Origin of the sequence: Streptomyces sp. NPDC014889 (assembly GCF_043081205.1) — a bacterium.
Taxonomy (GTDB): domain Bacteria; phylum Actinomycetota; class Actinomycetes; order Streptomycetales; family Streptomycetaceae; genus Streptomyces.
This window is the reverse complement of sequence record NZ_JBIBWH010000005.1, coordinates 1-56067: the sequence shown is the minus strand read 5'-3', so window position 1 is coordinate 56067 and position 56067 is coordinate 1. Positions and strand designations below refer to the sequence as shown.

The 56067-nt window shown below is 72.4% G+C and carries 50 protein-coding genes and 1 pseudogene (1 of these 51 only partly in view); 18 read left to right on the top strand and 33 right to left on the bottom strand.

Translation table 11 applies throughout. From position 1 onward, the window contains the following. From ACF09J_RS11415 to ACF09J_RS11380, 8 genes are all read right to left on the bottom strand, one after another. On the bottom strand, positions 1 to 302 hold the 5' end (the start) of the coding sequence (locus ACF09J_RS11415) for a sugar phosphate isomerase/epimerase family protein (protein ID WP_392305168.1). 700 nt of this gene lie to the left of the window's left edge; only the first 302 of its 1002 coding nucleotides appear in the window; its start codon is at positions 300 to 302; the stop codon falls past the left edge of the window. Positions 303 to 314: 12 nt separating this feature from the next. Beyond that, a complete protein-coding gene (locus ACF09J_RS11410; RefSeq protein WP_392305167.1) occupies positions 315 to 1535 on the bottom strand; it encodes a Gfo/Idh/MocA family protein in 1221 nt (406 codons plus the stop codon). Between the two features lie 79 nt (positions 1536 to 1614). Then, entirely contained in the window at positions 1615 to 2655 is a 1041-nt protein-coding gene (locus tag ACF09J_RS11405) for a substrate-binding domain-containing protein (protein WP_392305166.1), read from the bottom strand. A gap of 49 nt (positions 2656 to 2704) precedes the next feature. Further along, on the bottom strand, positions 2705 to 3751 hold the full coding sequence (locus ACF09J_RS11400) for an ABC transporter permease (protein ID WP_392305165.1): 1047 nt from the start codon (positions 3749 to 3751) through the stop codon (positions 2705 to 2707). Next, positions 3748 to 5304 carry a sugar ABC transporter ATP-binding protein gene (locus ACF09J_RS11395; RefSeq protein ID WP_392305164.1) on the bottom strand — a complete coding sequence of 519 codons (1557 nt, stop codon included), beginning with the start codon at positions 5302 to 5304 and terminating at the stop codon, positions 3748 to 3750. The genes ACF09J_RS11400 and ACF09J_RS11395 overlap by 4 nt, the downstream gene beginning before the upstream one ends. Positions 5305 to 5502: 198 nt before the next feature. Beyond that, complete coding sequence (locus ACF09J_RS11390) at positions 5503 to 6684, bottom strand: ROK family protein (protein WP_392305163.1); 1182 nt, start codon at positions 6682 to 6684, stop codon at positions 5503 to 5505. A gap of 201 nt (positions 6685 to 6885) precedes the next feature. After that, complete coding sequence (locus tag ACF09J_RS11385; RefSeq protein ID WP_392305162.1) at positions 6886 to 7563, bottom strand: GntR family transcriptional regulator; 678 nt, start codon at positions 7561 to 7563, stop codon at positions 6886 to 6888. A gap of 239 nt (positions 7564 to 7802) precedes the next feature. Further along, positions 7803 to 8750, bottom strand: coding sequence for a beta-ketoacyl-ACP synthase III (locus tag ACF09J_RS11380; RefSeq protein WP_392305161.1), 948 nt, complete (start codon positions 8748 to 8750; stop codon positions 7803 to 7805). A gap of 289 nt (positions 8751 to 9039) precedes the next feature. On the opposite strand from ACF09J_RS11380, the gene fdhD reads away from it, so the two are divergent. Continuing rightward, complete coding sequence (gene fdhD / locus ACF09J_RS11375; protein WP_392305160.1) at positions 9040 to 9927, top strand: formate dehydrogenase accessory sulfurtransferase FdhD; 888 nt, start codon at positions 9040 to 9042, stop codon at positions 9925 to 9927. 53 nt (positions 9928 to 9980) lie between these two features. On the opposite strand, the gene ACF09J_RS11370 is transcribed toward fdhD, so the two are convergent. After that, the gene (locus tag ACF09J_RS11370) at positions 9981 to 11000 is read right to left on the bottom strand and encodes a bile acid:sodium symporter family protein (RefSeq protein ID WP_392305411.1); all 1020 of its coding nucleotides are present in this window, start codon (positions 10998 to 11000) and stop codon (positions 9981 to 9983) included. 191 nt (positions 11001 to 11191) lie between these two features. On the opposite strand from ACF09J_RS11370, the gene ACF09J_RS11365 reads away from it, so the two are divergent. The 4 genes from ACF09J_RS11365 (at position 11192) to ACF09J_RS11350 (ending at position 15905) form a co-directional block, all read left to right on the top strand. Further along, the gene (locus ACF09J_RS11365) at positions 11192 to 12064 is read left to right on the top strand and encodes a LysR substrate-binding domain-containing protein (protein ID WP_392305159.1); all 873 of its coding nucleotides are present in this window, start codon (positions 11192 to 11194) and stop codon (positions 12062 to 12064) included. A 241-nt stretch (positions 12065 to 12305) separates the two neighbouring features. Next, the gene (locus ACF09J_RS11360) at positions 12306 to 14132 is read left to right on the top strand and encodes an AMP-dependent synthetase/ligase (protein ID WP_392305158.1); all 1827 of its coding nucleotides are present in this window, start codon (positions 12306 to 12308) and stop codon (positions 14130 to 14132) included. A gap of 119 nt (positions 14133 to 14251) precedes the next feature. Continuing rightward, positions 14252 to 15088: an aldo/keto reductase gene (locus ACF09J_RS11355; protein WP_392305157.1), complete on the top strand. Its 837-nt coding sequence runs from the start codon at positions 14252 to 14254 to the stop codon at positions 15086 to 15088. Positions 15089 to 15209: 121 nt separating this feature from the next. Beyond that, positions 15210 to 15905: a glycoside hydrolase family 75 protein gene (locus ACF09J_RS11350; RefSeq protein ID WP_392305156.1), complete on the top strand. Its 696-nt coding sequence runs from the start codon at positions 15210 to 15212 to the stop codon at positions 15903 to 15905. Positions 15906 to 15945: 40 nt separating this feature from the next. Here the strand turns inward: ACF09J_RS11350 and ACF09J_RS11345 are convergent, their stop codons facing one another. The 3 genes from ACF09J_RS11345 to ACF09J_RS11335 form a co-directional block, all read right to left on the bottom strand. Next, entirely contained in the window at positions 15946 to 16866 is a 921-nt protein-coding gene (locus ACF09J_RS11345; protein ID WP_392305155.1) for a class I SAM-dependent methyltransferase, read from the bottom strand. 237 nt (positions 16867 to 17103) lie between these two features. After that, positions 17104 to 18822 carry a glycoside hydrolase family 6 protein gene (locus ACF09J_RS11340; RefSeq protein WP_392305154.1) on the bottom strand — a complete coding sequence of 573 codons (1719 nt, stop codon included), beginning with the start codon at positions 18820 to 18822 and terminating at the stop codon, positions 17104 to 17106. A gap of 87 nt (positions 18823 to 18909) precedes the next feature. Then, complete coding sequence (locus ACF09J_RS11335) at positions 18910 to 20385, bottom strand: cellulose binding domain-containing protein (RefSeq protein WP_392305153.1); 1476 nt, start codon at positions 20383 to 20385, stop codon at positions 18910 to 18912. Positions 20386 to 20681: 296 nt separating this feature from the next. Between ACF09J_RS11335 and ACF09J_RS11330 the strand changes: the two genes are divergently transcribed. Then, positions 20682 to 23600, top strand: a complete 2919-nt coding sequence (locus ACF09J_RS11330) for a glycoside hydrolase family 48 protein (RefSeq protein WP_392305152.1) — start codon at positions 20682 to 20684, stop codon at positions 23598 to 23600. Positions 23601 to 23754: 154 nt separating this feature from the next. Continuing rightward, entirely contained in the window at positions 23755 to 26448 is a 2694-nt protein-coding gene (locus ACF09J_RS11325; protein WP_392305151.1) for a cellulose binding domain-containing protein, read from the top strand. 66 nt (positions 26449 to 26514) lie between these two features. Here ACF09J_RS11325 and ACF09J_RS11320 read toward each other — a convergent pair whose 3' ends face one another. Beyond that, a complete protein-coding gene (locus tag ACF09J_RS11320; RefSeq protein WP_392305150.1) occupies positions 26515 to 27258 on the bottom strand; it encodes a class I SAM-dependent methyltransferase in 744 nt (247 codons plus the stop codon). A 29-nt stretch (positions 27259 to 27287) separates the two neighbouring features. Beyond that, positions 27288 to 27593: a 4a-hydroxytetrahydrobiopterin dehydratase gene (locus ACF09J_RS11315; protein WP_392305149.1), complete on the bottom strand. Its 306-nt coding sequence runs from the start codon at positions 27591 to 27593 to the stop codon at positions 27288 to 27290. 198 nt (positions 27594 to 27791) lie between these two features. On the opposite strand from ACF09J_RS11315, the gene ACF09J_RS11310 reads away from it, so the two are divergent. Together ACF09J_RS11310 and ACF09J_RS11305 are read left to right on the top strand one after the other, a co-directional pair. Beyond that, entirely contained in the window at positions 27792 to 28652 is an 861-nt protein-coding gene (locus ACF09J_RS11310) for a helix-turn-helix domain-containing protein (RefSeq protein ID WP_392305148.1), read from the top strand. Further along, positions 28645 to 29508 carry a helix-turn-helix domain-containing protein gene (locus tag ACF09J_RS11305; protein WP_392305147.1) on the top strand — a complete coding sequence of 288 codons (864 nt, stop codon included), beginning with the start codon at positions 28645 to 28647 and terminating at the stop codon, positions 29506 to 29508. Before ACF09J_RS11310 ends, ACF09J_RS11305 begins: the two co-directional genes overlap by 8 nt. Positions 29509 to 29545: 37 nt before the next feature. Here the strand turns inward: ACF09J_RS11305 and dnaK are convergent, their stop codons facing one another. Then, complete coding sequence (gene dnaK, locus ACF09J_RS11300; protein WP_392305146.1) at positions 29546 to 31408, bottom strand: molecular chaperone DnaK; 1863 nt, start codon at positions 31406 to 31408, stop codon at positions 29546 to 29548. A gap of 152 nt (positions 31409 to 31560) precedes the next feature. Beyond that, positions 31561 to 31986 (bottom strand): OsmC family protein, encoded by a 426-nt coding sequence (locus tag ACF09J_RS11295; protein ID WP_392305145.1) that lies wholly within the window; start codon positions 31984 to 31986, stop codon positions 31561 to 31563. 162 nt (positions 31987 to 32148) lie between these two features. Between ACF09J_RS11295 and ACF09J_RS11290 the strand changes: the two genes are divergently transcribed. Continuing rightward, a complete protein-coding gene (locus tag ACF09J_RS11290; protein ID WP_392305144.1) occupies positions 32149 to 32919 on the top strand; it encodes a tetratricopeptide repeat protein in 771 nt (256 codons plus the stop codon). Then, positions 32909 to 35449: a VWA domain-containing protein gene (locus tag ACF09J_RS11285; protein WP_392305143.1), complete on the top strand. Its 2541-nt coding sequence runs from the start codon at positions 32909 to 32911 to the stop codon at positions 35447 to 35449. Before ACF09J_RS11290 ends, ACF09J_RS11285 begins: the two co-directional genes overlap by 11 nt. Positions 35450 to 35483: 34 nt before the next feature. Here the strand turns inward: ACF09J_RS11285 and ACF09J_RS11280 are convergent, their stop codons facing one another. Together ACF09J_RS11280 and ACF09J_RS11275 are read right to left on the bottom strand one after the other, a co-directional pair. Continuing rightward, positions 35484 to 37562, bottom strand: coding sequence for a phage holin family protein (locus ACF09J_RS11280; protein ID WP_392305142.1), 2079 nt, complete (start codon positions 37560 to 37562; stop codon positions 35484 to 35486). Between the two features lie 152 nt (positions 37563 to 37714). Next, a complete protein-coding gene (locus tag ACF09J_RS11275) occupies positions 37715 to 38152 on the bottom strand; it encodes a hypothetical protein (protein ID WP_392305141.1) in 438 nt (145 codons plus the stop codon). Positions 38153 to 38237: 85 nt separating this feature from the next. Here ACF09J_RS11275 and ACF09J_RS11270 point away from each other — a divergent pair, with 85 nt between their 5' ends. After that, entirely contained in the window at positions 38238 to 39011 is a 774-nt protein-coding gene (locus ACF09J_RS11270; RefSeq protein ID WP_392305140.1) for an MBL fold metallo-hydrolase, read from the top strand. Continuing rightward, on the top strand, positions 39008 to 39646 hold the full coding sequence (locus tag ACF09J_RS11265) for a DedA family protein (RefSeq protein ID WP_392305139.1): 639 nt from the start codon (positions 39008 to 39010) through the stop codon (positions 39644 to 39646). Before ACF09J_RS11270 ends, ACF09J_RS11265 begins: the two co-directional genes overlap by 4 nt. Positions 39647 to 39697: 51 nt before the next feature. Here the strand turns inward: ACF09J_RS11265 and ACF09J_RS11260 are convergent, their stop codons facing one another. From ACF09J_RS11260 to ACF09J_RS11245, 4 genes are all read right to left on the bottom strand, one after another. Beyond that, on the bottom strand, positions 39698 to 40774 hold the full coding sequence (locus tag ACF09J_RS11260) for an MBL fold metallo-hydrolase (RefSeq protein WP_392305138.1): 1077 nt from the start codon (positions 40772 to 40774) through the stop codon (positions 39698 to 39700). Next, positions 40771 to 42021, bottom strand: a complete 1251-nt coding sequence (locus ACF09J_RS11255; protein WP_392305137.1) for an aminotransferase class I/II-fold pyridoxal phosphate-dependent enzyme — start codon at positions 42019 to 42021, stop codon at positions 40771 to 40773. Before ACF09J_RS11255 ends, ACF09J_RS11260 begins: the two co-directional genes overlap by 4 nt. Before the next feature lie 159 nt (positions 42022 to 42180). Next, positions 42181 to 43002 (bottom strand): hypothetical protein, encoded by an 822-nt coding sequence (locus tag ACF09J_RS11250; RefSeq protein ID WP_392305136.1) that lies wholly within the window; start codon positions 43000 to 43002, stop codon positions 42181 to 42183. Positions 43003 to 43226: 224 nt separating this feature from the next. Further along, on the bottom strand, positions 43227 to 44021 hold the full coding sequence (locus ACF09J_RS11245; RefSeq protein WP_392305135.1) for an RNA polymerase sigma factor SigF: 795 nt from the start codon (positions 44019 to 44021) through the stop codon (positions 43227 to 43229). Positions 44022 to 44317: 296 nt separating this feature from the next. Between ACF09J_RS11245 and ACF09J_RS11240 the strand changes: the two genes are divergently transcribed. Further along, on the top strand, positions 44318 to 44719 hold the full coding sequence (locus ACF09J_RS11240) for a DUF2795 domain-containing protein (RefSeq protein ID WP_392305134.1): 402 nt from the start codon (positions 44318 to 44320) through the stop codon (positions 44717 to 44719). Between the two features lie 91 nt (positions 44720 to 44810). Then, entirely contained in the window at positions 44811 to 45353 is a 543-nt protein-coding gene (locus ACF09J_RS11235; protein ID WP_392305133.1) for a type 1 glutamine amidotransferase domain-containing protein, read from the top strand. Between the two features lie 81 nt (positions 45354 to 45434). On the opposite strand, the gene ACF09J_RS11230 is transcribed toward ACF09J_RS11235, so the two are convergent. After that, positions 45435 to 45683 carry a DUF6158 family protein gene (locus tag ACF09J_RS11230; RefSeq protein ID WP_392305132.1) on the bottom strand — a complete coding sequence of 83 codons (249 nt, stop codon included), beginning with the start codon at positions 45681 to 45683 and terminating at the stop codon, positions 45435 to 45437. Between the two features lie 88 nt (positions 45684 to 45771). Between ACF09J_RS11230 and ACF09J_RS11225 the strand changes: the two genes are divergently transcribed. Further along, the gene (locus ACF09J_RS11225) at positions 45772 to 46887 is read left to right on the top strand and encodes a Vms1/Ankzf1 family peptidyl-tRNA hydrolase (RefSeq protein ID WP_392305131.1); all 1116 of its coding nucleotides are present in this window, start codon (positions 45772 to 45774) and stop codon (positions 46885 to 46887) included. 25 nt (positions 46888 to 46912) lie between these two features. On the opposite strand, the gene ACF09J_RS11220 is transcribed toward ACF09J_RS11225, so the two are convergent. Continuing rightward, complete coding sequence (locus tag ACF09J_RS11220) at positions 46913 to 48532, bottom strand: ABC-F family ATP-binding cassette domain-containing protein (RefSeq protein ID WP_392305130.1); 1620 nt, start codon at positions 48530 to 48532, stop codon at positions 46913 to 46915. A 42-nt stretch (positions 48533 to 48574) separates the two neighbouring features. Further along, positions 48575 to 49228, bottom strand: coding sequence for a histidine phosphatase family protein (locus ACF09J_RS11215; RefSeq protein ID WP_392305129.1), 654 nt, complete (start codon positions 49226 to 49228; stop codon positions 48575 to 48577). Between the two features lie 89 nt (positions 49229 to 49317). Here ACF09J_RS11215 and ACF09J_RS11210 point away from each other — a divergent pair, with 89 nt between their 5' ends. Further along, positions 49318 to 50811, top strand: a complete 1494-nt coding sequence (locus ACF09J_RS11210) for a bifunctional phosphatase PAP2/diacylglycerol kinase family protein (RefSeq protein WP_392305128.1) — start codon at positions 49318 to 49320, stop codon at positions 50809 to 50811. Between the two features lie 118 nt (positions 50812 to 50929). Then, positions 50930 to 51748, top strand: coding sequence for a class I SAM-dependent methyltransferase (locus tag ACF09J_RS11205; protein ID WP_392305127.1), 819 nt, complete (start codon positions 50930 to 50932; stop codon positions 51746 to 51748). Between the two features lie 36 nt (positions 51749 to 51784). Here ACF09J_RS11205 and ACF09J_RS11200 read toward each other — a convergent pair whose 3' ends face one another. The 8 genes and pseudogenes from ACF09J_RS11200 to ACF09J_RS11165 form a co-directional block, all read right to left on the bottom strand. Next, a complete protein-coding gene (locus ACF09J_RS11200) occupies positions 51785 to 52048 on the bottom strand; it encodes a gas vesicle protein K (protein ID WP_392305410.1) in 264 nt (87 codons plus the stop codon). A gap of 20 nt (positions 52049 to 52068) precedes the next feature. Next, positions 52069 to 52251: a gas vesicle protein gene (locus ACF09J_RS11195; protein ID WP_141356740.1), complete on the bottom strand. Its 183-nt coding sequence runs from the start codon at positions 52249 to 52251 to the stop codon at positions 52069 to 52071. Then, positions 52248 to 53006 carry a GvpL/GvpF family gas vesicle protein gene (locus tag ACF09J_RS11190; protein WP_392305126.1) on the bottom strand — a complete coding sequence of 253 codons (759 nt, stop codon included), beginning with the start codon at positions 53004 to 53006 and terminating at the stop codon, positions 52248 to 52250. Before ACF09J_RS11190 ends, ACF09J_RS11195 begins: the two co-directional genes overlap by 4 nt. Further along, positions 53003 to 53434 (bottom strand): gas vesicle protein, encoded by a 432-nt coding sequence (locus ACF09J_RS11185; protein WP_392305125.1) that lies wholly within the window; start codon positions 53432 to 53434, stop codon positions 53003 to 53005. The genes ACF09J_RS11190 and ACF09J_RS11185 overlap by 4 nt, the downstream gene beginning before the upstream one ends. Then, positions 53431 to 54597, bottom strand: a complete 1167-nt coding sequence (locus ACF09J_RS11180; RefSeq protein ID WP_392305124.1) for an SRPBCC family protein — start codon at positions 54595 to 54597, stop codon at positions 53431 to 53433. The genes ACF09J_RS11185 and ACF09J_RS11180 overlap by 4 nt, the downstream gene beginning before the upstream one ends. After that, the gene (locus tag ACF09J_RS11175) at positions 54594 to 55340 is read right to left on the bottom strand and encodes a PE-PGRS family protein (RefSeq protein ID WP_392305123.1); all 747 of its coding nucleotides are present in this window, start codon (positions 55338 to 55340) and stop codon (positions 54594 to 54596) included. Before ACF09J_RS11175 ends, ACF09J_RS11180 begins: the two co-directional genes overlap by 4 nt. Positions 55341 to 55417: 77 nt before the next feature. Beyond that, positions 55418 to 55672 (bottom strand): annotated as a pseudogene (locus ACF09J_RS11170) (gas vesicle protein GvpG); the annotation flags it as partial. A gap of 4 nt (positions 55673 to 55676) precedes the next feature. Beyond that, on the bottom strand, positions 55677 to 56067 hold a 391-nt coding region (locus ACF09J_RS11165), incomplete at its 5' end, for a GvpL/GvpF family gas vesicle protein (protein ID WP_392305122.1).

The window sequence follows — 56067 nt, the reverse complement described above, 5'->3', positions numbered from 1 at the left end:
TCCCCGTCGCCCCAGATCCGGGCCGGCAGGATGCCCCGGTGGCGTTCGTCGATCGGGTGGTCGCAGACTCCCTGGCCGACCAGGTGGTTGGAGATCGCCCAGCACTTGAGGCCGTACTTGTCGAGCAGCGCGCGCCGCCCGTCGAGGTAGGCGGGGTCGGCCAGTGCCTTGTCGACCTCGAAGTGATCGCCCCAGCAGGCCAGTTCGAGTCCGTCGTAGCCGAAGTCGCGGGCCAGCCGGCAGACCTCCTCCAGCGGGAGGTCGGCCCACTGGCCGGTGAACAGGGTGAACGAGCGTGGCATGACCGGGCCTCCCTAGACCGGGACGGGCGTGTAGAGGGAATTCTTCGCCGCGCTCTCCTCGACGGCGCCCAGGACGCGCTGGACCTGGAGCCCGTCGGCGAAGGACGGTTCGGGCGCGGTGCCCGCGGCGATCGCGAGCACCAGGTCGCGGGCCTGGTGGACGAAGCTGTGCTCGTAGCCCAGGCCGTGGCCCGGCGGCCACCAGGCCGCGAGGTAGGGGTGGTCGGGTTCGGTGACGAGGATCCGCCGGAAGCCCGCGCTCACCCCGGGTTCGGTGTGGTCGTGGTACGAGAGCTCGTTGAGCCGCTCCAGGTCGAACGCGAGCGAGCCGAGCGAGCCGTTGAGCTCGATGCGCAGCGCGTTCTTGCGGCCGGAGGCGAACCGGGTCGCCTCGAAGGAGGCGAGTGCGCCCGAGCCGAACCGGGCGGTGAACAGGGCCGCGTCGTCGACGGTGACCTCCCCCCGGCCGCCGCCGCCGACGCCGGTGAGCCCGGCCACCGCGCCGGCCGGCAGCGGGCGCTCCCGGACGAAGGTCTCGGTGACCGCGGACACCCCGGTGATCGGCTCGCCCGCGAGGTACTGGGCGAGGTCGACGATGTGGGCGCCCAGGTCGCCGAGCGCGCCGGAGCCCGCCGCGTCCTTGCGCAGCCGCCAGGTCAGCGGGAACTCCGGGTCGACGAGCCAGTCCTGGAGATAACTGACCCGTACGTGCCGCAGGGTGCCGAGGCGGCCCTCGGCGACCATGCGGCGGGCCAGGGCGGTCGCCGGCAGCCGCCGGTAGTTGAAGCCGACCATGGCGACCTGGCCGCGGGCCCGCGCCCGCTCGGCCGCCTCGGTCATCGCCCGCGCCTCCTCGACCGAGTTGGCGAGGGGTTTCTCGCAGAGCACGTGCTTGCCCGCCTCCAGGGCGGCCACGGCGATCTCCGCATGGCTGTCGCCCGGGGTGCAGATGTCGACGAGGTCGACGTCGTCGCGGGCGATCAGAGCGCGCCAGTCGGTCTCGGCCTCGGCCCAGCCGAGCCGGGCGGCCGCGCCCCGCACGGCCGCCCCGTCACGCCCGGCGACGACGGCCAGTACGGGCCGGTGCGGCAGGTCGAAGACGCGGCCCACGGTGCGCCAGCCCTGGGAGTGGGCGGCGCCCATGAAGGCGTATCCGACCATGCCGACACGCAGCGGAGGCTTCCCGGCCGCGGGCTCGCTCTCGGCCTGCTCCGACTGTCCCTTCAGGCCCATACCGATAACTCCTTCTCATCAGCTTTCGCAGCGGCGTTCCGGACGCCGTGATTGCGAGGTGGGGGGTTGGCGGCGCCCATCACTTGAAGCCGGTGGGCATGTACTGGTCCACGTTGGTCTTGTCGACCACGGCCGAGTACAGGGTGATGGACGCCGGGATCTCGAACTCCGCCATCCCGGACACGCCCTTGCCCTGGCCCAGCGCGCGGGCGAGGTCGATGGCGGACGCGGCCATCGTGGGCGGGTACAGCACGGTGGCCTTCAGGACGCCCTTGTCCTGTTTGATCTGTTCGAACGCGGAGAGCGCTCCGGCGCCGCCGACCATGAGGAACTCGTCGCGCCCGGCCTGCTCGATGGCGCGCAGCGCGCCGACGCCCTGGTCGTCGTCGTGGTTCCACAGCGCGTCGATGTGCTTCTGCGCCTGGAGGAGCTGGGCCATCTTCGACTGGCCGGACTCGACGGTGAACTCGGCCGCCTGGCGCGCCACCTTGGTGATGTTGGGGTAGTTCTTCAGCGCGTCGTCGAAGCCCTGGCTGCGCTGCTTGGTCAGCTCCAGGTTGTCCAGGCCGGCCAGTTCGACGACCTTCGCGTTCGACTTGCCCTTGAGCTGCTCGCCGATGTACTGCCCGGCGTTGAAGCCCATCCCGTAGTTGTCGCCGCCGATCCAGCAGCGGTACGCCTGCGGGGAGTTGAAGACCCGGTCGAGGTTGACGACGGGGATGCCCGCGCGCATCGCCTTCAGTCCGACCTGGGTGAGTGCCTTGCCGTCGGCGGGCAGGATCACCAGGACGTCGACCTTCTTGTTGATGAGGGTCTCGATCTGCCCGATCTGCGCGGCGGTGTCGTTGGAGCCCTCGGTGATCTCCAGGGTGACGTCGGAGTACTTCTTGGCGCGGCTCTTGGCGTTCTCGTTGATCGCGTTGAGCCAGCCGTGGTCGGCCTGGGGGCCAGCGAAGCCGATGGTGACCGCCTTGCCGGGCTGGTCGTCGGCGGCCGGCTGGTCGTTCGCCGCGGGCTTGTCGTTCTTGGGCTCGTTGCTGGTGCAGGAGGCGAGGAAGGCTGTGGCGCCGACGGCGGCGCCGCCGAAGAGCAGACCTCTGCGGCTCGGTGTCTGGGGCATGGCGATGGCCTTTCCGTTGAGGGCGTACGGAGCGGGCGGCTCGGCTGGGCTACGAGGTGGAGGCGGTGCGCCGCTGGACGAGGACGGCGGCGACGATGATGGCGCCCTTGGCGATCTGCTGGACAGCGGTCTCCAGGTTGTTCAGGGCGAAGATGTTGCTGATCGTGATGAAGATCAGGACGCCGAGGACGGAGCCGACGATGGTGCCCCGCCCACCGCTCAGCAGGGTCCCGCCGATGATCGCGGCGGCGATGGCGTCGAGTTCGTACAGGTTGCCGTTGGTGTTCTGGCCGGAGCCGGTCAGGACGATCAGCAGGAAGGCCGCGATGCCGCAGCACAGCCCGGACAGCAGGTAGAGGTAGAGGCGCTGGCGGCGGACGTCGATGCCCGCGAGGCGTGCCGCCTCGGCGTTGCCGCCGACGGCGACGGTGCGCCGCCCGAACGTGGTGCGGTTCAGCACGAGCCAGCCGATGACGGTGACGGCGGCGAAGATGAGGACCAGCGGCGGCACGCCGAGGATGTAGGAGTCGCGTTCACCGAGGCTCAGGACGCCGTCGATGGTGACCATCTGGGTCTTGCCGCCGGTGATCTGCAGGGCGAGACCGCGTGCGGAGGCGAGCATGGCGAGGGTCGCGATGAACGGGACCATGCCGCCGTACGCGATGAGGACGCCGTTGACGAGACCGCACCCGACGCCGACGAGCACCGCGGTGAACAGCACGCCCGCGAAGCCGTACTCCTGGGTGGCGACGGTGGTGGCCCACACGGAGGCGAGGCCGACGATCGCGCCGACGGACAGGTCGATGCCGCCGCTCATGATGACGAAGGTCATCCCGACGGTGACGACGCCGATGATGGACGACTGGGTGAGCACCAGTTGCAGGTTGCGGGTGTCCAGGAACGCGTCGGGTTTGGTGATGCCGCCGATGAGGACGAGGACGGCGAGCACGCCGAGCAGCGACAGGGTGCGCACGTCGGCGCGGGCCCACAGGACGCGCAGCGGGCCGGCGCCGCCGGCCGGGGCGTCCGCGCGGGCGGCGGAGGACGGCCCGGCATCGGGTCCGCCCGGCTGGGCCGGGGTGGCGGGGTGCGTCATGACGTCGCGCTCCCTTCCTCGGTTACGGACTGCGTGGACACGGGGCTTCCTTCCATCACCAGGTCGAGTACGCGGTGTTCGTCCAGCTCGCGGGCGGGCGCCGTGTGGACGACGGCCCCTTCGCGGAGCACCAGGACGCGGTCGGCGAGGCCGAGCACCTCGGGCACCTCGCTGGAGACCAGCAGCACGGCCAGGCCCTCGTCGGCGAGGCGGCGCACCACCGCGTACAGCTCGGCGCGGGCGCCGACGTCGACGCCGCGGGTGGGTTCGTCGAGGAGCAGGACGCGGCAGCCGCGCAGCAGCCAGCGGGCGAGGACCGCCTTCTGCTGGTTGCCGCCGGAGAGGGTGCGCACCGGGGCGTCGGGGTTGTCGGGGCGCAGGGAGAGTTCGCGGGTGGCCTGCCGGGCCGCGGTCCGTTCGGCGCGCCGGTCGAGCCAGCCGCCGCGGGCGAAGCGGGACAGCGTGGAGACGCTGACGTTGCGGGTGACGGACTCCATCATCAGCAGGGCCTGGGCCTTGCGTTCCTCGGGCGCGAGTCCGAGTCCGGCGCGGACGGCGGAGCGCACGCTGCCGGGGCGCAGAGGGGTGCCGTCGACGAGGACGCGGCCGGCGCTGGGTCTGCGGGCGCCGTAGATGGTCTCCAGGATCTCGGAGCGGCCGGAGCCGACGAGTCCGGCGAGCCCGACGATCTCGCCGGGCCGCAGTTCGAGGTCGAGGGGGGCGAACTCGCCGTCGCGGGCGAGTCCTTCGACGGTGAGGACGGGCGGGTGGTGCCCGGTGTCGGCCGTCGGGCGCGGCGGGAAGACGTACTCGACGTTGCGCCCCGTCATCAGGGAGACGATCTCGCGGGTCGGGGTGGACTCGGCGGGCAGTCCGCCGGCGACGGCGCGGCCGTCCTTGAGGACGGTGACCCGGTCGCCGATGCGGCGGATCTCCTCCAGGCGGTGGGAGATGTAGACGACGGCGACGCCGTCGGCGGTGAGGTCGCCGACGATGCGGAAGAGGTTGTCGACCTCGTCGGGGTCGAGGGCGGCGGACGGTTCGTCCATGACGATGAGCCGGACGTCGTGGGAGAGGGCCCGGGCCATGGAGACGACCTGCTGCTGGGCGGCGGAGAGGTCGCCGACGAGCCGGGCCGGGTCGATCTCGGGGTGGCCGAGCCGCTTGAGGAGGACGGCGGTGGCGGCACGGGCCTCGCGGCCGCGGACGACGAAGCCGGCGGTGGTGGGTTCGTGGCCGAGGAAGACGTTCTCGGCCACGGACAGGTGTCCCACCAGGTCGAGTTCCTGGTAGATGGTGGCGATGCCCAGGCTCATGGCGGCGATCGGGGACTTCAGGGTGGTGGGCTCGCCCCGCCAGACGATCGTCCCGTCGTCGGGCTGGTGGGCCCCGGCGAGGACCTTGATGAGGGTGGACTTCCCGGCGCCGTTCTGGCCGAGCAGGCAGTGCACCTCTCCGGCCTGTACCTCCAGGTCGACTCCGTCCAGGGCACGGACTCCGGGGAACGACTTGGTGATGCCGGACATGCTGAGCAGGGGTGGTTCTGGAGCCATGGTGGTTCCCCTCGGCGGATTCGGCCGGTCTCAGGGCAGGGCTGACGTACGCGTGGCTGATGTACACGGGACGGATTGGTGTGCGCGGGGCTGATGTTCGCGGGGCGTACTGGTGGTGGTGCCGTGCTGTGTGCGGGTGCTGCGGGGTGTACCGGTGGTGCGGGGCGGTGCGCGGTGGTGCGAGATGGTGCGCGCCGGTCAGGCCGGCGAGAACAGGTGGTCGCTGATGAGCCGGGCCGCGCCAATGACTCCGGCGGCGGGCCCCAACTCGCCCAGGACGATGGGCAGGTTGCCGGTCGCCAGGGGCAGCGACTGGCGGTAGACCTGGGTGCGGATCGCGGCGAGCAGGGTGTGGCCGAGGCCGGTGACCCCACCGCCGATCACCACGAGACCGGGGTTGAAGAAGGAGACGAGTCCGGCGATGACCTGGCCGGTGCGGGTGCCGCCGTCCCGGATCAGACCGAGGCAGGTGGCGTCGCCCGCGGCGGCCGCGGCGGCCACGTCGACGCCGGTGAGGGCGCCGTTCGCCTCCAGCCGGGTCGCGAGCTCGGCCGACCGGCCCTGCTGGGCCGCCTCCAGCGCGTCACGGGCGAGGGCGGCGCCGCTGAAGTGGGCCTCCAGACAGCCCTGGTTGCCGCAGACGCACGGGCGTCCGTCGGGCACGGCCTGGATGTGCCCGATGTCGCCCGCGCTGCCGGTCGTGCCGCGGTGGACCTCGCCGCCGACGACGATGCCGCAGCCGATGCCGGTGCCGATCTTGACGCAGAGGAAGTCGCCCACGGAGCGGGCGACGCCCGCGTGCTGCTCCCCCATCGCCATGAGGTTCACGTCGTTGTCGACCATGACCGGGCAGCCGAGTTCCTGGCTGAGCGCCTCCCGCACGGGGAAGCCGTCCCAGCCCGGCATGATCGGGGGTGCCACGGGGACGCCCTGCGGGAAGCGGACGGGACCGGGGACGCCGATGCCGGCGCCGTCGTAGCCCTCCGCGAGCCCCGAGGCCCGCAGCTTCGCGGCCATGGCGAGGACCTGCTCGAAGACGGCGACGGGTCCCTCGCGTACGTCCAGCGGCTGGTTGAGGTGTCCGAGCACTTCCAGTTCGGCGTTGGTGACCGCGACGTCGACCGAGGTCGCGCCGATGTCGACGCCGAGGAAGCGCAGTTCGGGGGCGAGCCGGACGTTGTGGGAGCGGCGGCCGCCGCGCGAGGCGGCGAGCCCGTCGGCGACGACGAGTCCCGTCTCCAGGAGCCGGTCCACCTCCACGGCCAGCTTCGACCGGGACAGCTCGACGCGGTCGCCGAGTTGGGCCCGGGAGCTGGGTCCCCCGTCACGCAGCAGCTTCAGCAGCCGGGCCTGATGGGTGTTGGCGGGTCGTGCCGTCATACGTCTCACGTGCCCCTCCCCGCCTCAATTCGGCCTGTGCACAGGGGAATTCCGGCCACTTGGCCGCCTGCTTGAGAAAGGAACGTAGCAGCGACTGCCGGAACTGGGAAGAAGTTGCGCATGGATTGCCGCCAACTTTTCCCACCGACAGGACAAAGTTGGCGGCGCCGAGCGAGGGTCCGAGCCGGGTCCTCGTGGCAATCAGGGCCTGGACCGGCCGTGGTACGACCTGCGGGTGTGCTCCGTGTGTTCGCGCATCAGGCGGGTGGCGCCCTGCTCGTCGCGGTCGGCGATCGCCTCGATGAGCGCCCGGTGCTCGATCCAGGACTGGCGTCCGCGCTGCCGGGCCACCGGGGTGTAGTACCAGCGCACCCGGCGGTCGACCTGGGCGGCGAGTTCGGCGAGCACCGCGTTGCCGGCCAGCTCCACGACCCTGGCGTGGAAGCGGGCGTTCAGGGCGACGGCCGTGTCCACGTCGTCAGCGGCGACGGCCTCGAACCCCTGCGCCACCAGCTCCTCCAGAGCGGCGACGCCGTCGGGGTCCGCGTTGACGGCCGCGAGCCGGGCCGCCTCGGCCTCCAGGAGCATGCGCACACTGAGGAGCTGGTCGGCCTCCTGCTCCGTCGGCTCGTGCACGAACGCGCCCTGGGCGGGCCGCAGATCGACCCACCCTTCGGTGTTGAGGCGCTGGAGCGCCTCGCGCACCGGCTGCCGGGAGACGCCGAGGTGCCCGGCGAGTTCGCTCTCGACGAGGTGCCGGCCCGGCTGGAGGGCGCGGGTGATGATGAGCTCCAGCAGGGCCTCGTAGACGCGCTCGCGCAGCGGGCCGGGGCGCTCGAGCCGGGGCACCGCCCCCTGCGGCAGTCCTGTCGACGACATCGCGGTCCCCTCCTCGGCCGGGCGCGTGCGCAGCAGGCGGACGGCCGGGTCCTTGACACTCGGCAGAGCGTCGATGAGCCGTTCGTCTACAGTCTACGATGCACAGTCGCCGCGATCAGCGGATGTCGGGCGCGTCACGCGCACGCGCGCGCGTAGCACGCGTCTTCACCGCCGTCCGCTCGCACGCACGCGCGTGCGGCCCGGCGCACCCGCACGCGCGCGCGACTCCACCGGCCGCCTCACGGGCAGCGCACGACCTGCCCGGCGTAGGACAGATTGCCGCCGAAGCCGAACAGCAGCACCGGGTCGCCCGTGCTCACCTCGCCCCGTTCGATGAGCTTGGACAGGGCCAGCGGGACACTCGCGGCCGAGGTGTTGCCGGACTCGCTGACGTCACGGGCGACCACGGCGTTGACGGCTCCCAGCTTCGCGGCGAGCGGCTCGATGATGCGCAGGTTGGCCTGGTGCAGGACGACCGCGGCGAGTTCCTCGGGCGCGAGTCCGGCCCGCTCGCAGGCCTGCCGGGCAAGCGGCGGCAACTGCGTGGTGGCCCAGCGGTAGACGCTCTGCCCCTCCTGCGCGAACCGCGGCGGCGTGCCCTCGATCCGCACCGCGCGCCCCATCTCGGGCACCGAGCCCCACAGCACCGGCCCGATCCCGGGCTCCTCGCCCGGCCGGCATGCCTCGACCACGGCGGCCCCGGCTCCGTCGCCGACGAGCACGCAGGTCGTGCGGTCGGTCCAGTCGGCCACGTCGGACATCTTGTCGGCGCCGATGACCAGGGCGCGGGTCGCGGCCCCCGCGCGCACGGTGTGGTCGGCGGTGGCCAGGGCGTGGGTGAAGCCCGCGCACACGACGTTGACGTCCATCGCGGCCGGCCGCGGTACGCCGAGCCGGGCGGCGACACGGGCGGCGGTGTTCGGGGAGCGGTCCGTGGCCGTGGAGGTGGCGACCAGCACCAGGTCGATGTCGCCGGGCGTGAGCCCGGCCGACGCGAGCGCCTTGGCGGCGGCGTGCGCGGCGAGTTCGTCGACCGGCTCGTCGGGCCCCGCGATGTGCCGCGTCCGGATGCCCACCCGGCTCCTGATCCACTCGTCGCTGGTCGCCACGATGCCCTCCAGGTCCTCGTTGGTGAGCACCTTGGCGGGCTGGTAGTGACCGACGGCGGTGATGCGCGAGCCGTTCATGGGAGATCCCCCTCGTGGCCGTGGGTAGTGGGAATTCACCAGTCTGATGAGTGACTCACCGGTAAGGCGGCAGGTGAAGTCACAGGATTGACGGGCCCCGCTTGTCGGCTTCCGTCAGACGGAAACCACCGTCCCCACCAGGGGCCCTTGCCCGCCCGAGCGAAACGGTCGACAATACATCGCCGACAGTATGCAGGCGTGCCGCGATCCCGCGCCGAACGTGCAGGACAATGGAGGTCGTCAGGGCCGCTTCGGCCGGAGAGCGCAGAGAACCGAGGCTGATCAGGACATGGGACGAGTCACGGAACGACGCAAGGTGATCCGGATCCGGGACGGAGCCGTCTCGTCCCGCCCCGACACGCTGGTCGCCGAGGAGCCGCTGGAGATCCGGCTGAACGGCAAGCCGCTCGCGATCACCATGCGCACTCCGGGTGACGACTTCGCGCTGGCGGCCGGGTTCCTGGTGAGCGAGGGTGTCCTGGGCGCCGCCTCCGACCTGGTGAACATCGTGTACTGCGCAGGGGCGACGGGTGGGGGTCCCTCCCTGCTCGAGCGAAGCCGAGAGCTTGGGGGAGGGGGGAACACGTACAACGTGGTGGATGTGAGGACCGCGCCGGACGTCGTCCTGCCCGACATCACCCTCGAACGCAATGTGTACACGACCTCGTCGTGCGGCCTGTGCGGCAAGGCGAGCCTGGACGCGGTCCGTACGACGGCCCGCTGGCCGATCTCCGACACGCCCCCGCTGCGGATCGGTCCCGAACTGCTGGCGAGCCTGCCCGACCGGCTGCGGGCCGCCCAGCGCGTCTTCGACCGCACCGGGGGGCTGCACGCGGCGGCCCTGTTCGACGAGGACGGCGAACTGCTGGACATACGGGAGGACGTCGGCCGGCACAACGCGGTCGACAAGCTGATCGGCCGCGCCCTCCAGCACGGCGACCTGCCCCTGTCCCGCACGATCCTGCTGGTCTCCGGACGCGCGTCCTTCGAGCTGGCACAGAAGGCCGTCATGGCGGGCATCCCGGTCCTGGCGGCCGTCTCCGCGCCGTCGTCCCTGGCGGTGGACCTGGCCGCGGAGACGGGACTGACGCTGGTGGGATTCCTGCGGGGCAGTTCCATGAACGTGTACGCGGGCGCGGAGCGGATCGCCCTGCGGGAGGCGGCCGCCCACGGCTGACCCGCCCGGGGGCGTCGCATCCGCAAGCGAGGCAGGTGTCAGCGCGGGCGGTGTCAGCGGGGCCGGTCCGCCGTGCCGACCGCGGTGCGTGACGCCGCGGCCGGTGCCCGCCCGGCAGTCTCCTCCCGGGCCTCGGGGTCGCGTGCCCGCCGCTTGGCGATCACCGCGCACACCATGAGCTGCATCTGGTGGAAGAGCATCAGCGGCAGCACGGCGAGCGAGGCATGGGCGCCGAACAGGACGCTCGCCATGGGCAGTCCGGAGGCCAGCGACTTCTTCGAGCCCGCGAACTGCACGGCGATGCGGTCCTCGCGGGAGAACCCCAGCGCCCGGGTGCCGTACCAGGTCAGGGCGAGCATCACGGCGAGCAGCAGGGCCTCGACGACGAGCAGCCCGCCGAGCCGTACGGGACTGACCTGGTGCCAGATGCCGCGCACCATGCCCTCGCTGAACGCGGTGTAGACGACGAGCAGGATCGAGCCGCGGTCGACCAGCCCGAGGACCTTCTTGTGCCGTGTTACGAAACCGCCGATCCACGGCCTGAGGAGCTGCCCGGCGACGAACGGCACGAGCAGTTGCAGCACGATCGTGACCAGCGAGTGCCCGGAGAAGCCGCCGCCGCCGCTGCCGAGCAGCACCGCCGCGAGCAGCGGGGTGAGGATGATGCCGACCAGCGAGGAGAAGGAGCCGGCGCAGATCGCGGCGGGCACGTTGCCGCGGGCGATGGAGGTGAACGCAATCGACGACTGGATGGTCGACGGGACCAGGGTGAGGAAGAGCAGGCCCTGGTAGAGGGGCTGGTTCAGCAGCACCGGGACCAGCCCGCCGGCGGCGAGGCCGAGCAGCGGGAAGAGCACGAAGGTGCAGGCCAGGACCGTGACATGCAGCCGCCAGTGCTTCAGTCCGTCCAGCGCCTCGCGGGTGGAGAGACGAACGCCGTAGAGGAAGAACAGCAGGGCGATCGCGGCGGTCGAGGCGCCCGAGGCCACATGGGCGGCCGAGCCGCGGGCCGGGAGGAGTGCCGCGATGCCCACCGTCGCCAGCAGCAGGACGATGTACGGGTCGATCGGCAGGTTCGTCCGGCGCAGGCGATTCACGGTGCTCCACTTGCTCGTGCTCTGGGGTCGGTACGGACGCCGTCACGCCCGTGCGCTACGGGACCACGGGTCCCCTCTCCATCGTGCTCCTCACCGCGCTGATCGGGAATCCGTCATACCGCTCTGACTGTCATCGCATCTCATGATGACCGCGGTACGGTGGCCTCGTGTACGACCCCGCCCAGCTGCGCACCTTCCTGACCGTCGCCCAGACCCTCAGCTTCACGGGGGCCGCGCGGCGGCTCGGGCTGCGCCAGTCGACCGTCAGCCAGCATGTGCGCCGGCTGGAGGGCGCGACCGGCAGGCTGCTGTTCTCCCGCGACACCCACTCGGTGGAGCTGACCGAGGACGGCGAGGCGATGCTGGGCTTCGCGCGCAGGATCCTCCAGGTGCACGAGCAGGCGACGGCGTTCTTCACCGGCGCCCGGGTGCGCGGCCGGCTGCGGTTCGGCGCGTCGGAGGACTTCGTGCTGACCCGGCTGCCGGAGGTCCTGGCGGGCTTCCGCTCGGAGCATCCCGAAGTCGACCTGGAGCTGACGGTGGAGCTGTCGGGCATCCTGCACGAACTACTCGCCGCCGGAAAGCTGGACCTGGTGCTGGCCAAGCGGCGCCCCGAGGACCCGGCCGGCGAACCGGTCTGGCGCGACCGCATGGTCTGGATCGGCGCCGAGCGGCTGCGCCTCGACCCCGACCGGCCGGTGCCGCTCATCGTCTACCCGCCGCCCGGCATCTCCCGGGCCCTCGCCCTCGAGGCCCTGGAGCGCCAGGGCCGGCCGTGGCGCGTCGCCTGCACCAGCGGCAGCCTCAACGGCCTGATCGCCGCCGCCCGCGCGGGCCTGGGCGTGATGGCCCACTCGCGCGGCCTGATCCCGCCGGGCCTGGTACGCGTCCCGGACCGCGCGGGCCTGCCGGAACTGGGCGGGGTCGACTTCGTCCTCGTCCACGGCCGCCGCCACGACACCCCCCACCACGCGGCCGACGCCCTGGCCACCGCCATCCTGTCCAGCGGCGACCGACTCCACCGGCGGGGAGTCGGCTGAAACGCGCCCCTCCCCGGGGCGGACCGTCCCGAGGGCCGTAAGCGGGCAGTACAGATTCGGTGGAGATAACGGCACCGAACCTTACTCATCCGTAAGGAAACCTGTCCGACCCTTCCCCTTGTGAGCGCATTTCCGTCGTCCGCGGGGGCGGCGGAGGCCTTCGCGGGCCCTGCCGCCCCGTGCCGCGCTGGGGTAGCTTTCACGGCGCTGTGCGGAGCGTCACAAGGAACGGGAGCGGGCTTTGCGCGAGTTCACCAGCCCTCCGTCGACGTTGCCACCGCCGGTGGGCGGACTGGCCGACGTCGTCTTCCAGCATGCCCAGGACGACCCGCTCCACATCGCGCTCGGCCGCAAGGACGAGTTCGGCAGATGGCGGGACGTGACCTCCGCCGAGTTCCGCGACGAGGTGCTGGCCCTCGCCAAGGGGCTGCTCTCCCAGGGCATCCGCTTCGGCGACCGCGTCGCCATCATGTCCCGTACCCGCTACGAGTGGACGCTGTTCGACTTCGCCCTGTGGACGATCGGCGCCCAGGTGGTGCCGCTCTACCCCACCGCCTCGGCGGAGCAGTGCTTCTGGACGCTGTACGACGCCGAGGTCACCGCGGCGGTCGTGGAGCACGAGGAGCACGCGATGACGATCGCCACCGTCATCGACCGGCTCCCGCGGCTGCGCCTGCTGTGGCAGTTGGACACCGGCATCGTGCGGCAGTTGTACGACGCGGGCGCGCACATCGACGACGCCGTGGTGCACCGGCACCGGGAGGCGGTCACCCCGGACTCGGTCGCGACCGTCATCTACACCTCCGGCACCACCGGCCGGCCCAAGGGCTGCGTCCTGTCGCACGGCAACTTCATGTACGAGGCGGACACGGTCATCGAGCGCTGGGAGCCGGTGTTCCACAGCAGGAAGGGCGACGAGGCGGCGACGCTGCTGTTCCTGCCGCTCGCCCATGTCTTCGGCCGGATGGTGGAGGTCGCCGCGATCCGCGGCAAGGTCCGTTTCGGCCACCAGCCCCAGCTCAGCGCCGCCGCGCTGCTGCCCGACCTCCAGGCGTTCCGGCCGACGTTCATCCTGGCGGTGCCGTACATCTTCGAGAAGGTGTTCGGCGCGGCCCGCCGCAAGGCGGAGAAGGAGGGCAGGGACGGGCCGTTCGAGAAGGCCGTCGAGGTCGCCGTGAAGTACGCGGACGCCGTCGAGGCCAAGGCGTGGGGCATCGGCCCGGGACCCTCGGCCGCCCTGCGGATGCAGCACCAGTTCTTCGACACGTTCGTGTACTCCAAGGTGCGCGCCGCGATGGGCGGCAGGATCCGCAACGCGATGTCCGGCGGCTCGGCGATGGACCGCCGGCTCGGCCTGTTCTTCGCGGGCGCGGGCGTGCAGATCTACGAGGGCTACGGGCTGACCGAGACCACCGCGGCGGCCACCGCCAACCCGCCCGAGCGCACCCGCTACGGCACGGTCGGGCAGCCCATCCCGGGCACCACCGTGCACATCGCCGACGACGGCGAGATCTGGCTGCGCGGCGGCAACGTCTTCCAGGGCTACCTCCACAACGAGAAGGCCACCGACCAGGCGCTGCACGACGGCTGGCTGGCCACCGGCGACCTCGGCTCCCTCGACGAGGACGGCTATCTGACGATCACCGGCCGCAAGAAGGAGATCCTGGTGACCTCCGGCGGCAAGAGCGTGGCGCCGGGACTGCTGGAGGAGCGGGTGCGCGACCACCCGCTGGTCGCCCAGTGCATCGTCGTCGGCAACGACCGCCCCTTCGTCGCCGCGCTGGTCACGCTCGACCAGGAGGCCGTCGAGCACTGGCTAGAGATGCGCGGAAAGCCGCGGATGCCGGCGGCCCGGCTGGTGCACGACCCCGATCTGGAGACCGAGGTCCGCCGTGCGGTGGTCGCCGCCAACACGCTGGTCTCGCAGGCCGAGTCGATCCGCACCTTCCGTGTCCTGGCCCAGCCGTTCACCGAGGAGCACGGGCTGCTGACCCCGTCCCTGAAGCTCAAGCGCAGGGCCATCGAGAACGCGTACGCCGCCGAGGTGGAGGCCTTGTACCAGGTCTGAGAGGCGCCCGCACCGACGGGGCCGGTTCCGGCCGGAACGGCCGACCAGGAATGCGGCAGCGCCCGTGATCGTTGACGATGGGTGCAACACCGGACGACAAACGAAGGATCGAGAAGCTCGTGAGCAGCAAGGTCCCCCCGATCATCCTCAACAACGGCGTCGAGATGCCCCAGCTGGGCTTCGGTGTCTGGCAGGTGCCGGACGACGAGGCGGAGCGGGCCGTCGCCACCGCGCTGGAGGCCGGGTACCGAAGCGTCGACACAGCGGCGATCTACCGCAACGAGGAGGGCACCGGCAAGGCCATCGCCGCCTCCGGGATTCCCCGCGAGGAGGTCTTCGTCACCACCAAGCTCTGGAACAGCGACCACGGGTACGACTCCACGCTGCGCGCCTTCGACGCGTCGCTCGCCAAGCTCGGCCTGGAGTACGTGGACCTGTACCTGATCCACTGGCCGACGCCGGCCCGGGGGAAGTTCACCGACTCCTACAAGGCGTTCGAGGAGCTGCTCGCCGACGGGCGCGTCCGGGCCATCGGCACCTCCAACTTCCTCCCCGAGCACCTGGAGCGCCTGATCGCCGAGTCCTCGGTGATCCCGGCGGTCAACCAGATCGAGCTGCACCCGCACCTCCAGCAGCACGCCGCCCGCGAGTACCACGCGGAGCAGGGCATCGCCACCGAGGCCTGGTCGCCGCTCGGCCAGGGCAAGGGCCTGCTGGAGGTCCCGGCGATCGTGGCGATCGCGCAGAAGCACAACCGCACGCCCGCCCAGATCGTGCTGCGCTGGCACCTCCAGCTCGGCAACATCGTGATCCCGAAGTCGGTGACCCCCTCCCGGATCCGGGAGAACATCGACGTCTTCGACTTCAGCCTGGACGACGAGGACCTCGCGGCGATCAGCGCCCTGAACGAGGACCGGCGTCTGGGCCCGGACCCGGCGACGTTCGGCGTGGCCTGACCCGCACCGGGCGCGGTGCGTCCCGGTCCGCCGCCCGGCGGTTCCGGGACGCGCCGCGCGCCGTCGCCGCCGGGACGCACCGTCAGGTAAGGAAACTTTCCTAACAGAAGGGTCTCCCCTCGTGCGCATGCGAAGACCGCCCCTCGCCGCGGCCCTGAGCGCCGCGCTGCTCACCACCGCGACGGCACCCGCACACGCCTCCGGCGGCGGGGAACCGCGACCCACCAGGGAGGGCTCGGTCGACGCCGTCGAGCTGCTCGCCAAGGTGACGACCTGCCAGCAGATCTCCCACGGCAAGTACCGCACCGACGAAGGGGCTCCGGCCACGGTTCCGGTGTGCGGCACGGACGGCGCGGTGTTCTGGAAGGCCGACATGGACATCGACTGCGACGGCCTGCGCACCACCCACTGCAACGAGACCAGCGACCCCTGGTTCCACAACGACACGGCCTTCCACCAGTCCGACGGCCGGCCGCTGGAGGCGGAGTCGCTGCCGTACGTGGTGGTGCCGAGCCCGAGCGCCATCTGGGACCACGCCGGAGCCGGCATCAGGGGCGGCGGCGTGGTGGCCGTGATCCACGGCGACCGGGTCGAGTACGCCGTCGTCGTCGACACGGGCCCCTCGGAGATCATCGGCGAGGCCTCGTACGCCACCGCCAAGGCCCTCGGCATCGACCCGGACCCGGCCACCGGCGGCGTGAGCTCCGGCGTGACCTACATCCTGTTCAAGAACTCCCGGGTCTCGCCGATCGAGAGCCACAGCGCGGCGGTCGCCCTGGGCGAGAGGCTGGCGAGGGAGTTCGTCGACGCCGACTGAGCCGGGGCCCGGCAGCGCGCGGCTGCCGGGCCCGTACCGCTCAGGCGGCCCGAACCGCCGTGTACACCGTGTACGCCCTGAGCAGGAAGACGTCGCTCCTGCGATGCACGCTCGCCTCGTCCTCGGGGTCGAGGAGCCGGTCGAGGGTGGCACGGTCCTCGGCGCTGATGCCGCCCTCCAGGGCCTCGCGGAGCCGGCTCAGTTCGGCGGCGACATAGGCGCGGGCCGGGTCGGAGACCGGCGCGGGCAGGTCGACCAGGAAGCTGCGGGTGCCGCTGGGCCGCAGGCCCGCGGACGCCAGCAGCGCCGGCCAGTCCTCGGTCTCGGCGACCGAGCCCGGCAGTTCGGCCCGCATCCGCGCGAACCAGTCCTCCTGCACCGCGTCGATCCGGGCCTGCAGACCCGGCCGGCCGATGCCGATGTCACGGGGCAGGAACCGGGCGGGCAGGCCGCCCTCCAGCAGGGCGAGCGTGCCGCCGGGCGCCAGCCGCTCGGCGAACGCGGCGAGCCCGGCCCGCTGGTCGCCCAGGTGGTGCAGGCTGTTGCCGGCCCACAGCAGATCCGCCGGGTACTCCAACTCGTCCAGCACGCCGGGGAGTTCACCGGCGAGCGTGCCGAGCCGGTCGGCCATCCCGAGCCGTTCGGCCCGGGCCCGGGCCCGCTCGAGCAGCGGCTCGGAGCCGTCCACCGCGACGACCCGCGCGCCCGGGAACACCTCGGCGAAGAGGCAGGAGACCACGCCGGGCCCGCTGCCGGCGTCGACGATCAGACCGGGCTCGGGCGTCTTCTCCCCCAGCCACGCCATGACCGTTCCGTACAGGGGCGTGAACAGCTCGGCCTGTGCTTCGAGGAGTGGAGCCATGACGGCCCAGTCGATGTCGGTGGGTCCGTGGCCGTGGTGGCCGTGCCCGCCGGGGTGGGCCTCCTGGTGGTGGGGGTGTCCGTGGGGTAGGTGCGCCATGCGATCAGCCTCTCTTGTCCGGTGCGGTCAGCCTGCGCCGACGCACCGGGAGAGGGCCACTCCTGTTGCCGAGCCCGCAAAAGGTCGGGTGGGGAACAGGGAGGGGGGAACAGGGCCGGACGGCAAGGGGCGGCCGGGGGGCGTGTGCCCCCCGGCCGCGGGGAGGAGCCGTTCGCCGTCCGCCGGGGCCGTCCGGAAGGACCGGCCCCGGCGGATCACCGGCTCATGAGCGGGTCACTACAGCGCCGGGTACGCGTTCTTCATCAGCTCCTGGAACTGGGCGGAGAACCAGTGCCCGGAGACCGGAGCGTTCGGCAGCGCGCCGGACATGCTGTTGTTGTTGCGGGCGTTGCCTCCGTAGGTCGGGTCGCACATGCGGTCGAAGCCCTTGCCCTCGTCGTTCGCGATGGCCGAGCTGGAACCGTCGGACTCCCCCGGCGGCTTCATCCACACGTAGGCGTCGATGCCCGCCGCCGGCGCCGCCTTCGGACGCTCGCCGAGACCGGCGCCCGCCTGGTTGCACCAGTTGCCCGGGTTGATGCGGCGGTCGTAGCGCCCGCCGTCGACGTAGGTGTCCACGCTGGTCTTGGCACCCGGGCCGGCCGGGCGTGCCGATCCGCCCCAGCCGTTCCTGGAGGTGTCGATCAGCATGCCGATGTTGGAGTTGAAGCCGACCGAGACGAGCTTGTTGCGGAAGGCCTGCGCGAACGACAGCTCGTCGACGTACTGGTTCCAGTCCACCCACTTGGACTGGCGCACCGAGACGCCGTTGACCTGGTCGGTGATCGAGAAGTTGTTCTCCTTCAGGGCACTGTAGTTGGCCGTGTTGGTGATGAAGCCGGCCACGTCGTTGACGGACGCGCCCTCACTGGTGGCCGCCTGCTTGAAGATGTCGGCCGACGGGCCGAAGTTGTCGTCCCAGCCGATCCAGCCGTGGTGCCCGGCGTCGATGTAGTTGTAGACGTTCGGGATCTTGCCGAGCTTGGCCAGTGCGTAGCCGACGCCCTTGATGTAGTTGCCGTTGGCCTTCATGGTGTCGCACTGCGGTGTGGCGGTGGCGCGGCCGCTGGTGTTGGTGACCAGGTTCGGCAGCGAGTCGATCTCGATGGTGGTGACGATCCGCAGCGAGGAGTACTTGGAGTCGCCGAGGATGGCCGCGATCGGGTCGATGAACTGGGTCTTGTACTTGTCGATCTCCGTCGGGCCGAGCTCGCCGTTGGAGGCGAGGGCCGCGCAGTCGCGTCCCGGCAGGTCGTAGACGACGACCTGGATGACCTCCTGGCCGCTGCCCTTCTGCTTCAGAGCCTCGTCGAGGTGGGCGCGCAGGCCCATGCCGCCGTTCACGCCGTTGATCGCGGCGATGCGGTCGAGCCAGACGCCGGTGGGCTGGTTGGAGACGCGGGTGCCGCCCGGCTCCGCCGCGGCCTTCGCGGACCACTCCGGGTTCACGTACACCTTGGCGCCGACGTACGGGTTGTCGACGCGGCTTCCGTTGCCGCCGCCGGGGTCGCCGCCACCGGGGTCACCGCCGCCCGGGTCGCCCCCGCCGTTGTCGACGTTGCAGGTGACGCCGTCGAGGGTGAAGGCGGCCGGGATCGCGTTGGTCCCGCTGTAGGAGCCCTGGAAGCCGAAGTTGACGGAACCACCCGTCGGAAGGCTGCCGTTGTAGGTCTCGTTGGCCGCGGTGACGTTGGCACCGCTCTGGCTGATCTTCGCGTTCCAGCCGCTGGTGACCTTCTGGTTACCGGCGTAGGTCCACTTCAGCGACCAACTCGACTTGGCGGCGCCGTTGTTCTTGACGGTGACATCGGCGGTGAAGCCGCTGTCCCACTGGTTGACCTTGTAGTCGACGGTACAGGGAACCGCGGCGCTGGCGGGTGCGGCGGTCAGCGCCGTTCCCGTGGCGCCGGCCACCAGTGCCATGGCGGCGAGTATCGATGTTCTGGTACGGCTCATGAGTGCGACTTGCTCCTTCTGTCGAACTGATGTGCGGTTACGGACTTTCGGACAGGGACGTGCGGACTGGGGCTCGCGGAGACGGACTCAGGGACTCAGGGCGCGCAGATGGTCGCGCAGCCCGGCGCCGAACGCCGTGGGTGTGCCGTCGTAGGCGGAGATGAGGGACGGCCCTGAGGAGCAGTCCCAGGTGTTCCAGGTCCAGCCCAGATAGGACAGGCCACGGTCGTCGAACCACTTCATGACCTGGTCGATGAACCCGTGCGAGCAGGTGTTCTCGCCGATCTCCCCGGCCACCAGCGGCACCTGGGCCGCGACCGGGGCGAGGGTGGAGTTCCAGCAGCTCGCGCTGGAACAGGTGTTGAAGTTGTAGACGTGGTAGGACGCGCCCAGATTGCCCGCCGGGTCGCTCGGCCGGTAGGTGAGCCACTGGCCGAGGTCGTTGGAGTACGCGAGACCGCCGGCGAGGACGACGTTCTTCGCCCCGGCACCGCGGATCGCGTCGACGAGGCTCTGCATGCCGGCGACCTTGTACCCGATGCCCGGACAGGTGCCGCCGTCGCGCCAGCACTTCCAGGCGTCGGCGAGGTTGGTGGTCGCCCGGTCCGGATAGGGCTCGTTGAACAGGTCGAAGACGACGGCCTGGTCACCCTTGAAGGTACTGGCGACCGAGGACCAGAACGAGGGCGTGTACTGGGCGTCGGGCATCGGCTTCTGGCAGGTGGCGTGCACGTCGGAGCAGCCCGCCGAGTTGCCGGTGTACTGGCCGTAGGTCCAGTGCAGTTCGACGATCGGCGTCATGCCGCGCGCCTCGACGCGGGCCACCAGCTCCTTGACCGCGTTGATGTAGTTGGCGCCCGCGTACTCGGGCTTGATGTTGGAAAGACCCAGCCAGCACTCCTCGTTGAGGGGGATGCGGACGGCGTTCGCCTTCCAGTCGGCAATCGCCTTGATCGCGGCGTCGTCCACGGGGCCGTCCCAGATCCCGTAGCCCTGGACGCACATGAACTCGCCGCCGGAGCGGTTGACGCCGAGCAGCCGGCGGTTGTTCCCGGCGGCGTCGACGAGCTTGGTGCCCGAGACGTGCAGCGCGGGCGCCTTGCCGTCACCGGTCGGCGGCGGGTCCGTCGGCGGTGTGGACGGCCCGGGGTCGACGTTGCAGGTCGTGCCGTTGAGCTTGAACACCGTCGGCACGGGGTTGCTCCCCGACTTGGAGCCGAGGAACCCGGCGCTGACGCTCGCGCCGGTGCCGAGCGAGCCGTTGTAGCTCTCGTTGGCGGCGGTCACCGTCGTACCGGACTGGGACCACTTGGCGTTCCAGCCCTGGGTGACCTTCTGTCCACCGGCGAAGTCGAAGGTCAGGCTCCAACCGCTCAGCGGAGCCTGGTTGTTGGTGATCTTCACGTCGCCCTGGAAGCCGGCGTCCCACTGATTGGTGACGGTGTACTCCACCGTGCACGCGGGTGCCGCTCCGTGCGCCGTGACCGCAGGCACGACCACGCTCCCGACGAGCGCGACCGCACCGGCGATGCCTAAAAGGACTGAACGCGGGGGGTGTCGCATGAGCGACTCCTTGCAGCTCTGGCGCGCCGTGACGGCCGCGTCGACTGATGGAATCGCTCCCACTGGTTCGAGTGAAGGTAGCGGCAAGTGACGGCGAAGGACAGAGGGAGTGCGAACTTTTGTCGAACTTCCTCAACTCAGCGCCCTTTAAAGGCTGTTGAACAGCGTCGAATCTTTTCGACTCTTCAAGGACCTTGACCCCCTCGACAGCCGTCCGCACTATGGGAGCGCTCCCACTGGTTCACGGCTTGACGATCCTCCCCCACCTCCCCCGAGCCGCAAGGAGGGACCAGCACATGCCTCCCCGACGCAGACGCCGCGGCGTGCGGCGGCTGTGGACCGCCACCATGGCGGCCCTCGCGCTTCCGCTCGCCATGCTGTCGACAGGGTCGACCACCGCGCACGCGGCGGCCCTGCAGTGCAGCGTGGACTACAAGACCAACGACTGGGGCTCCGGCTTCACCGCGGACCTGACCATCACCAACCGCGGTACGGACACCATCAACGGCTGGACCCTGACCTACGGCTACTCGGGCAACCAGAAGCTCAGCAACGGCTGGAACGGCATCTGGTCGCAGTCCGGGCAGACGATCACCGTGAAGAACGAGTCGTACAACGGGACGGTCGCCGCCGGCGGCGCCGTGAACACAGGTGCCCAGTTCAGCTACAGCGGCACCAACGCGGCCCCGACGAGCTTCGCGGTCAACGGCACCACCTGCGCCGGCGCGCACCAGCCGCCGGTGGCGGTGCTGACCAGCCCGGCCCCGGGCGCGGTCTACACGCAGGGTGCCGCGGTGCCGCTCGCGGCGACCGCCGCGGCGGCCGACAACGCGAGCATCACCAAGGTCGAGTTCTACGACGACACGACGCTGCTGGGGACCGACACCACCGCGCCGTACACGCTCTCCGTCTCGAATCTGACCGCGGGCAGTCATTCCCTGGTGGCGAAGGCCTACGACAGCCTCGGCGCCTCCGCGGCTTCCACGCCGGTCGGCATCACGGTCGCCTCGGGCCCCGCCGTGGTCGTCTCGCCCACCCAGCTGGGTGTCCAGCAGGGCAAGACGGGCACCTTCGACGTCAAACTGTCGAACCAGCCCAGCGCCAACGTGGCGGTGAGCACCACCCGCACCTCCGGCAACACGGGCCTGTCCGTGACCGGCGGCTCCTCGCTCACCTTCACGCCGTCCAACTGGAACACAGCGCAGAAGGTGACCATCACCGCGGACTCCTCGGGCACCGGCTCGGCGGTCTTCACCGCCTCGGCGACCGGCTACACCAAGGCCACGGTCACCGTGACGGAGCTGGCGGGCTCGAAGGCGTACGACGCCCGCTTCCTGGACCTGTACGGGAAGATCACCAACCCGGCGAACGGGTACTTCTCCCCCGACGGCATCCCCTACCACTCGGTGGAGACGCTGATCGTGGAGGCGCCCGACCACGGTCACGAGACCACGTCGGAGGCGTACAGCTACCTCCTGTGGCTGCAGGCCATGTACGGCAAGGTGACGGGCGACTGGTCGAAGTTCAACGGCGCCTGGGGAATCATGGAGAAGTACATGATCCCCACCCACGCCGACCAGCCGACCAACTCCTTCTACACGGCCTCCAAGCCGGCCACGTACGCCCCCGAGTACGACACGCCCAACGAGTACCCGGCGAAGCTGGACACCGGTGTGTCGGTGGGCTCCGATCCGATCGCGGGTGAGCTGAAGTCCGCGTACGGCACGGACGACATCTACGGCATGCACTGGATCGAGGACGTCGACAACGTCTACGGCTACGGCAACACGCCGGGAGGCCAGTGCGAGGCCGGCCCCACGGCCAAGGGACCGTCCTACATCAACACCTTCCAGCGCGGCCCCGAGGAGTCGGTCTGGGAGACGGTGCCGCAGCCCACCTGCGACGCCTTCAAGTACGGCGGCAAGAACGGCTACCTGGACCTGTTCACCGGGGACTCCTCCTACGCCAAGCAGTGGAAGTTCACCGACGCCCCCGACGCCGACGCGCGTGCCGTCCAGGCCGCGTACTGGGCGGACGTGTGGGCCAAGGCGCAGGGCAAGAGCGCCGATGTGTCGGCCACCGTCGCCAAGGCGGCGAAGATGGGCGACTACCTGCGGTATTCGATGTACGACAAGTACTTCAAGAAGATCGGCAACTGTGTCGGGGCCTCCTCCTGCCCGGCCGGCACCGGCAAGGACGCCTCGCACTACCTGCTCTCCTGGTACTACGCCTGGGGCGGCGCCACCGACACCTCGGCGGGCTGGGCCTGGCGCATCGGCTCCAGCCACGTCCACGGCGGCTACCAGAACCCGCTCGCGGCGTACGCGCTGAGCAGCAACACCGACCTGAAGCCCAAGTCGTCGACGGGCGTGGCCGACTGGAGCAAGTCGCTCCAGCGCCAGCTGGAGTTCTACCGGTGGCTGCAGTCCTCCGAGGGCGCCATCGCGGGCGGCGCGACCAACAGCTGGCAGGGCCGTTACGCGACCCCGCCGGCCGGCACGCCGACCTTCTACGGCATGTACTACGACTGGCAGCCCGTCTACCACGACCCGCCGTCCAACCAGTGGTTCGGCTTCCAGACCTGGTCGATGGAGCGGGTCGCCGAGTACTACCAGCAGACGGGTGACGCCACCGCCAAGGCGGTGCTCGACAAGTGGGTCAAGTGGGCGCTGTCCAAGACCACGGTCAACCCGAACGGCACCTTCCAGATCCCCTCCACCCTCAAGTGGTCGGGGCAGCCGGACACCTGGAACGCATCCTCCCCCGGCGCGAACAACTCGCTGCACGTCACCGTCGCCGACTACACCAACGACGTCGGTGTGGCGGCCTCGTACGCCAAGACCCTGACGTACTACGCCGCCAGGTCCGGTGACGCGAACGCGAAGTCGACGGCGAAGGCGCTGCTGGACGGCATGTGGAACAACAACCAGGACAGCCTGGGCATCGCCGTCCCGGAGACCCGCACCGACTACAGCCGCTTCGGCGACAAGGTGTACGTGCCCAGCGGCTGGACCGGCACGATGCCGAACGGCGACAAGATCGACTCCTCGTCGACGTTCAGCTCCATCCGTTCCTTCTACAAGAACGACCCGGCCTGGTCGAAGATCGAGTCCTACCTCAAGGGCGGCACGGCCCCGGTCTTCACCTACCACCGGTTCTGGGCGCAGGCGGACATCGCGCTCGCCATGGGTTCGTACGCGGAGCTCCTCGAATAAGTCCCCGCTGAACGCTCCGTGTACCGGGGCCCGTCATCCGCCGACGGGACCCCGACCGGGCGGCTCCCTCACGGGGGGAGCCGCCCGGTCGTCACGTCCTCCCCGCTCCTGCCCCGCTTCCCGCCCCCTGCCCTCCGTCGAGAGGAGCCCCACCGTGCGAAGAACTCCCCGCACCGGCCGTGTCCTCACGGCCGTGTTCGCCCTCGCCGCCGGTCTGCTCGCCGGTGCCCCGTCCGCGGTGGCCCGGCCCGCCGCGCCGGCCGCGGTCGCCGCGGACACGTACACCTGGAAGAACGCCCGTATCGACGGGGGCGGCTTCGTCCCCGGCATCGTCTTCAACCGCAGTGAGAAGAACCTGGTCTACGCCCGCACCGACATCGGCGGCGCCTACCGCTGGCAGCAGTCGACGAAGACCTGGACCCCGCTGCTCGACTCGGTCGGCTGGGACGACTGGGGGCACACCGGCGTCGTCTCCCTCGCCTCCGACTCCGCCGCCCCCGACCGGGTCTACGCGGCCGTCGGCACGTACACCAACAGCTGGGACCCGGGCAACGGCGCCGTGCTGCGCTCCACCGACCGGGGCGCGAGCTGGAAGAAGGCCGACCTGCCGTTCAAGCTCGGCGGCAACATGCCGGGCCGCGGGATGGGCGAGCGGCTGGCGATCGACCCGAACAAGAACAGCGTGCTGTACCTGGGCGCGCCCAGCGGCAAGGGCCTGTGGCGGTCGACGGACTCGGGGGCGACCTGGTCGCGGGTCACGAGCTTCACCAACCCGGGCAACTACGCCCAGGACCCGAGTGACACGTCCGGCTACGCCAGCGACAACCAGGGCGTCGTCTGGGTCACCTTCGACGAGTCCACCGGCACCTCCGGCAACGCGACGAAGACGATCTACGCCGGGGTCGCCGACAAGGACAACGCGGTGTACCGCTCCACGGACGCGGGCGCGACCTGGCAGCGGCTGCCGGGGCAGCCGACCGGGTACCTGGCCCACAAGGGCGTGCTGGACGCGAAGAACGGCTACCTGTACCTCGCCTACAGCGACACGGGCGGACCGTACGACGGCGGCAAGGGCCAGTTGTGGCGGTACGCGACCGCGACCGGCACCTGGACGAACATCAGCCCGGTCGCGGCGGCCGACACCTACTACGGGTTCAGCGGTCTGACGCTCGACCGGCAGCACCCGGGCACGGTGATGGCGACGGCCTACAGCTCCTGGTGGCCGGACACGCAGATCTTCCGCTCCACCAACAGCGGCGCGACCTGGACGCAGGCCTGGGACTACACGTCGTACCCGAACCGCGCCAACCGCTACACGATGGACGTGTCGTCCACGCCCTGGCTGACCTTCGGCACCAACCCCTCACCGCCCGAACAGGCCCCGAAACTGGGCTGGATGACGGAGGCGCTGGAGATCGACCCGTTCGACTCGAACCGGATGATGTACGGCACGGGCGCGACGATCTACGGCACCGAGAACCTCACCAAGTGGGACAGCGGCGGCCAGTTCGCCCTGCGCCCGATGGTGCAGGGCCTCGAGGAGACGGCGGTGAACGACCTGGCCTCCCCGCCCTCCGGAGCACCGCTGCTCAGCGCGCTGGGCGACCTCGGCGGCTTCCGGCACACGGATCTGACGAAGGTCCCGTCGATGATCTTCACCTCTCCCGCCTTCACCACGAGCACCAGTCTGGACTTCGCCGAGACCAACCCGAACACGGTGGTGCGGGTGGGCGACACGGACACGGGCGCGCACATCGCGTTCTCGACCGACAACGGCGCCAACTGGTTCGCCGGCACGGACCCGTCGGGCGTGAGCGGCGGCGGGACGGTCGCGGCCGCCGCGGACGGCAGCCGGTTCGTGTGGAGCCCGGCGGGGACGGGCGTACGGTACTCGACGGGCTTCGGGTCCTCGTGGTCGGCGTCGGCCGGGATCCCGGCGGGTGCCGTCGTGGAGTCGGACCGGGTGGATCCGAAGACCTTCTACGGCTTCAAGTCCGGCAAGTTCTACGTGAGTTCGGACGGCGGCGCCACCTTCACCGCCTCGTCGGCCACGGGTCTGCCGAGCGGTGACAGCGTGCGCTTCAAGGCGCTGCCGGGCACGAAGGGCGACGTCTGGCTGGCGGGCGGCGCGAGCGACGGCGCGTACGGGCTGTGGCACTCGGTCAACGGGGGCACGTCGTTCACCAAGCTGGCGGGCGTCGAGCAGGCCGACACCATCGGATTCGGCAAGGCGGCGAGCGGCGCGTCGTACCAGACGCTGTACACGAGCGCGAAGATCGGCGGGGTGCGGGGCATCTTCCGCTCCACCGACAAGGGCGCGAGCTGGACCCGGATCAACGACGACGCCCACCAGTGGGGCTGGACCGGCGCGGCGATCACCGGCGACCCCCGGGTCTACGGCCGTGTGTACGTCTCGACCAACGGCCGCGGCGTGATCTACGGCGACACCGTCGGCACCGGCGGAGGGGACACGGGCGGCGGGGACACCGGCGGAGGAGACCCCGGCGGTGGTACGCCGCCGCCGGCCGGTGCCTGCGCGGTGACGTACCAGGTCACCAACCAGTGGACCGACGGCTTCCAGGCCGACGTCCAGCTCACCAACACCGGCTCCACGGCGTGGAACGGCTGGTCGCTCACCTGGTCCTTCCCGAACGGGCAGAAGGTCACGCAGCTCTGGAACGCCGACTACGCCCAGTCGGGAGCGTCGGTGACGGCGCGGAACGTGAGCTGGAACGGCACCGTGGCGGCCGGTTCCTCGGTGGGCTTCGGCTTCACGGGGAGCTGGTCGGGGACCAATGGCAGACCGGCCGCCTTCACGGTCGGCAGTCGGGCCTGCACGGTCTCCTGACGGGGGGAGGGGCGCGTGCCGGACGGCGGCACGCGCCCCTGCTCACCCGCTTCCCCCCTCACTCCCCTACGCCTCCTTGCGGAACGCCCGCAGGGTGAAGACCGGGTCCGGGCGGCGGCGGTCCTGGTCGGGCAGGGCCGCCAGCCGCTCGGCGAAGGACTCGGCGAGGGGTTCGCCGGGCGGCAGCGTGACGAACCAGCCGCGGCGCAGGTCGGCGATGGTGCGGCGGGGACTGCGGCCCTGGTCGCGGCCCGGGAAGAGGGCCTGCCCGGCCGGGACGAGACCGTGCGCGGCGGCGTACTCGGCGACCAGGGCGGCGTCGTCGCGGGCCGGGCTGCGGGGCCGGGAGGCCAGGACGGCGTCGATGTCGCTGCCGACGTTGTGCGCGGCGGCCTTGTCGACCGTGGTGACGTACACCCCGCCGGGCCGGATCACCCGGGCGCACTCGGCGACCATCGCCCGCGCCTCCCCGGGGCCTGGCGCCAGATGGAGCAGCCACACACTGGTGACGGCGTCGAACCGGCCGTCCGGGAAGGGCAGGCTGCGGCTGTCGGCGAGCACCACGGCGCCGGGCAGGCGTGCCCCGGCGTGCCGGGCCATCGCGGGCGCCCGGTCGACGCCGGTCACCCGCAGGCCGGGGCGGCCGGCGGCGAGGCGGCGGGTCACGATGCCGGTGCCGCAGCCCACGTCGAGCAGTTCGCGCGTCCGTCCCGGTACGAGGCCGAGGACCGCCTCCGCGGCGGCCGCCGCTCTCGGTTCGCCGCCGCGCGAGGCGTCGTAGCGCTCGGCTTCCTCGTCGTAGTCCAGCACGCGGATCCCCCTCCCCGTTCCGGCATGGCTCAGTTCGCGCCGTGTCCCGCCGCGAGGTCCTGCACCCGGCGGGCGAGTTCGAAATCCTTCTCGGTGACGGCGCCGCCCGCGCTGTGGGTGTACACGGCGAGCGAGACCGTGTTGTAGCCCAGAGTGAGGTCGGAGTGGTGGTTGAGCTCCTCCTGCACCTGGGCGACGTGCACGACCATCGCCACCGCCGCGAAGTGCGATCCGAGCCGGAAGGAACGGGTGAGGCGGTCCCCCTCGACGGACCAGCCGGGCAGCTCGGCCAACCGGTCCTCGACCTCCTTGTGCGACAGCGGTGCGACGGGCATGGGACCGGCTCCCTTCCTGGACTTCTCCTGGACTTTCCGCTGGACGTGCTGGTTGCCGCTCTCCTGTTCAGACTGCCACAGGAGGGCCGCCGCGTCCCCGGCTGAAAACCCACCCGCCGCCCGGCCGGCCCCCGCACGCCGCCGGGTACAACCGCCACGACTCGGTCGTACGCCCTCTTCTCGACTACCGTCATGCGTATGGCCATTGTCGCGTCCGGCGCCACCGCGTCCCCCGCCGCCTCCTCAGCCCGGGGCGTGGGCCCGCTGCTGCGGTCCTGGCGGGAGCGGCGGCGGATCAGTCAGCTCGAACTGGCGCTGCGCGCCGACTCCTCGGCCCGGCACATCAGCTTCGTCGAGACCGGGCGGTCCCGGCCGAGCGAGGAGATGGTGCTGCGCCTCGCGGAGCACCTGGAGGTACCGGTGCGGGAGCGCAACGCCCTGCTGGTGGCCGCCGGTTACGCCCCGAGGTACCGGCAGACCCCGCTGGACGACCCGGCGCTCGGCCCGCTGCGCGAGGGCCTGGAGCGGCTGATCCGGGGGTACGAGCCGTATCCGGCGCTGGTGGTCGACGCGACGTACGACGTGGTGAGCGCGAACCGGGGCATCGCGATGTTCCTCGAGGGTGTCCCGGAGCGGCTGCTCGCCGCGCCGCTGAACGCGATGCGGCTGACCTTGCACCCGGAGGGTCTGGCGCCACGCATCCGCAATCTGCGCGAGTGGCGCGGGCATCTGCTCGCCCAGATGGAGCGGCAGCTCGCGCTGCACCGCTCGGCCCCGCTTCTGGAGCTCTACGAGGAGGTGGCGGCCTACCCGGTGCCGCGCGGCGCGCGGGAGGCGGACCGGCCGGCCGGGCAGGTGCCGTACTTCGCGCTGCCGATGCGGATCGAGCACGACGGGCGGGTGCTGTCGTTCGTCTCCTCCATCTCCACCTTCAACACACCGATGGACGTGACGGTGGCGGAACTGGCGATCGAGACGTTCCTGCCCGCCGATCCGGCCACCGTCGAGTACCTTCGCTCGTCGTGGGCGGGAGAGAGCCGGGAGGCGGGGCGTGAGTGAGCGGCGGGCCGCGCCCACCGTGGGCCAGGTGGTGCTCGGCCGAAGACTCCAGGAACTGCGGGAGAAGGCCGGACTGGGACGCGAGGAGGCGGCGCGCGTCCTGCGGGTGGCGCCCGCGACCGTGCGGCGGATGGAGACGGCCGAGGTCGCGCTGAAGATCCCGTACGTGCAGATACTGCTGACCGCCTACGGGGTGGGCGACGAGGCGGCGGCCGCGTTCGTCGCGCTGGCCGAGGAGGCCAACGCGCCGGGCTGGTGGCAGCGGTTCCACGACGTGCTGCCGGAGTGGTTCAGCCTGTATGTGAGCCTGGAGGGCGCCGCCCGGCTGATCCGCTGCTACGAGCCGCACTTCGTGCCGGGGCTGCTCCAGACGGAGGGCTACGCGCGTGCGGTGCTGGAGGCGGGGACGGTCGGTCAGCGCAGACCGGATTCGGTCGAGCGGCACGTGTCGCTGCGGATGGCCCGGCAGCAGTTGCTGGAGCGGGCCGATCCGCCGCACCTGTGGGTGATCGTCGACGAGACGGTGCTGCGGCGGCCGGTGAGCGACCGCCCCGAGGTGATGCGCGACCAGCTCGACAAGCTGCTCCTGTACACCGAGCGGGACCGGGTGACGGTGCAGGTCGCCGAGTTCGCGCGGGGCCCGCACGCGGGGACGTACGCCCCGTTCTCGCTGTTCCGCTTCGCCGAGCCGGAGCTGCCCGACCTGGTCTACACCGAGTACCTGACCGGCGCCCTCTACCTGGACTCCCGCGCGGAGATCTCCGCGCACCTGGAGGTCCTGGACCGTATGACGGCCGCCGCCGCCACCGCCGAGCAGACCCGCGAGCTGCTGCGGAAGTACCGCGAGAACCTGTGAGCCCGCCCGGCGGCCGACCTGACGCGAACGGAAGACGCTAGGCGGCACCGCCCTTCGTGTCGCGTTCGTCGTCGACGATCTCCGCGTCCACCACCGTGTCCTCGTCGGACGGCGCCGTCTGCTGTTCGGTGCCCTGCGTGCCGCTCTGCTGGGCCTGGGCGTACATCGCCTGGCCCATCCGCTGGCTGACCGAGGCCAGTTTGTCGATGGCCGTGCGCAGCGCGGGGGTCTCCGCCTGCTGCTCCAGAAGCGCCTTCACCTCGGCGGCCGCGGCCTCGACCTCCGATTTGGTGTCGGCGGGGACGCGGTCGCCGTTGTCGCGGAGGAAGTTCTCTGTCTGGTAGACGAGCTGCTCGGCCTGGTTGCGGGTCTCGGCGGTCTCCCGGCGCTTGCGGTCCTCCTCGGCGTACTGCTCGGCCTCCCGCATCATGCGGTCGATGTCGTCCTTGGGCAGCGCCGAGCCGCCGGTCACGGTCATCTTCTGCTCGCGGCCGGTGGCGAGGTCCTTGGCCGAGACGTGCATGATCCCGTTGGCGTCGATGTCGAAGGCGACCTCGATCTGCGGCACCCCGCGCGGGGCGGGCGGCAGGCCCGTGAGGTCGAAGACGCCGAGCTTCTTGTTGTACACGGCGATCTCACGTTCGCCCTGGTAGACCTGGATGCCGACCGAGGGCTGGTTGTCGGTGGCAGTGGTGAAGATCTCCGAACGCCGGGTCGGGATCGTGGTGTTGCGCTCGATGAGCTTGGTCATGATGCCGCCCTTGGTCTCGATGCCGAGGGACAGCGGGGTGACGTCGAGGAGCAGGACGTCCTTGACGTCGCCGCGGATCACGCCCGCCTGGAGGGCGGCGCCCACGGCCACCACCTCGTCGGGGTTGACCCCCTTGTGCGGGTCCTTGCCGGTCAGCTCCCGCACCAGGTCGGTCACGGCCGGCATCCGGGTGGAGCCGCCGACGAGGATCACGTGGTCGACGGCCGAGAGCTTGATGCCCGCGTCCTTGACGGCCTGGTGGAAGGGTGTGCGGCAGCGGTCCAGCAGATCGGCGGTGAGTTCCTGGAACTGGGCCCGGGTCAGCTTCTCGTCCATGTGCAGCGGGCCCTCGGCGGAGGCCGTGATGTAGGGCAGGTTGATCGTCGTCTCGGTGGACGACGACAGCTCGATCTTGGCCTTCTCGGCAGCCTCGCGCAGCCGCTGCACGGCCATCTTGTCGTTGCCGAGGTCGACGCCGTACTGGCCCTTGAACCGCTTGACCAGGTGCTCGACGACCCGCTGGTCCCAGTCGTCGCCGCCGAGGTGGGTGTCGCCGTTGGTGGCCTTGACCTCGATGACACCGTCGCCGATCTCCAGCAGGGAGACGTCGAAGGTGCCGCCGCCGAGGTCGAAGACGAGCACGGTCTGCTCCTCGCCACGGTCCAGGCCGTAGGCGAGCGCGGCGGCCGTCGGCTCGTTGATGATCCTGAGGACCTTCAGGCCGGCGATCTCCCCGGCCTCCTTGGTCGCCTGCCGCTGGGTGTCGTCGAAGTACGCGGGCACGGTGATCACCGCGTCCGTGACGTCCTCGCCGAGGTAGGACTCCGCGTCCCGCTTCAGCTTCTGCAGGACGCGCGCGGACAGCTCCTGCGCCCGGAACCGGGTGCCGTCGACGGACCCCTTGTCCGGGAAGCGCCAGTTCGCGTCGCCCATGTGCCGCTTGACCGAGCGTGCGGTGCGCTCCACGTTCGTCACCGCCTGCCGCTTGGCCACCTCGCCGACGAGCACCTCGCCGTTCTTGGCGAACGCCACGACCGACGGCGTGGTGCGCGCGCCCTCGGCGTTGGCGACGACGGTGGGCTCACCGCCTTCCAGCAGCGCCACCACCGAGTTCGTCGTCCCGAGATCGATCCCGACCGCACGTGCCATCTTCGTCCCCTTCCGGGCGCCTCCTGCTCTCCAGCACAAAACTTGAGTGCGCCGTTGTCAATGCCGCGTACCCGCCGCGTGCCGCTCTACCCGGGAACAGCGATGCCGCGCCCCGGACGAGGGGCGCGGCATCGTCGGACGTGCGTCTCGCGTCAGGCGAGCTTGGCGTCCAGGGTGATCGTCGTACCGGTCAGGGCCTGGCTGACCGGGCAGTTCTTCTTGGCCTCCTCGGCGGCGGCGACGAACGCGTCGTTGTCGATGCCGGGGACCGTGCCCTCGACGGTGAGGTGGATGCCCGTGATGCCCTCGCCCGGCTGGAAGGTGACGTCGGCCTTCGTCCGCACGGTGGTGGGCGGGGTGCCGGCGCCGGCCAGGCCGTGCGACAGCGCCATGGAGAAGCAGCTGGAGTGGGCGGCTGCGATCAGCTCCTCGGGGCTGGTCTTGCCGTTCGCCTGCTCGGCGCGCGACGGCCACGACACGGGCTGCTGGCCGATGCCGGAGGAGTCGAAGGTGACGACGCCGTTGCCCTCGAGCAGGTTGCCTTCCCAGACGGTGTGAGCGGTGCGCGTGGTTGCCACGGTGGTTCCATACCTTTCGCCTTGGTTCCCGCTGCCGGGGTTCCGTAACCGCCATCCGATCACATCCACGCCGCACGCATCCACCGAACCGGGCCGCGACCTGCCGGGGAAGCTGCGCGAATCGCCTGCCGGACGCCGGGGGGAGGCCCTACAGTCCGTTCCATGGTCGAACTCTTCCAAGTCCTCGGGGGAATCGCGGGATTTGGCGGGGTCGCTCTCGGTGTCCTCTATCTGCTCTACCGGGACCTCGTGCGCGACATCATCCGCAGGCGGATGTTCCGGACGCTCACGTCGGCGCAGGCGACCGCCCTGTTCGGGGCCGTGGTCGTGCTGGCCTTCGTCGTGGCGATCCTGGGGATCTTCGCCACCCTCGCCGAAAGCAAGGGGATACGGCAGTTCCTGGTCCTCGTGGGCATGCTGCTGCTGTTCCTGCTGGCCGTGCTGTTCATCGCGGTGCGCGTGGTCACCGGCCCGGCGGCCCGCGCGGGGGCGGGCGGCGCGGAGCGCAGGCTCACGGCGGTGCGCCGGCACGTCGAGAGCGGGGAGGCCGACCAGGCGGAGCGCGCCCTGGAGGCGTCCCGGCCGGACCGCGAGTCGCCCGGGTTCTGGTACTGGAAGGCCAGGATCGCGCTGGTCAGGTCCAACCTCGACGTGGCGTACGGCTATGTCGAGGAGGCGCTGAGGCTGGACGGCCGGGATCCGTACAGCATCGCCCTGAAGATAGAGCTGCTCCTGCTGGCGGGCGACTCCGAGCGGCGCGACCGGGCCGCGCGGCTGTCGGTGGAGAGCACCGGTCTGAGCGGCGAGCTCGACACCTGGCTGCGCCGGTTGCGGGCCGAGGGAATGTTCGGCGGTGGGGTGCGCACACGCACGGAACTGGAGGCGCGGTGCCCGCTTCCCACCCGTACCACGGAGGATGTCCATGCGGAGTGAGCGGAGCGGGCCCGGGGAGGAGCGGGAGGCGGTCGTCTTCCTTCCTCCGGCCGCCGTCGCGGGCGGGGGTGCGGACGGCGGGTCGTCCGGCGGACCGGAGGATCCGCTGCGGGAGGCGCTGTACGCGGCGGACGCTGCGGGTCTGCTCCCGGTGCGTCCCGTGGCCCGCACGGCGGAGGAGGCCGACGCGCTGCTCGCCCGGCATCCGGACGCGGTGCTCCTGATTCACCCGGGCGTTGGGATCCCGAACGGCCCGCTTCCCACGCCGGGCGGAGCGCTGTGGTACCTCCTGCGCCACGGAGCCGGACTGCGGCTGTGCGAGCCGGCGGCCGTGGCCTCGCGTCCGGAGGGGGCCTCTCCCGTGCCCCGGGGCTATGGGAACCGCCTGGCGCTGCTGGTGGTGGAGCTGCCCCGGGAGGGTGCCTCGGCCGCGTCCGGACAGGCGGTACACGTCGAGCGCGCTCCGCTGTGCCGGGACTTCGCGGCCCGCATCGGCCTGCCGGCCGGGCCGGTGCTCGCGGAGTACGCCGAGGACTGGGTGGCGGAGCTGCGGTGGGCCTCGGACCGGCTCCAGTCGCCGACGGCGGTCGTGCACCCCGGGATCACGCCGCCCACCCCGGACAGCCCGGACGCCCTGCTGTGGGAATGGCTGCGAGCGGGCCGGGAGATCCGGTCGGCGTGCGCCCCGCCCATGGATCGGTTGCTCCAGCGGCGGACGGGGACGGTGTCCCAGGGCCAGCCGGGCAACATCGGCTTGGGCCGTCTGAGTGGTCCGCCTGCGGGTGAGGACGAGGAACCTTTCCTCGTCCACTCGGACAGCCGGTGGTACGACTCGCTCGACGTGCACGCTCGGGCGACGGAGTCCCCCGGGCGGGTCGGGTCACCGCCCCCCGACCGCGGGGACCACGATGCCCCCGCGCAGCGCAGCGTCATCAGCCGTGGCCCCCAGCCGCCCCTGTTCCGCCGCACCGGCCGGCCCCTCCCCCACGACGGGCTCTTCATCCGCCGCAACAGCGCCTTCGGCACCCGTTCGCCCCTCGGCGTGCGGGATCTCATCGAGCAGGGCGTGATCGTCGGGCAGGAGCAGATCCGGTTCGACGACTTCGTGGCGGCCCGCACCGAGCAGGTGCCCGGCCCCCCGCCCGGCCGGGCCGTCGGCGTCAGCCACGGTCTCGCGGCCGCGCAGGGCGAGTTCAGGGCCGACGAGACGACCACCCACTTCCTGGAGATCACCCTCAAGGCGGGCGAGGCGCACCCCGGGGACGCGCCCGCCGAGCCCCTGCCCGTGAACTTCGTCCTCGTCGTGGACACCAGCGGCTCGATGCACGGCGAGAAGCTCGACTGCGTCAAGGAGGCCCTTCAGCTCCTCTACGACCGGCTGCGCCCGTCGGACTGCCTGGGCGTGATCACCTTCGACCACCACGTCCGCACGGTGCTGCCCGCCACCGCCAAGCGGGAGCTGCCGCGCGAGCACTTCGCCCGGGTGGTGGCCGGGCTGAGGGCCGACGGCGGCACGGACCTCAACCTCGGTGTGCAGTACGGCATCGACGAGATCGGCCGGAACGCGCTCGGCGGGCGCACGGTCAACTGCCTGTACCTCTTCTCCGACGGCGACCCGACCTCCGGCGAACGGGACTGGGTCAGGATCCGTACGAACATCGCGGCCAAGCTGCGCGGCGACCTCACCGTGTCGTGCTTCGGCTTCGGCTCCGACGCCCGGATGCCCGAGCTGGCGGCGCTGGCCGGACTGGCCGGCGGCCACTCGACGTTCGTCACCCGGCCCGAGCAGGTGGGCACGGACCTGCTGGCGGACCTGGAACGGCGCGACCATCTGGCCGCCATCGACATCCAGCTGCGCCTCGACATCGCCCCGGACGTGGAGATCCGGCACCTGTACGGGCACGACCTGGTGACCGATCCGCGCGCCCGGGCGGCGGTGCTGCGGGAGGCGGTCCAGGCGGCCGAGCGCGCCCGGCGGGACTACGGCGCCGAGGCCCTCCCGGACCTCGTCACGGAGGAGACCGGCATCCGGATCTTCGCGCCCGACCTGGCGTTCGGGGAGACGTACTGGATCGTCCTCGAACTGACGGTGCCGCCGGGCCGCGCGCCGCATCCGCTGGGCACCGGGGCCGTGCAGTACGTCGACACCGTCGCCCGCGAGGGGCACCGGCACGAACTCGACCTGGCGACGGGCCTCACCCTCGCCGAGGAGACCGTCACCGTGCACGCGATGGGCCTGTGGACCAGTGAGGTCACCTTCCACGCGCTGGACGACCTGTACGACCGCGACCGGGACACCGCGACGAAACGGCTGCGCCAGCACATCGAGGTGCTCCGGGCCGCGCACAGCCGGCTGCCGGCGCGGGAGTTCCGCGACGACCAGGTCACCCTCCAGAAGCTGATCACGCTGACCGGCTCGCTGGACACGGTGGTGTCGTTCAGCGACCAGCCGGGCGGCGGCATGGCATCCGCGGTCATGATGATGAGCGACTTCGGCCGGGTCCGGTCGGGCTTCTGGACGCACTACTGACCGGCCGGCACCGAGGGCCGGGCGGCTCCCGGGGTCAGGCGGCCCGCTCCTCCGGTTCCGCGGTGAGCGGTGCCCCGGTCCCGGCTGCCTCGTGCAGCCAGCGCCGCAGCACGCGGTGGACGTGCTCGGCGCCGACCAGCTCCTCGCCCTCCGCGACCGGCGGGGAGCTGTCCAGCGGCGACAGCAGGAAGGGGCGGCCCTGCGCGCCGCCGAGGCCGCCGTGGGAGCCGATCTGCTCCTCGAAGGCGAGGACCTCCCCGTCGGCCGGGTCGTGGCTGGAGTTGACCATGATGTCGGCGGTGTGCGGGAAGGAGTGGGTGCGGCGTACCGCGTCGGCGGCGCCGGGGCCGAAGACGGCCAGCGGGCCCGGGTCGGTGTCCAGCTCGGCGAGCGGTATGCGTGCGCCGCGCGGGCCGAGGACGACACCGCCGTGCTCCTCGCTGCGCACGAGCAGGAAGCCGACGCCCGGATGGTCGGCGAGCGTGGACAGCAGCGCGGGGTGGCGGGCGTCGATCTCCTCCTGGCTCATGCGGTGCGGCACGTCCGGGAAGGAGACGAGGCCCAGGTTGCCGGAGGCCAGCACGACGGGCTCGGGGCGGCGGGAGGGCCGGCGGTCCTCGCCGCTCTCCTCGACCGGGCGGCCCAGCGCGGCCCGTACCGCTGCCCGCGCCTCGGCACCGCTGTGGGTGCGTTCGGCCCGGCGCGGCACGGACAGCCCGCAGCCGGCCCGGACGAGGTCGCCCAGGGTCAGGCCGTAGCGGGAGCGGAAGGTCTCGCCGGGGCTCTGGCCGTGGTCGGACAGGAGGACGAACCGGTACGGGCGCGGGGCGTGCTCGGCTACCTTCTCGATCAGCGCCAGCGAGCGGTCCAGGCGCCGCAGCACCTGCGCCGCGTCACGGCTGTGCGGCCCGGAGTGGTGGGCCACCTCGTCGTACGCCACCAGGTCGGCGTAGACGGCGGTGCGGCCGGCGAGCAGGTCGCCCATCACCGCGGCGACGACGACGTCCCGTTCGACGACCGTCGCGAAGGCGCGGATCAGCGGGTAGAGACCGCCGCGCGAGACGCGCGGGCGCTCCCCGCGGAGCCGGGCGCGCAGGGACTGGCCGATCTCGCGGCCGGTCTCGGCGACGAAGGACAGGAAGGTGCGGACGGCGTTGGCGGGGTCGGAGAAGTAGGCGAAGTACCCCGCGCGGGAGCGGCTGCCGCGGTCGCGGCGGACGGCGACCGACAGGACGAGGGCGAGTTCGCCGGCGCCGCCGCCGAAGAGGTTGCCGCGGCTGGCCCCGTCGGCGGTGAGCAGCCCGCCGTCGCCGGTGCGGCGTACGGCGCGGCGCTGGAGTTCGACGGCGCTGCTGGGACGGTTGCAGACCATCACCTCGCCGGTGTCCTTCTCGTACCAGCGGAAGGCGGGGACGTCGTGGTTGGACCCGTGCAGGATGCCGAGCTGGCTGGCGCCGGTCTGGCTGGACCAGTCGGTGCGCCAGGGCGTGAGCCGGTGAGTGGGCCCGGGATTCCCCCCGCCGGCGCCGAGCCAGCGGGCGACGGTCGGCATCAGGCCCTCGTCGACGGCGTCCCGCAGGACGTCGTGGCCGACGCCGTCGAGCTGGACGACAACAGTGCCGGGGGTCGACGAGCAGGGCGGCTGCCGTCCGCGGCGGCGGTCGGCGAGCCGGTGCAGCCGCCGCCGGTAGGCGTCGTCGTCGCGCACGGCGAGGGCGGCGCCGGTGGCCGAGGCGACCGCGGACATCACGGCGGCCACGATGACGGCGGTCTCGGGGGCCGCCTCGGCCTGGCCGGAGGGGGTGACGCGCAGGGCCAGCAGGAGCAGGGAGCCGTTGAGGAAGAACACGAGCAGCCCGAGGACCAGCGCGGGCACGAGCAGCAGCAGCCGCACGAGCAGCGGCCACACCACGGCCGACAGGACGCCGAAGGCGCCCGCTCCGAGCGCGGCGGTCACGGCGACGGTGGTGGCGCTGTCGCCGTCGGGCGACTGCAACTGGAAGTCGGGCAGGATCCCGGCGAGCACGAGCAGGGTGACCGTGGAGACGGCCCACACCGCGACACTGCGCCCGACCTGACTGGCGGCCCGCCGCCACCGCCGCCCGCCACCCATGCCTGGCACGTCCTCCGCTTCCGCCCCGCCCGGTGCCTCCGCACGGACGCACCCCAGCTTGTCATACACCCGCACAAACCACCGTGACCTGTGGTAACACCCACAAAGCGGTGGGGGCGGAGCGGTGGGTCAGAGGGTCAGGGGGCAGGGGGTCAGCGGCCGTCGTAGCCGGCGGTCGGCATGGAGAGGCGGCGGTGCACGCGGGCCTTCATCTGGGCGTCGTAGGAGGGCTCGGCCTGGCCCACCGTCTCCACCCGCACCCCGCGTCGCGCGCACTCCTCGGTGAACTCCTCGACGGAGGACAGCGCCCGCTCCAGCACCCGCCGGCTGGGGGCGACGAACAGGTCGAGGCCGGGACGCACTCCCTCCCACAGGGCGCTGTGGTCGGCGCGCAGCCCCCGGACGAGCAGTTCCCGCACGACCACGTAGCCGTGCTCGGCCGCCCAGCGGGCGCACATCGCGTGCTGGCTGCGGGAGTCCACCAGGAAGGGCTCGTCGTGCAGCTCCTCCAGGGGTGTCAGGCTCGCGATCGCCGTGACGCGGACGGCCGCCGGGGCGCCCCCGCCGGGGGCATCCCGCACTTCTCCCATGGCGTCCCCCTCACCTCCGGGTTTCCGCCGCCGACCCTACTCCTGCCCGTAGGCTCAGGGGGAGTCGCACGAAGGAGGCAAAGGAGTGCCGGTGGAGATCACCTGGTGGGGTCATGCCACCTGCACGGTCGAGGACTCGGACGTGCGCGTGCTGACCGATCCCCTGTTCGCCCGCCGGCTCGCGCACCTGCGGCGTCGCCGCGGCGCGCCACCGCCGCCCTCCGCCTGGCACGCGGACGTGGCCCTGGTCTCCCACCTGCACGCCGACCATCTGCACGTGCCCTCGCTGGCCCGGCTGGAGCCGGGCACGCGCCTGCTGGTGCCCCGGGGCGCGCTCGGGGCGGTCGCGGGACTGCGCCGGCTCGCCCACCTGCGGATCACCGAGGTGACGCCCGGTGACCGGGTCGAGGTCGGCGGTGTCGTCGTACGGGCGGTGCCGGCCCGGCACGACGGACGGCGGCTTCCGGTGGGGCGGCACCGCTCACCTGCGCTGGGCTACGTCGTCGAGGGCGAGGCGCGGACGTACTTCGCCGGGGACACCGGCCTGTTCGAGACGATGGCCGAGGAGGTCGGGCCGGTCGACGCGGCGCTGCTGCCGGTGGGCGGCTGGGGGCCCTACCTCGGCGCGGAGCATCTGGACGCGGGGCGGGCGGCGCAGGCGCTGGCCCGGCTGGCGCCGGGGAGCGCGGTGCCGGTGCACTACGGCACGTACTGGCCGATCGGCATGGACGCCGTGCGCCCCCATGAGTTCCATGCGCCGGGTGACGAGTTCGCGCGCCTGGCCGCCGAGCGTGCGCCGGGGGTCGCGGTGCACCGGCTCGGGCACGGGGAGAGCGTGCGCCTGGAGGGCGCCCGGTGATACGGATCGCCGCCGTGACCTCGGTGGTGCCGCCGGAGTCCACCCAGCAGGCGCTGGGGTATCCGTCGCTGTTCCTGCTGGTGCTGATCGGGGCGCTGGTACCGGTGGTGCCCACGGGCGCGCTGGTCAGTTCTGCGGCGGTGGTCGCGCTGCACCAGACGGCGCCGTTCTCGCTGGCGCTGGTGTTCGTGACGGCGTCGCTGGCCGCGTTCCTCGGGGACGCGGCGCTGTACTGGCTGGGGCGGCGCGGGCTGGGGTCGCGGAACGGGTCGCGGTGGCTGGAGGCGATCCGTACGCGCGCCCCGGAGGACCGGCTCGCGCAGGCGCAGCGGAAGCTGAGCGAGCACGGGGTCGCGGTGCTGGTCCTGTCCCGCCTGGTCCCGGCGGGCCGCATACCGGTGATGCTGGCCTGCCTGCTGGCGAAGTGGCCGCTGCGCCGTTTCTCGCGCGGCAACCTTCCCGCGTGCCTGGCCTGGGCGGTGACGTACCAGCTCATCGGCATCCTCGGCGGCTCCCTGTTCGAGGAGCCCTGGGAGGGCGTGGCCACCGCGATCGGACTGACCGTCCTGCTGGGCGCCGCCCCCTCGGCCTGGCGCCGCCTGCGCCGCCTGATCCCGGCCCAGCGCTCGCAGTGACCGGGGCGGCGGCGGGCCGGACGGTACCCGGCCGCCCGGCACACGGCTGCTTCAGGGCTGTTCCAGGACCCTGGAGGCGCCCACCGGCAGGTCCCACAGGCACTCCCGGGGGAAGCCGGCCTCCTGCCAGGCTCTGCGGACCCGGGTCAGGGGTTCCAGGAGGGGTTCGGCGGAGAGGACGAACGTGCCCCAGTGCATGGGCGCCATGTGCCGGGCACCGAGGTCCTGGACGGCCTGGACGGCTTCCTCCGGGTCGCAGTGGACGTCGCTGAGCCACCAGCGGGGGTCGTAGGCGCCGATGGGGAGCAGGGCGAGGTCGATGCCGGGGTAGCGGCGGCCGATGCGGGAGAACCAGTGGCCGTAGCCAGTGTCGCCGGCGAAGTACACGCGCTGCCCGTCGAGGTCGGTGAGCACCCAGCCGCCCCACAGGCTGCGGCAGGTGTCGGTGAGGGTGCGCTTGGACCAGTGGTGGGCGGGGACGAAGTCGAAGCGGACACCGGACAGTTCGGCCGCTTCCCACCAGTCCAGCTCGGTGACCCGGGTGAACCGGCGCCGCTGGAACCAGCGGCCGAGCCCGGCCGGCGCGAACACCGGGGTGTCGCGCGGGAGTCGGCGCAGGGTGGGCGCGTCCAGGTGGTCGTAGTGGTTGTGGCTGATGACGACCGCGTCGACGGGCGGCAGCGCCTCCCAGGCGACGCCGACGGGGGTCACCCGGGCCGGGGTGCCGATGATGCGGCGGGACCACACCGGGTCGGTCAGCACGGTCAGCCCGCCGATCCGGACCACCCAACTGGCGTGCCCCGCCCAGGTGACGGCGACGGTACGGGTGTCCACGCGGGGCAGTTCGGCGGGCCGGTACGGCAGCAGCGGGATGTCGGCGAGCGCCTCCTTGTCCGGCCGCAGGGCGCCCTCGCGGGCGAACCGGGCGAAGGCCTTCAGCCCGGGCAGCGGGGCGGTGAGGCGGTCGTGGAAGGTGCGCGGCCAGACCCGCCGCTCCCCCAGCGGCCGGGGTTCGGCCAGCGGCGGGAAGGGGGCGGGCCGGGAGGTCAGAAGGGAGGAGGCCGCGGGTTCGTCGGTCTCCTGAGGGGTGGTGCTCGTGGACGTGGTCGACTCGGACTGCTGCGTCATCGAGGAGGCTCCCATCGCTGAGCGTCGTCACGGAGATCGTCGAGTACCGAACTCAAGGAGAGCAACGCACGTTGCGTGTGTGGCAGTTCCAACGGCGTGGGGGACAGCAGGCATTCCGCGCGCTCCTCGTCGGTGCGGCCGAGGAGCTCCGTGGTGGACAGCCGTACGCGCAGCGCGCCGAGGTCGTCGCCGAAGCGGTGGCCGCCGGGCACGGGCAGTTCCAGGCGGGCGGTGAGGAAGTCCTCCAACTCCTGTGCGTCGCCCACCGCGTGGGCGTCGAGCGCGGTGCGCAGCGGGCCGAGGTCGGCGTACAGGTGGCGGCCGGACTGCGGCGGCCGGGCGAGCGCGCCGGCGGCGACCACGGCCTCGTGGACGGCCCGCGCCACGCGCGCGTGCAGGCGTACCGAGGCCGTCCGGCGCGCGGTGACCGGCCCGGGTTCGGCGAGGACGTAGGCGGCCGCGGCGGCGACCGGTTCGGCGACCCGGGCGTCGAGTGCGGTGAGGATGTCGAGCACGCGCGCGTGCAGTGCCTCGCCGGTGGCGCCCGCGGGGAAGCGGGCGATCGCGGCGGGCCAGCCGGCCGGCAGGAACGCGCCGGCCAGGTCGCTGACGACGGTGACCCGGTCGGGCAGCATCTCGGCGGGACTGAGCAGCACTGTCTCGTGCGGTGCGTGCACGGTGTCGCGCCAGGTCTCGTCGCTGACCAGGTGCAGTCCCTCGGCCGTGGCGGCCTCGACGGTCTCGTGCAGCACCTCCGGCGGCGCCACGGTGGCGGTGGGGTCGTCGGCGACGGACAGGACGAGCAGCCGGGGGTCGCCGCCCTCGGCGCGGACTCTGCGGACCGTCTCCAGCAGGGCGTACGGGTCGGGGACCCCGCCGCACTCGGCCGGCGTGGCCACGTGGAAGGCCGGGGTGCCCAGCAGGCGTGCGTACGGCGCCCACCAGGCCGCGCAGGGCCGGGGCACCAGGACGTCACCGCCGAGCGCGGCGGTCAGCGCGAGCAGCAGGGCGGGGGCGCCGGGCGCGGCCGCTACCCGGCCGGGCGTGGTGGGCAGTCCGCGCCGCAGCCAGTAGCCGCAGGCGGCGTCCAGCAGTTCGGCGCCGCCGCCGATCGGTCTGCGCCGGGTCCGGCGCGCGGCCCCGGCGAGCGCGGCGGACACCTCCGGCAGGACGGGCAGTCCGTCGTCGGGGAGGGCCGACGGTCCGTAGCGGACGGGGCCGTGGCCCTCCGGTTCCGTCCGCCGCATGGGTACCTCCGCGAAGTCCCTGATGCCCTGTGGTGCCGCCGCGCCGGGTCCCGGCGCGGGCCGTGCCTTCGGGCCTCCGTGTACCCCGGGTGACACGGCCCCAAGGCCACCGGCCGGGTCGGGAGGATCACACGGGGCCGCTCGCATCCGCCGGTCCGGTCACCTGTCGGCCTTCCCACGCCGCCACGCCCGGTGGACCGCCCCGGCGAGCGCCGCCAGAATCAGCGCGCCACCGCCGATCAGCGCGGGCAGTGAGGCGGTGAACGACCCGCCCGCACCGGCCTGTACCCCGTGCTGCGCCGGGTCGCGGTCCGCGTCGGCGGCGGACTGCCCCCGGGAGGGATCCCAGGTCCCGTTGTCACGGGAGGGGTCCCGTGACTCCTGCGGACGGGAGGGCTCGTAGGAGGCACCGCCGTTGAGATCGGGCGCGACCTGGGCCCGGGAAGGGTCGTAGGACGGAATGTCACGGGCGGGGTCGCGCGGGGCCTGCCCGGGGCCGGGATCGCGGGGCGAACCCTGCGCGGACCGGCCGGGGGCCGGGTCACCGGGCGGAGCCTGCGCGAACTGGCCCGCGCCCGGGTCACCCGGCGGGCTCGGCGCGGCCTGGGGACGGGACGGGTCGTTGGCCAGGGCGTCCTGCAGGATCGGATCCCGCGACGTGTCCACCGGCGCCGCCGCCCCCGCGTCGCGGACGGCACCCGCGGCCGGGCCCGCGCCCGGGGTCCGCGGAGCCGCGGTGGACGGGGCCGCGGACATCGCACCGTGTCTGCTCGTGCCGGGCGCGGACGCCCGTGCGCAGTTCTCCGCCGTGGCGCCCGGGGCGGCGGCGCCTGCCGGGGCGCACGCCGTGGTGGCGACGACGCCCTCGGCCGGTGGGCGGGGCTGTGCTGCCGGGCTCGCCAGGGCGGCCGACGTCGCGCCGCCCGCCATGACTCCGGCCAGGATGGCGACGGGCAGGGCGCGGGGGACGGTACGGCGCATGAGCGGTGCTCCTCGGACCGGCGGCGGCTGACGGCACGGGTTCGTGCCCTCGCTGCCATCACAGCCGCTGGGGCCGCGGGTCGCGCGCGGCCGGGCCCCATTGGCGGGACACCAACGGCCCTATCGGGTGACACCGGCACGGGCGCCGGGGTGGTGGTCACCGGCGACGGTGTGACCATCGGGCCGACCGATGCCGGCCGCAGCGCCCCGCCGGCGGGCCGCGTCTACACGACCTCCCGCATCACCTGCTCCCGCAGCCGGTCGCAGCATCGGCTGATCAGGCGGGACACATGCATCTGCGAGATGCCGAGCTGCTCGGCGATCCGGCTCTGCGTCATGTCGCCGAAGAAGCGCATGTACAGGATGGCCCGCTCCCGTTCGGGCAGCGCCGCCAGCCGCGGCTTCACGGACTCGCGGTCCACCACGGTGTCCAGGGCCGGGTCGGACGAGCCCAGGCAGTCGCCCAGGGAGTGTCCGTCCTCGCTGCCGGACAGCTCCGCGTCGAGCGAGAGGGCGGTGAAGCTCTCCAGCGCCTCGAGGCCGACCCGCACCTCCTCCTCGCTCAGGTGGGCGTGCTCGGCGATCTCGGGGACGGTGGGGCCGCGGCCGGAGATCGTCCGGGACAGGTCCTGGGAGGCGAAACGCACCCGGTTGCGCAGCTCCTGCACCCGGCGCGGTACGTGCACCGTCCACATGTGGTCGCGGAAGTGCCGTTTGATCTCACCGGTGATGGTCGGCACGGCGTAGCTCTCGAAGGCGTTGCCGCGCTCGGGGTCGTAGCGGTCGACCGCCTTGACCAGGCCGAGCGCGGCGACCTGCCGCAGGTCCTCGGAGCTCTCGCCGCGGCTGCGGAACCGGCCGGCCAGCCGTTCGGCCATCGGCAGCCAGGCTTCCACTATCTCGTCGCGCAACTCGTTCCGCCGCTGCCCCGGCGGAAGCGTGGCGAGCAGGCGGAAGGCTTCCGCGGTGTCGGGGGCGTCGTCGTGGGGGTGGTGCCTGGCGCTCGCTCGCGTTGGCATGGTGCGTCGCAGCTCCCTCGCAGTCCTCTCGGGTGGACGGTCACCGTGGGAGCGCGGGCGTGAACCGGACCGCCGCACGTGGCGGCGCACTGCGCCGCTCCCACGGGCGTGCCTCCGGTCCGAAGCACTGGGTCCGCGCATGCCCCGGTCCCTGACGCCCAAACACCGCGCCCGGGAAGCCGATCCCGAGGGGCCGGGACGCGTGCCGCCCGGGCTGTCATCCCGTCCCGGAAAACCGGTGTCGGCTTCCCGCGCACGGGTACGCGGTGGCCACCCCCGACGATCTGGAGGGAGACATGCAGCGAGGCAGTGACCGGCTGAGTGTCCACCGTGACGACGAGATGAAGCACGAACTGCAGGGGCTGCTCAGGTCCGGCCATCCCACGCGGAGCGAGGAGTGGCACGACCCGGAGCCGACCGCCGAGGACGACCCGGAGGTGTGGGGCGGACCGGTGACGCCGGGCGGCTCCCGGGCGTCGCTGGAGACCGTGCGTCTTGAGCTGGCCAGGATCCTGGGCCGCAGCGCCTTTCCCGCGGGTCCGGGCGAACTGGCCCGCGAGCTGCGGCGCAAGAACGCCCCCGACGCGCTGATCGAGGCGCTCCAGCGACTGCCGAACAAGGCGCGCTACGCCAATGTGCAGGAGCTGGCCCGGGAGCTGACCCACAACGAGCGGCCCGCACGGGAGGACCGCGCCTAGGGTCTTTCGTCGGCGGCCGAGGCGAAGAACGAAGAGCGCCCCGGGGGCGGCGACGCCCGTCCCCGGGGCGGCGAAAGGACGTTGAGGCATCATGCGCATCGCATTTCTGACCGCGCCCGAGGGCGTGGAACAGGTCGAGCTCACCGAACCCTGGAAGGCCGCGAAGGACGCCGGTCACGAGCCCGTGCTCGTCTCGACGAAGTCCGGGCGGATCCAGGCCTTCGACCACCTGGACAAGGCCGACACGTTCCCGGTGGACGCGGTCGTCGGCGAGACCTCCCCGGAATCCTTCGACGCGCTGGTCCTGCCGGGCGGCGTGGCCAACCCCGACTTCCTGCGGATGGACGAGAAGGCGGTGGCGTACGTCGGCGCGTTCTTCGAGCAGGGGCGCCCGGTGGCCGCGATCTGCCACGCGCCGTGGACGCTGGTCGAGGCGGACGTCGTACGGGGCCGGGTGCTGACCTCGTGGCCGAGTCTGCGCACGGACATCCGCAACGCGGGCGGCATCTGGGTCGACGAGCAGGTGAAGGTCTGCGACCACGGTCCGAACAAGCTGATCACCAGCCGCAAGCCGGACGATCTGAAGGCGTTCTGCGAGGCGTTCCTCGACGTCCTCGCCGAGAAGGCGGGCTGAAACGGAGCGCCCCCGGGACCGGGGCCTTGTCTCAGGTGCGGGGTGCGGCCGGCATTTCAGGTGCGGGGTGCGGCCGGCATTTCAGGTGCGGGGAGCGGCCGACTCCCCGCATCCGCGTTCCCTGGCCCCCTCGCGGGTGCGGCCGGCGGCGACCGGGCGACGCGGGTTGCGGCGCAGGTACTCGCCCTCGAGCTGCGCCATCCGCTCGTTGTGGGTGCGCAGCGCGTCGTTCGAGCCGTAGAGCAGCGTGTCGTGGCGCGTGCGGTGGATCGTCTCCAGCTCCCTCATCAGCTGCTGGTCGTCCAGCCGTCCCGGGTCGACTCCGGCCATGGTGATACCCCGTTCGTCGTGTTCCGTACCTGCGGTCCGGGTACCCGCCCGGCGTGCGGCACCACCGAACGGTCTCCGGGAGGGAGCCATGGATCTCGCCTTTCTGCATCCACTCTACGAACACCCGGGCCCCTGGGCCTCCGTGTACGTCGACACCTCCCGGCACGCGGAGGACACGGCGCACCAGCTCGAGCTGACGGCCCGGGCCATGGGGCGCGAACTGGCACGGCAGGGCGCGGACGAGGCCACCTGCCGTGCGGTGGAGGAGGCCGTGGAGGGGCTGCGCCACACCCCCGATCCGCACGGGCGGGTGCTGTTCGCGCGGGCCGGCACGGTGGTGCTCGACCCGCTTCTCGCGCGTCCGCCGCAGGGCGGCAGCCGGGCGGAGTGGGCGCCGCTGCCGCGCGTGGCGCCGCTGCTCGACCTGGCGGGCGAGGATCCGGTCGCGATCGTCGCGTACGTCGACCGCAGGGGCGCGGACTTCGAGCTGCGCAGCTCGCTGGGCCGGCAGGACGCGGGGACGGTGGTGGCGCAGGAGTGGCCCATCCACCGGACGACCAGCGCGGACTGGTCGGAGCGGCATTTCCAGCTCAAGGTGGAGAACACCTGGGAGCACAACGCGGCGGAGATCGCGGACGCGCTCAGTGTCTGCCAGGAGGAGACGGCCGCCGACCTGCTGATCCTGGTCGGGGAGGACCGGGAGCAGCGGGAGGTGCGCGAGCGGCTGCCGAAGCGGCTGCACGAACGGGTGGCGGAGGCCGCCCACGGCACCGGCAGCCGGCTCCTTGACGAGGACGTGGAGCGGATCCGCGCCGAGCACGTGCACCGGCGTGTGGAGAACGAGCTGGACCGGTTCCGGGCGGCCCGTACACCGGACGACGAGGGCAGGTCCGCGGCGGCCGAAGGAGTGTCCGCGCTGGTCGAGGCGGCCCGCGAGCACCGGCTGGAGGAACTGCTGATCCGCCCGGACGGCGCCGACGCCCACCGCGAGGTGTGGATCGGCGAGGACGCCGACCAGCTGGCCGTGCGGCGTACGGAGCTGAGGACGCTCGGCGAGCGGAACTCCTGGCCGGCGCGGGCCGACGACGCCCTGCTGCGTTCGGCGGTGTGTCAGGACGCCACGGCCCTGTCGCTGGACCCGGCGGTCCCCGCCGGCGAGGACGTGCCGACGGGCGGCCTGGGTGCCGTCCTGCGCTGGAAGTGAGCGGCCGGACAGGCGCGGCCGGCGGTCACCGGGCCCGGCGCACCCGCCGTTCGTCCCACACCGGCTCCGGGGTCTCGCGGACCCGGCCGTCGCTGCCGAAGACCAGGTACCGGTCGAAGGAGGTGGCGAACCAGCGGTCGTGGGTGACCGCGAGGACCGTGCCCTCGAAGGCCTCCAGGCCCTCCTGGAGGGCCTCGGCGGACTCCAGGTCGAGGTTGTCGGTCGGCTCGTCCAGCAGCAGGGCGGTGGCGCCCGCCAGCTCGAGCAGCAGGATCTGGAACCGGGCCTGCTGCCCGCCGGAGAGCCGGTCGAAGGTCTGCTCGGCCTGGCCGGTCAGCTCGTAACGGCGCAGCCGCGACATGGCGGCGCCGCGGTCCTGGGAGTGCTCCTTCCACAGGATGTCCAGCAGGGTGCGGCCGGTCAGCTCGGGGTGTGCGTGGGTCTGGGCGAAGTGCCCGGGGACCACACGCGCGCCGAGCTTCCACGCGCCGGTGTGCGCCACGTCCTCGCCGGCGAGGAGCCGCAGGAAGTGCGACTTGCCGGAGCCGTTGGAGCCCAGCACCGCGACGCGTTCGCCGTAGAAGACCTCCAGGTCGAAGGGGTGCATCAGGCCGGTCAGCTCCAGGCCCCGGCAGGTGACGGCCCGGACGCCGGTGCGGCCGCCCTTCAGGCGCATCCGGATGTCCTGCTCGCGCGGCGGCTCCGGCGGCGGCCCGGCCTCCTCGAACTTGCGCAGCCGGGTCTGGGCGGCCTGGTAGCGGGAGGCCAGTTCATGGCTGACGGTGGCGGCCTGCCGCAGGTTCAGCACCAGCTTCTTGAGCTGCGCGTGCTTCTCGTCCCAGCGTCTGCGCAGTTCCTCGAAGCGGGCGAAGCGCTCGCGCCTGGCCTCGTGGTAGGTGGCGAAACCGCCGCCGTGCACCCAGGCGTCCGCGCCGGCCGGGCCGGGTTCCAGGGAGACGATCCGGTCGGCGGCGCGGGCGAGGAGTTCCCGGTCGTGGGAGACGAACAGGACCGTCTTGCGGGTCTGCTTCAGACGCTCCTCTAGCCAGCGCTTGCCGGGCACGTCGAGGTAGTTGTCCGGCTCGTCGAGCAGCAGCACCTCGTCCGTGCCGCGCAGCAGCGCCTCCAGCACCAGCCGCTTCTGCTCGCCGCCGGACAGGGTGCGCACCTGCCGCCACTGCGCCTTGTCGTAGGGCACGCCGAGCGCGGCCGTGGTGCACATGTCCCACAGGGTCTCGGCCTCGTAGCCGCGCGCCTCCGCCCAGTCGGCGAGCGCCTGCGCGTACTGGAGCTGGGCGGCCTCGTCGTCGACCGTCATGATGGCGTGCTCGGCCGTGTCGACGGCCCGGGCGGCCTGTCTCACCCGCGGCGGCGCGACCGACACGAGCAGGTCGCGCACGGTCGTCTCGTCCCGCACCGACCCCACAAACTGCCGCATCACACCGAGGCCGCCGCTGACGGTCACGGTGCCGCCGTGCGGTTTCAGCTCGCCGGACACCATGCGGAGCAGGGTGGTCTTGCCCGCGCCGTTGGGTCCGACGAGGGCCACGGCGGCCCCCTCGCCCACCCGGAAGGACACGTCGCCGAGCAGCGTCCTCCCGTCGGGGAGGACGTACTCCAGGTGCGCGGCTTCCAGATGTCCCATGGTCAGGCATTCTGACGGCGGCCGTACGGACCCGGCAAACGCTTATCCGAAGTCCACGGGCCGGCCCGTCGGGCCGCTCTCCCGCGCCGGGGTGACGAGGGCGTCCGCCCAGGTCAGGGCCGTCCATCCGGTGCCGCCCGAACCCTGCAGGACCACCACGCCGGTGTTCTCCAAGGGGTGGGTTGCGGCGAACTCCGCGTCGAGGTTGCGGACGCGGACCGCGGTCCACAGGCGGATGGCCGCGCCGTGACTGACCAGGGCGACGGTTCCGGCGCCGTCCGCGGTGGCCTCGGCGACGACGGCGTCGTAGCGGTCCAGCACCTCGGTGCCGCTCTCACCGCCGGGAATACGCGTCCGGGTGTCACCGGCGGCCCAGCCCAGCAGCGTGCGCATGTACGCCTGGCCGCGCTCGGAGTCGCCCGGCTCCGTCTCCAGGTCGCCCGCGGACACTTCGCGGATGCCGTCGCGGACGATCACGTCGAGTCCGCGCTCGGCGGCCAGCGGCCGGGCGGTGAGCTGGGTGCGGACCAGCGTGGAGGCGTAGAGCGCATCGATGTCCTCGCCGGCGAGCGCCCGCGGCAGCGCGGCGGCCTGCCGTTCGCCGAGCCCGGTCAGGCCCGGCCCGGGGATCCGCGTGTCCAGCAGATGGCCCACGTTGGAGGGGGTCTGGGCGTGGCGGATGAGGAGCAGACGCATGTCGGGGGTCCCTACGACGGCCGGTGCCGCCCCGCGCGCACCGGGAACGGCGCACACAAGAAGCGGCCACTTCAGGGTAGCGGTCCCCTATGAGCCCAGACGTCGACCTCACCGTCCCGAAGACCGGCGCCCACGTCCTCCTGAACCGTCTGACGGCCCTGGACAGCCGGCTGTTCGAGTTCGCGGCCGAACGCCGCTGGCCCGGCGCCGGGCCCGTGCTGCCGAGGCTGAGCCGGGCCGCGAACCACGGCGTGCTGTGGTGCGCGGCGGCGGCCGCCATCGCCGCGAGCCGCACCCCGAGGGCCCGCCGGGCCGCGGCCCGCGGCCTGGCCTCGCTGAGCCTGGCGTCCCTGACCGTCAACACGATCGGCAAACGCTCGGTGCGCCGCGAGCGGCCGGTCCTCGACCCCGTCCCGCTGATCCGCCGGCTCAAGCGGCAGCCGTTCACCACGTCCTTCCCGTCCGGGCACGCGGCGTCCGCGGCCGCCTTCGCGACGGGCGTGGCCCTGGAGTCCCCGGCGTGGGGGGCGGCGGTGGCGCCGGTCGCCGCGTCGGTCGCGCTCTCCCGTGTCTACACCGGCGTCCACTTCCCGAGCGATGTGCTGGCGGGTGCCGCACTGGGCGCGGGCGTCGCGTTCGCGGCCCGGGCCCTGGTGCCCACCCCCGACCGGACCGGCCCGCCGGTCCACTCTCTCGCCGACCTGCCGGCGCTGCCCGGCGGCAAGGGCCTGGTGCTGGTGGTCAATCGGGCCTCGGGCACCGCGGACCGCGCCGGCGCGCTGGGCGGATTACTGCCGGAGGCGGAGGTCGTCGAGTGCGGCCCTGAGGACGTCGGGGCCGCGTTGGAGAGGGCGGCGGACCGCGCCCGGGTGCTCGGGGTGTGCGGCGGCGACGGCACCGTGAGCACGGCCGCCGAGGTCGCCCTGCGCCACGGCCTGCCGCTCGCGGTGCTGCCCGGCGGCACGCTGAACCACTTCGCCCACGACCTGGGCGTGGAGGACGCGCGGGCCCTGGCCAGGGCCGTGGAGCACGGTCACGGCGTGCGCGTGGACGTGGGCCGCTTCCGCTCCGGGAGCAAGCGGGGCGTCTTCCTCAACACCTTCAGCCTCGGCGTGTACCCGGAGCTGGTGCGCCGGCGCGACCGCTGGGCCGGCCGGATCGGCGCCTGGCCGGCCGGGGTGCTGGCGGCGGTGAAGGTGCTGCGCGCCGACCGCCATCCGCTGCGGGCGGTGGTGGAGGGCCGCACCCACCCGCTGTGGCTGCTGTTCGCCGGGAACGGCACGTATCACCGCAAGGGGCTCGCGCCGGGCCGCCGGCTCGACCTGACGGACGGGAAGCTCGACGTCCGGGTGGTGCACGGGGGTCGCAGGCCGGCCCTGCGGCTGCTGTTCGCGGCCCTGGCGGGCCCGCTGACGCGGTCCCCGGCCCATGCCGCGGTCCAGGTCGGCCGGCTGCGTCTGACCGGTGTCGCGCCCGGCACCCTGCTCGCCCACGACGGGGAGGTGATGGAGGTGGCGGACGAGCTGTGGCTGGAGAAGCTGCCCAAGGCGCTGGCGGTGTACCGGCCGCTGCCCCGCGACTGACCGTGCGTCTCGGATCGTGAAACCTGGGTCTCACCATCCGGCACGGAGGCGTACCGTGATCGCGTACCGCCCGGGGCCGCGGGCCCCATGGGACCAGGGGACGAGAAGGGGTACAGCCATGCCGAAGCGGGAGACCGCCGTCTACACGCACGGGCACCACGAGTCCGTGCTGCGTTCGCACACCTGGCGCACCGCCGCCAACTCCGCGGCCTACCTGCTCGGCTCGCTGCGGCCCCACATGCGCATCCTCGACATCGGCTGTGGTCCGGGCACCATCACCGCCGACCTGGCAGCCCTGGTCCCCCAGGGGCACGTCACGGGGGTCGACCGGGCGCCCGGCGTCCTGGAGCGGGCCCGGTCCACGGCCGCCGGGCGGGGCCTGGCCAACGTCGACTTCGCGGTGGCCGACGTCCACGCCCTCGACCATCCCGACGACGCGTTCTGCGTCGTCCACGCCCACCAGGTGCTCCAGCACGTGGGCGATCCCGTGCAGGCGCTGCGCGAGATGCGGCGGGTGACGAAGCCGGGCGGGTACGTCGCCGTGCGCGACGCGGACTACGCGGCGATGACCTGGTACCCGCAGGTGCGGGGGCTGGACGACTGGCTGGACCTGTACCGGCGGGTCGCCCGCGCCAACGGCGGCGAGCCGGACGCGGGACGCCGGCTGCGGTCGTGGGCGCTGGCGGCCGGCTTCACCGACGTCACGGCCGGCTCCAGCACCTGGACCTACGCCACCGAGGACGAGCGCGCCTGGTGGAGCGGGCTCTGGGCCGACCGCACCCTGGCGTCGGCGTACGCCGAGCGCGCCGTCGGGGGCGGACACGCGACCGAGGAGGAGCTGCGGGCCGTGTCGGCGGCGTGGCGGGAGTGGGGCGAGCGGCCCGACGGCTGGTTCGCGGTCCTGCACGGGGAGATCCTGTGCCGCAAGGAGGCCTGATCCCGCGCCGTTCCCGTCGTACCCGTCGTTCGGGACTCACTCGCGGGGAAGCAGGGGTCCCAGCGGTCCCAGGTCGAGGTTCAGGTCCTCGGGCCGCAGCCCGTAGCGGTCGCGCAACTCGGCCATGCGGTCCTCCAGGAGCATCAGCGTGAGGCCGATCCGCTCCTCCTGCTCCTCGCTCAGGTCCCCCTCGTCGAACCGGCGCACCGCCTGTCGCTCCATGAGCTGGCGCAGCAGCTCCACGACGGTGAGCACGAGTTTCACCAGGTCCCGCTCGACGGTGTCGGGTTCCAGGTCCATGTGCTTGCGCGGGGCCACGACTACTCCTCGAAGGGCGACGGCACTTGTGCGTTCACCGAGCTGATCAGCGCGTTCAGGTCGATGCGGACGAGGTCCACGTCGGCGATGCGCAGGGTGATGTCGCCGGTGATGACGACACCGCCCGCCAGCAGCCGGTCGAGCAGGTCGACCAGGGCGATCTCACGGCGTTCGACTACCGTCATCCCTCCTCCCCCGCGAAGGAGTACGCCGCCCACGGCCCGGTGAGTTCCACGCGCAGCCCCGGTACGTCGTCCTTCGTACGGTCCACCAGTTCCACGAACTCCTCCGAGTCGCCGCGCGGCACCAGATAGGCAGCGTTGAGCACGTTCCGCCCCGCGGCGCCGGAGAGGGTGGGGTTCTGCGGGGCGTGCAGCCGGGACTCCTCGGCGAAGGCGGAGAGCTGCTCGTGCAACCGGGTGGCGAAGGCCTCCGCCTTCTGCCACAGGTCCTCCCCCGCCCGCGTCTGCTGCCGCCGCTGCCGCAGGTAGTCCCGGCCGGAGGCGGCCTTCGACGCGGGCTGCGCGGCCTGCTGGGACTGCGCGGTCTCGGCATAGATCTTCACACCCCACTCCACGCGCCCCTCCAGCCGGTCCAGGGTGCGGCGGATGTGGTCCTCGCGGGCCTCGATCATCGAGCGCACGGCGCTGTCGTCGCGGAAGACGGTGGCGAACCTGAGCGGCAGCGGTGTGGTGACGACGGTCAGCGCGTCGATGACGCCCTGGTGGGCGCGGGCGGTGTCGGCGAGCCAGTCGAGGTCCTCCAGATGGGCACGCAGCGGCTCCTCGGCGAAGTCGCGCTCCGGCACCTCGCTGACGACGGCGACCAGGCCGTGGTGGTTGAGCTGCTTGGCCGGAGCGCCCGCCACTCCGGTCAGCTGCGCCTGGAGGGGTGCGCCGAGGGGCCGGCAGACGGCGTAGACGTACCGCAGTCCGGTCATCGTTCCTCCTTGCGGGCACGGTCCTGGTCCACGCGGTCCTGATCCACACGGTCACGGTCCTGACGGTCCCGGTCCGCCCGGCCGCGCTCCAGGCGGTCCGGCTCGGGGCGGCCGCGGTCCAGTTCCAGTTCCTCCAGCCGTGCCAGCCGCTCGCGCAGCTCGGCGTTCTCCCGGGCGAGCTCGTCGCGACGGGCCCGGGAGGAGAGCGCCGGGTCGCTCTCCCACCAGTCGATACCCATCTCCTTGGCCTTGTCGACCGATGCCACGACGAGCCGCAGCTTGATGGTGAGCAGTTCGATGTCGAGCAGGTTGATGCGGATGTCGCCCGCGATGACGATGCCCTTGTCGAGCACGCGCTCGAGGATGTCGGCGAGGTTCGCCCCGCTGCTCGGGCCGTACGGTTCGGGCAGCCGGCCGGGCGTCGTCATCGGCGGCCCCCGCCCTCGGCGTACTCGGGCTCCTCCTGGTCCTCGTACTCGTCCTCGTCCTGGGGCTCTTCCTCGTCCGCCTCGTCCCGGGGCTCGTACTCCTCGTCCTCCTCCCCCTCGGGCTCCTCTTCGGCCCCGTGCTCGTACTCGCCGTTCTCCTCCCCGTTCTCCTCCTCGTCGTACGGCTGCTCCTCGTCCTGCTCCTCGTCCTGCTCCTCGTCCTGCTCCTCGTCCTCGTAGTCGCCCTCCTCCTCGGGCTCCTCCTGCTCCTCCTGCTCCTCCTCGGCCACCGCGTCCTCGTGGCTGCGCACGACCTCGCCGTCGCGGATCTCGCCGCGCCAGCTGTCCTCGGCCTCCCCCTTGAGGGTGATGAAGCGGACGTAGTTCTTCAGGTCCAGCCGGGCGCGGCGGCCCTGGGCCCGCCAGATGTTGCCGGTCTTCTCGAAGAACCCGCTGGGGTAGTACTCCATGACCAGCAGGATCCGGGTGAGGTTCTCCTCCAGCTGGTGGAAGGTGACGACACCCTTCGTCGTGCCCTTCGCGCCCTCCGACGTCCACTCGATGCGCTGGTCGGGCACCTGCTCGACGGTGTGGGCCTTCCAGCTACGGCTGGACCAGAGCACCTTCAACTGCCAGTCGGAGGTGGTGTCGTCTGCGCGGTTCGCGCTCTTGACGCCCTTGGCGAAGGTGCTGAAGTCCTGGAACTGGGTCCACTGGTCGTAGGCGGTGCGCAGCGGCACGCCCACGTCGACGGACTCGATGATGACGGTGGGCTTGCTGCCCCCGGCACGCTTGCGCTTGCCCCCGCCGCCACCGCCTCCGATGTTCTTCAGCGCGCCCATGACCCTGTCCTTGGCGCGGGAGGCGCCCAGCTCCAGGATCGAGCGCACCGGCCCCTTGCCCTCGGCGACCTTCCGGCCGGCGTCGAGGGCGAGCTTGGCGAAGCCGGGGCTGTTGCCCTCGGCGATGTCGTTCAGCTTGCCGGTGGTCTCGCCGAGCTTGTGGCCGAAGCCGACCAGCAGCCGCTGGGCCTGGGCGGCGAGGTAGTCCTGCACCTCTGCCTTGAGGCGGTCGGCGGCTTCGCTGTGGGCGAGATCGCCGAGCGGGCTGTCCTTCACCGCGCCGCCGGCGGCGCGGGTCGCGGATCCGAGGGCCTCGGTCATCGGTCACCACCACCCTTCGGCCGCCGGGTGCGGGCGGCGCGGGTCGCGTCGCCCGCCGCGGCCGTCTTCTTCGCGGCCGTCCTGCCGGTCGCGGTCTTCTTCGCCGCCGCCGTCTTGGCGGGGGCCTTCCTCGCGGGCGCCTTCTTCGCCGCTTCCCTCCGGTCCTGCGAGCCCGCCGGCGCCTTCTTGGCGGCCTTCTTCGGGGGAGCCTTCTTCGCCGGCCCCTTCTTCGCGGGGGCCTTCCCGGCCGCCTCCTTCCGGTCCGCCCCGCCCTGGCCGCCGGACTCGCCCCGGTTCTCCCGCTCGGCCTCGCGGCCCTCCCGGTCGTCGTACTCGTCCTCGTATTCGTCCTGGCGCTCGCCGTCGCCCTCGTCCGGGTACTCGTCCTCCTCTTCGCTCTCCTCGTCCCCGCCGGGCTGCGGCACGACGCCGGCGAGCTCGTCGCGGACCTGTGCGGTCCGCCCGTGCAGCCGGTCGGCGAGCGCGGTCATCTGCCGTTCGACCATCGCTCCCGAGGCCGCCTTGCCGACACCCTTCAGGTCCTCGCGCAACTGGTCCCCGATCTCCTTGAGCTGCGGGTTGTTCATCAGCTGCTGGTTGACCATCTGCGCGATACCGGCCGGGCCGAGGTTCAGCTTCTTGCCGGCGACCAGACTGCCCACCGTGAGGGCGAGTTTGGCCTTCTTCGTCCGTCCCAGGAGATAGCCGGCGCCTAGCGCGACGCCGAGTCCCACTTTGTTCATCGTGCCGTCCCCTCGCCTGTCCCCGTGTCCGTCCCGGTCTCCGTGCCCGCGTCCGCGCCCGACTCTGTCCCCGTGCCTGTCTCGGTTCCTGTTTCGGTGCCTGTGCGCGTGCCGGTCTCCAGCCGGTCCAGAAGCTCGTCCTCACGGCGGTCGAACTCCTCGTCGCTGATCTCGCCCGCCTCCAACTGCTCTTCGAGCCGGGCCAGTTCGGCCTGGATCGTGGCCGGGTCGTAGTAGATGCGCTCGGCTTCGCGCAGTACCTGCCGGATCGCCCAGGCGCTTCCGCGCGCCGGAGCGAACGGCAGCAGCAGCACTTCGGAGATGAGTCCCATGACGTCACTCCGCTCCTGTGCCGGCTCCGGCCGTGCTGCTCGCGGGCTCGGCGGGGCCGGGTTCTACGAAGCTGTACGGCGGCAGCGGCCCGTTCACCCGCAGTTCCAGGTGGGGCAGGTCCTTGCGGGCCCGTTCGACCGCGGTCACGAACTCCTGTGCCGCCTCCCGCTCCACCAGGAACGACGTGTTGACCAGCCAACCCGTCGACGGCGGACCCTCACTGACCGCGTCCGCACACGGCGTGAGCGCCGCCACCACCGCCCGCGCGTCCTCACCCTCACGCGCCTGCACGGCCGCCGCGACCAGCTCACCAAGACGGATCTTGTCCTCGTAACCACCGCCACCCGAACGCCGGTTGGCCTCCGCCAACGACCGGATCTCCGGATTCTCCGCC

What these genes read in the sequence shown, in the direction of transcription:
- ACF09J_RS11280 (WP_392305142.1), bottom strand. Translation starts at nt 37,562, where the DNA reads ATGGGTGGCGGGCGGCGGTGGCGGCGGGCCGCCAGTCAGGTCGGGCGC.
- ACF09J_RS11285 (WP_392305143.1), top strand. Translation starts at nt 32,909, where the DNA reads ATGCGGAGTGAGCGGAGCGGGCCCGGGGAGGAGCGGGAGGCGGTCGTC.
- ACF09J_RS11180 (WP_392305124.1), bottom strand. Translation starts at nt 54,597, where the DNA reads ATGACCGAGGCCCTCGGATCCGCGACCCGCGCCGCCGGCGGCGCGGTG.
- ACF09J_RS11240 (WP_392305134.1), top strand. Translation starts at nt 44,318, where the DNA reads ATGCAGCGAGGCAGTGACCGGCTGAGTGTCCACCGTGACGACGAGATG.
- ACF09J_RS11205 (WP_392305127.1), top strand. Translation starts at nt 50,930, where the DNA reads ATGCCGAAGCGGGAGACCGCCGTCTACACGCACGGGCACCACGAGTCC.
- dnaK (WP_392305146.1), bottom strand. Translation starts at nt 31,408, where the DNA reads ATGGCACGTGCGGTCGGGATCGATCTCGGGACGACGAACTCGGTGGTG.
- ACF09J_RS11190 (WP_392305126.1), bottom strand. Translation starts at nt 53,006, where the DNA reads ATGACCGGACTGCGGTACGTCTACGCCGTCTGCCGGCCCCTCGGCGCA.
- ACF09J_RS11260 (WP_392305138.1), bottom strand. Translation starts at nt 40,774, where the DNA reads ATGACGCAGCAGTCCGAGTCGACCACGTCCACGAGCACCACCCCTCAG.
- ACF09J_RS11225 (WP_392305131.1), top strand. Translation starts at nt 45,772, where the DNA reads ATGGATCTCGCCTTTCTGCATCCACTCTACGAACACCCGGGCCCCTGG.
- ACF09J_RS11235 (WP_392305133.1), top strand. Translation starts at nt 44,811, where the DNA reads ATGCGCATCGCATTTCTGACCGCGCCCGAGGGCGTGGAACAGGTCGAG.
- ACF09J_RS11380 (WP_392305161.1), bottom strand. Translation starts at nt 8,750, where the DNA reads ATGAACGGCTCGCGCATCACCGCCGTCGGTCACTACCAGCCCGCCAAG.
- ACF09J_RS11330 (WP_392305152.1), top strand. Translation starts at nt 20,682, where the DNA reads ATGCCTCCCCGACGCAGACGCCGCGGCGTGCGGCGGCTGTGGACCGCC.
- ACF09J_RS11310 (WP_392305148.1), top strand. Translation starts at nt 27,792, where the DNA reads ATGGCCATTGTCGCGTCCGGCGCCACCGCGTCCCCCGCCGCCTCCTCA.
- fdhD (WP_392305160.1), top strand. Translation starts at nt 9,040, where the DNA reads ATGGGACGAGTCACGGAACGACGCAAGGTGATCCGGATCCGGGACGGA.
- ACF09J_RS11405 (WP_392305166.1), bottom strand. Translation starts at nt 2,655, where the DNA reads ATGCCCCAGACACCGAGCCGCAGAGGTCTGCTCTTCGGCGGCGCCGCC.
- ACF09J_RS11340 (WP_392305154.1), bottom strand. Translation starts at nt 18,822, where the DNA reads ATGAGCCGTACCAGAACATCGATACTCGCCGCCATGGCACTGGTGGCC.
- ACF09J_RS11275 (WP_392305141.1), bottom strand. Translation starts at nt 38,152, where the DNA reads ATGGGAGAAGTGCGGGATGCCCCCGGCGGGGGCGCCCCGGCGGCCGTC.
- ACF09J_RS11245 (WP_392305135.1), bottom strand. Translation starts at nt 44,021, where the DNA reads ATGCCAACGCGAGCGAGCGCCAGGCACCACCCCCACGACGACGCCCCC.
- ACF09J_RS11335 (WP_392305153.1), bottom strand. Translation starts at nt 20,385, where the DNA reads ATGCGACACCCCCCGCGTTCAGTCCTTTTAGGCATCGCCGGTGCGGTC.
- ACF09J_RS11255 (WP_392305137.1), bottom strand. Translation starts at nt 42,021, where the DNA reads ATGCGGCGGACGGAACCGGAGGGCCACGGCCCCGTCCGCTACGGACCG.
- ACF09J_RS11395 (WP_392305164.1), bottom strand. Translation starts at nt 5,304, where the DNA reads ATGGCTCCAGAACCACCCCTGCTCAGCATGTCCGGCATCACCAAGTCG.
- ACF09J_RS11390 (WP_392305163.1), bottom strand. Translation starts at nt 6,684, where the DNA reads ATGACGGCACGACCCGCCAACACCCATCAGGCCCGGCTGCTGAAGCTG.
- ACF09J_RS11230 (WP_392305132.1), bottom strand. Translation starts at nt 45,683, where the DNA reads ATGGCCGGAGTCGACCCGGGACGGCTGGACGACCAGCAGCTGATGAGG.
- ACF09J_RS11185 (WP_392305125.1), bottom strand. Translation starts at nt 53,434, where the DNA reads ATGACGACGCCCGGCCGGCTGCCCGAACCGTACGGCCCGAGCAGCGGG.
- ACF09J_RS11200 (WP_392305410.1), bottom strand. Translation starts at nt 52,048, where the DNA reads ATGGACCTGGAACCCGACACCGTCGAGCGGGACCTGGTGAAACTCGTG.
- ACF09J_RS11195 (WP_141356740.1), bottom strand. Translation starts at nt 52,251, where the DNA reads ATGACGGTAGTCGAACGCCGTGAGATCGCCCTGGTCGACCTGCTCGAC.
- ACF09J_RS11215 (WP_392305129.1), bottom strand. Translation starts at nt 49,228, where the DNA reads ATGCGTCTGCTCCTCATCCGCCACGCCCAGACCCCCTCCAACGTGGGC.
- ACF09J_RS11250 (WP_392305136.1), bottom strand. Translation starts at nt 43,002, where the DNA reads ATGCGCCGTACCGTCCCCCGCGCCCTGCCCGTCGCCATCCTGGCCGGA.
- ACF09J_RS11410 (WP_392305167.1), bottom strand. Translation starts at nt 1,535, where the DNA reads ATGGGCCTGAAGGGACAGTCGGAGCAGGCCGAGAGCGAGCCCGCGGCC.
- ACF09J_RS11220 (WP_392305130.1), bottom strand. Translation starts at nt 48,532, where the DNA reads ATGGGACATCTGGAAGCCGCGCACCTGGAGTACGTCCTCCCCGACGGG.
- ACF09J_RS11290 (WP_392305144.1), top strand. Translation starts at nt 32,149, where the DNA reads ATGGTCGAACTCTTCCAAGTCCTCGGGGGAATCGCGGGATTTGGCGGG.
- ACF09J_RS11345 (WP_392305155.1), bottom strand. Translation starts at nt 16,866, where the DNA reads ATGGCGCACCTACCCCACGGACACCCCCACCACCAGGAGGCCCACCCC.
- ACF09J_RS11210 (WP_392305128.1), top strand. Translation starts at nt 49,318, where the DNA reads ATGAGCCCAGACGTCGACCTCACCGTCCCGAAGACCGGCGCCCACGTC.
- ACF09J_RS11385 (WP_392305162.1), bottom strand. Translation starts at nt 7,563, where the DNA reads ATGTCGTCGACAGGACTGCCGCAGGGGGCGGTGCCCCGGCTCGAGCGC.
- ACF09J_RS11175 (WP_392305123.1), bottom strand. Translation starts at nt 55,340, where the DNA reads ATGAACAAAGTGGGACTCGGCGTCGCGCTAGGCGCCGGCTATCTCCTG.
- ACF09J_RS11315 (WP_392305149.1), bottom strand. Translation starts at nt 27,593, where the DNA reads ATGCCCGTCGCACCGCTGTCGCACAAGGAGGTCGAGGACCGGTTGGCC.
- ACF09J_RS11400 (WP_392305165.1), bottom strand. Translation starts at nt 3,751, where the DNA reads ATGACGCACCCCGCCACCCCGGCCCAGCCGGGCGGACCCGATGCCGGG.